Source organism: Planifilum fulgidum (assembly GCF_900113175.1).
In the GTDB taxonomy this organism is placed as follows: domain Bacteria; phylum Bacillota; class Bacilli; order Thermoactinomycetales; family DSM-44946; genus Planifilum; species Planifilum fulgidum.
This window is the reverse complement of the sequence record NZ_FOOK01000001.1, coordinates 113,831-170,369: the sequence shown is the minus strand read 5'-3', so window position 1 is coordinate 170,369 and position 56,539 is coordinate 113,831. Positions and strand designations below refer to the sequence as shown.

59 protein-coding genes, 1 other RNA gene and 2 pseudogenes (1 of these 62 only partly in view) are annotated in these 56,539 nt (G+C 59.7%); 48 read left to right on the top strand and 14 right to left on the bottom strand.

The genetic code is table 11. From position 1 onward, the window contains the following. The first annotated feature begins 9 nt into the window (after positions 1-9). The 6 genes from BM063_RS00775 (at position 10) to BM063_RS00750 (ending at position 5,394) form a co-directional block, all read left to right on the top strand. Entirely contained in the window at positions 10-351 is a 342-nt protein-coding gene (locus BM063_RS00775; RefSeq protein ID WP_092035448.1) for a PadR family transcriptional regulator, read from the top strand. After that, a complete protein-coding gene (locus BM063_RS00770; RefSeq protein ID WP_245751949.1) occupies positions 323-751 on the top strand; it encodes a hypothetical protein in 429 nt (142 codons plus the stop codon). The genes BM063_RS00775 and BM063_RS00770 overlap by 29 nt, the downstream gene beginning before the upstream one ends. Before the next feature lie 614 nt (positions 752-1,365). Beyond that, positions 1,366-2,634: a histidine--tRNA ligase gene (hisS, locus tag BM063_RS00765; RefSeq protein ID WP_092035413.1), complete on the top strand. Its 1,269-nt coding sequence runs from the start codon at positions 1,366-1,368 to the stop codon at positions 2,632-2,634. 12 nt (positions 2,635-2,646) lie between these two features. Next, positions 2,647-4,437 carry an aspartate--tRNA ligase gene (gene aspS / locus BM063_RS00760; protein WP_092035412.1) on the top strand — a complete coding sequence of 597 codons (1,791 nt, stop codon included), beginning with the start codon at positions 2,647-2,649 and terminating at the stop codon, positions 4,435-4,437. A gap of 134 nt (positions 4,438-4,571) precedes the next feature. Then, positions 4,572-4,753: non-coding RNA, 6S RNA (ssrS, locus tag BM063_RS00755), on the top strand. 62 nt (positions 4,754-4,815) lie between these two features. Beyond that, the gene (locus BM063_RS00750; RefSeq protein ID WP_092035411.1) at positions 4,816-5,394 is read left to right on the top strand and encodes a 5' nucleotidase, NT5C type; all 579 of its coding nucleotides are present in this window, start codon (positions 4,816-4,818) and stop codon (positions 5,392-5,394) included. A gap of 27 nt (positions 5,395-5,421) precedes the next feature. On the opposite strand, the gene BM063_RS00745 is transcribed toward BM063_RS00750, so the two are convergent. Then, complete coding sequence (locus tag BM063_RS00745) at positions 5,422-5,865, bottom strand: ferritin-like domain-containing protein (protein WP_092035410.1); 444 nt, start codon at positions 5,863-5,865, stop codon at positions 5,422-5,424. Between the two features lie 138 nt (positions 5,866-6,003). Then, entirely contained in the window at positions 6,004-7,329 is a 1,326-nt protein-coding gene (locus tag BM063_RS00740) for an AAA family ATPase (RefSeq protein ID WP_092035447.1), read from the bottom strand. Here BM063_RS00740 and BM063_RS18425 point away from each other — a divergent pair. From BM063_RS18425 to BM063_RS17135, 9 genes and pseudogenes are all read left to right on the top strand, one after another. Continuing rightward, positions 7,328-8,041: pseudogene (locus BM063_RS18425) on the top strand (YczE/YyaS/YitT family protein); the annotation flags it as partial. The gene BM063_RS00740 and the pseudogene BM063_RS18425 overlap by 2 nt on opposite strands. A 67-nt stretch (positions 8,042-8,108) precedes the next feature. Beyond that, positions 8,109-8,531: a cysteine metabolism transcriptional regulator CymR gene (gene cymR, locus BM063_RS00730; protein ID WP_092035409.1), complete on the top strand. Its 423-nt coding sequence runs from the start codon at positions 8,109-8,111 to the stop codon at positions 8,529-8,531. A 6-nt stretch (positions 8,532-8,537) separates the two neighbouring features. Further along, positions 8,538-9,695, top strand: a complete 1,158-nt coding sequence (locus BM063_RS00725; protein ID WP_092035408.1) for a cysteine desulfurase family protein — start codon at positions 8,538-8,540, stop codon at positions 9,693-9,695. A 166-nt stretch (positions 9,696-9,861) separates the two neighbouring features. After that, a complete protein-coding gene (gene recD2 / locus BM063_RS00720) occupies positions 9,862-12,114 on the top strand; it encodes an SF1B family DNA helicase RecD2 (RefSeq protein WP_092035407.1) in 2,253 nt (750 codons plus the stop codon). Between the two features lie 64 nt (positions 12,115-12,178). Continuing rightward, positions 12,179-12,691 carry a PRC-barrel domain-containing protein gene (locus BM063_RS00715; RefSeq protein WP_092035406.1) on the top strand — a complete coding sequence of 171 codons (513 nt, stop codon included), beginning with the start codon at positions 12,179-12,181 and terminating at the stop codon, positions 12,689-12,691. A gap of 11 nt (positions 12,692-12,702) precedes the next feature. Then, on the top strand, positions 12,703-12,897 hold the full coding sequence (locus BM063_RS00710) for a hypothetical protein (RefSeq protein WP_092035405.1): 195 nt from the start codon (positions 12,703-12,705) through the stop codon (positions 12,895-12,897). A gap of 22 nt (positions 12,898-12,919) precedes the next feature. After that, positions 12,920-13,132 carry a hypothetical protein gene (locus tag BM063_RS00705; protein ID WP_092035404.1) on the top strand — a complete coding sequence of 71 codons (213 nt, stop codon included), beginning with the start codon at positions 12,920-12,922 and terminating at the stop codon, positions 13,130-13,132. A gap of 135 nt (positions 13,133-13,267) precedes the next feature. Beyond that, complete coding sequence (locus tag BM063_RS00700; protein ID WP_092035403.1) at positions 13,268-14,332, top strand: AI-2E family transporter; 1,065 nt, start codon at positions 13,268-13,270, stop codon at positions 14,330-14,332. Positions 14,333-15,037: 705 nt separating this feature from the next. After that, entirely contained in the window at positions 15,038-15,268 is a 231-nt protein-coding gene (locus BM063_RS17135; RefSeq protein WP_143085186.1) for a hypothetical protein, read from the top strand. Positions 15,269-15,410: 142 nt separating this feature from the next. Here the strand turns inward: BM063_RS17135 and BM063_RS00690 are convergent, their stop codons facing one another. Together BM063_RS00690 and BM063_RS00685 are read right to left on the bottom strand one after the other, a co-directional pair. After that, entirely contained in the window at positions 15,411-16,364 is a 954-nt protein-coding gene (locus BM063_RS00690) for an EamA family transporter (protein ID WP_092035401.1), read from the bottom strand. A 41-nt stretch (positions 16,365-16,405) separates the two neighbouring features. Beyond that, positions 16,406-17,368, bottom strand: a complete 963-nt coding sequence (locus BM063_RS00685; protein ID WP_092035400.1) for a cytochrome c oxidase assembly protein — start codon at positions 17,366-17,368, stop codon at positions 16,406-16,408. 213 nt (positions 17,369-17,581) lie between these two features. Between BM063_RS00685 and BM063_RS00680 the strand changes: the two genes are divergently transcribed. From BM063_RS00680 to BM063_RS00640, 9 genes are all read left to right on the top strand, one after another. Then, entirely contained in the window at positions 17,582-18,625 is a 1,044-nt protein-coding gene (locus BM063_RS00680) for an acyltransferase family protein (RefSeq protein ID WP_092035399.1), read from the top strand. 345 nt (positions 18,626-18,970) lie between these two features. Then, the gene (gene alaS / locus BM063_RS00675) at positions 18,971-21,595 is read left to right on the top strand and encodes an alanine--tRNA ligase (RefSeq protein WP_092035398.1); all 2,625 of its coding nucleotides are present in this window, start codon (positions 18,971-18,973) and stop codon (positions 21,593-21,595) included. A gap of 203 nt (positions 21,596-21,798) precedes the next feature. Beyond that, the gene (locus tag BM063_RS00670) at positions 21,799-22,050 is read left to right on the top strand and encodes an IreB family regulatory phosphoprotein (protein ID WP_092035397.1); all 252 of its coding nucleotides are present in this window, start codon (positions 21,799-21,801) and stop codon (positions 22,048-22,050) included. Between the two features lie 16 nt (positions 22,051-22,066). Continuing rightward, on the top strand, positions 22,067-22,543 hold the full coding sequence (ruvX, locus tag BM063_RS00665; RefSeq protein ID WP_092035396.1) for a Holliday junction resolvase RuvX: 477 nt from the start codon (positions 22,067-22,069) through the stop codon (positions 22,541-22,543). Then, entirely contained in the window at positions 22,530-22,841 is a 312-nt protein-coding gene (locus tag BM063_RS00660) for a DUF1292 domain-containing protein (protein ID WP_092035395.1), read from the top strand. The genes ruvX and BM063_RS00660 overlap by 14 nt, the downstream gene beginning before the upstream one ends. 6 nt (positions 22,842-22,847) lie before the next feature. Continuing rightward, complete coding sequence (locus BM063_RS00655) at positions 22,848-23,144, top strand: DUF1292 domain-containing protein (RefSeq protein WP_245751948.1); 297 nt, start codon at positions 22,848-22,850, stop codon at positions 23,142-23,144. 103 nt (positions 23,145-23,247) lie between these two features. Then, a complete protein-coding gene (mltG, locus tag BM063_RS00650) occupies positions 23,248-24,306 on the top strand; it encodes an endolytic transglycosylase MltG (protein ID WP_092035394.1) in 1,059 nt (352 codons plus the stop codon). 167 nt (positions 24,307-24,473) lie between these two features. After that, the gene (locus BM063_RS00645; protein ID WP_092035393.1) at positions 24,474-25,106 is read left to right on the top strand and encodes a TetR/AcrR family transcriptional regulator; all 633 of its coding nucleotides are present in this window, start codon (positions 24,474-24,476) and stop codon (positions 25,104-25,106) included. A gap of 71 nt (positions 25,107-25,177) precedes the next feature. Continuing rightward, on the top strand, positions 25,178-26,407 hold the full coding sequence (locus BM063_RS00640) for an MFS transporter (RefSeq protein WP_092035392.1): 1,230 nt from the start codon (positions 25,178-25,180) through the stop codon (positions 26,405-26,407). 155 nt (positions 26,408-26,562) lie between these two features. Here the strand turns inward: BM063_RS00640 and BM063_RS00635 are convergent, their stop codons facing one another. Continuing rightward, the gene (locus tag BM063_RS00635) at positions 26,563-27,135 is read right to left on the bottom strand and encodes a YitT family protein (RefSeq protein WP_092035391.1); all 573 of its coding nucleotides are present in this window, start codon (positions 27,133-27,135) and stop codon (positions 26,563-26,565) included. A gap of 134 nt (positions 27,136-27,269) precedes the next feature. Here BM063_RS00635 and BM063_RS00630 point away from each other — a divergent pair, with 134 nt between their 5' ends. Beyond that, positions 27,270-29,084: a peptidoglycan D,D-transpeptidase FtsI family protein gene (locus BM063_RS00630; protein WP_177198905.1), complete on the top strand. Its 1,815-nt coding sequence runs from the start codon at positions 27,270-27,272 to the stop codon at positions 29,082-29,084. Positions 29,085-29,347: 263 nt separating this feature from the next. On the opposite strand, the gene BM063_RS00625 is transcribed toward BM063_RS00630, so the two are convergent. Then, complete coding sequence (locus BM063_RS00625) at positions 29,348-30,130, bottom strand: undecaprenyl-diphosphate phosphatase (protein WP_092035445.1); 783 nt, start codon at positions 30,128-30,130, stop codon at positions 29,348-29,350. Between the two features lie 228 nt (positions 30,131-30,358). On the opposite strand from BM063_RS00625, the gene BM063_RS00620 reads away from it, so the two are divergent. The 7 genes from BM063_RS00620 (at position 30,359) to cbiB (ending at position 36,496) form a co-directional block, all read left to right on the top strand. Next, on the top strand, positions 30,359-31,081 hold the full coding sequence (locus BM063_RS00620) for a hypothetical protein (RefSeq protein WP_143085184.1): 723 nt from the start codon (positions 30,359-30,361) through the stop codon (positions 31,079-31,081). Between the two features lie 167 nt (positions 31,082-31,248). Continuing rightward, entirely contained in the window at positions 31,249-32,331 is a 1,083-nt protein-coding gene (cobT, locus tag BM063_RS00615; RefSeq protein WP_245751947.1) for a nicotinate-nucleotide--dimethylbenzimidazole phosphoribosyltransferase, read from the top strand. Between the two features lie 24 nt (positions 32,332-32,355). Then, a complete protein-coding gene (gene cobD / locus BM063_RS00610) occupies positions 32,356-33,492 on the top strand; it encodes a threonine-phosphate decarboxylase CobD (RefSeq protein ID WP_177198904.1) in 1,137 nt (378 codons plus the stop codon). Beyond that, complete coding sequence (cobU, locus tag BM063_RS00605; RefSeq protein WP_092035387.1) at positions 33,489-34,028, top strand: bifunctional adenosylcobinamide kinase/adenosylcobinamide-phosphate guanylyltransferase; 540 nt, start codon at positions 33,489-33,491, stop codon at positions 34,026-34,028. The genes cobD and cobU overlap by 4 nt, the downstream gene beginning before the upstream one ends. After that, a complete protein-coding gene (gene cobS / locus BM063_RS00600; RefSeq protein WP_092035386.1) occupies positions 34,025-34,756 on the top strand; it encodes an adenosylcobinamide-GDP ribazoletransferase in 732 nt (243 codons plus the stop codon). Before cobU ends, cobS begins: the two co-directional genes overlap by 4 nt. A 28-nt stretch (positions 34,757-34,784) precedes the next feature. Continuing rightward, positions 34,785-35,486 carry an adenosylcobinamide amidohydrolase gene (locus BM063_RS00595; RefSeq protein WP_177198903.1) on the top strand — a complete coding sequence of 234 codons (702 nt, stop codon included), beginning with the start codon at positions 34,785-34,787 and terminating at the stop codon, positions 35,484-35,486. Further along, complete coding sequence (gene cbiB, locus BM063_RS00590) at positions 35,483-36,496, top strand: adenosylcobinamide-phosphate synthase CbiB (RefSeq protein WP_092035384.1); 1,014 nt, start codon at positions 35,483-35,485, stop codon at positions 36,494-36,496. The genes BM063_RS00595 and cbiB overlap by 4 nt, the downstream gene beginning before the upstream one ends. A gap of 307 nt (positions 36,497-36,803) precedes the next feature. On the opposite strand, the gene BM063_RS00585 is transcribed toward cbiB, so the two are convergent. From BM063_RS00585 to BM063_RS00555, 7 genes are all read right to left on the bottom strand, one after another. Continuing rightward, a complete protein-coding gene (locus BM063_RS00585) occupies positions 36,804-37,037 on the bottom strand; it encodes a hypothetical protein (protein ID WP_092035383.1) in 234 nt (77 codons plus the stop codon). A gap of 52 nt (positions 37,038-37,089) precedes the next feature. Then, complete coding sequence (locus tag BM063_RS00580; protein ID WP_092035382.1) at positions 37,090-37,305, bottom strand: hypothetical protein; 216 nt, start codon at positions 37,303-37,305, stop codon at positions 37,090-37,092. A gap of 53 nt (positions 37,306-37,358) precedes the next feature. Next, positions 37,359-37,583, bottom strand: coding sequence for a hypothetical protein (locus BM063_RS00575; protein ID WP_092035381.1), 225 nt, complete (start codon positions 37,581-37,583; stop codon positions 37,359-37,361). A 63-nt stretch (positions 37,584-37,646) separates the two neighbouring features. Then, a complete protein-coding gene (locus BM063_RS00570) occupies positions 37,647-37,868 on the bottom strand; it encodes a hypothetical protein (protein ID WP_092035380.1) in 222 nt (73 codons plus the stop codon). Then, positions 37,855-38,184, bottom strand: a complete 330-nt coding sequence (locus BM063_RS00565) for a hypothetical protein (protein WP_092035379.1) — start codon at positions 38,182-38,184, stop codon at positions 37,855-37,857. The genes BM063_RS00570 and BM063_RS00565 overlap by 14 nt, the downstream gene beginning before the upstream one ends. 68 nt (positions 38,185-38,252) lie before the next feature. After that, positions 38,253-38,513 carry a hypothetical protein gene (locus tag BM063_RS00560; protein ID WP_092035378.1) on the bottom strand — a complete coding sequence of 87 codons (261 nt, stop codon included), beginning with the start codon at positions 38,511-38,513 and terminating at the stop codon, positions 38,253-38,255. 411 nt (positions 38,514-38,924) lie between these two features. Then, positions 38,925-39,278, bottom strand: coding sequence for a hypothetical protein (locus tag BM063_RS00555; protein WP_092035377.1), 354 nt, complete (start codon positions 39,276-39,278; stop codon positions 38,925-38,927). A 293-nt stretch (positions 39,279-39,571) separates the two neighbouring features. Between BM063_RS00555 and BM063_RS00550 the strand changes: the two genes are divergently transcribed. From BM063_RS00550 to BM063_RS00530, 5 genes are all read left to right on the top strand, one after another. Further along, positions 39,572-39,895 carry a PTS sugar transporter subunit IIB gene (locus BM063_RS00550; protein WP_092035376.1) on the top strand — a complete coding sequence of 108 codons (324 nt, stop codon included), beginning with the start codon at positions 39,572-39,574 and terminating at the stop codon, positions 39,893-39,895. After that, positions 39,892-41,217: a PTS cellobiose transporter subunit IIC gene (gene celB, locus BM063_RS00545; protein WP_092035375.1), complete on the top strand. Its 1,326-nt coding sequence runs from the start codon at positions 39,892-39,894 to the stop codon at positions 41,215-41,217. Before BM063_RS00550 ends, celB begins: the two co-directional genes overlap by 4 nt. Before the next feature lie 20 nt (positions 41,218-41,237). Further along, positions 41,238-41,555 carry a PTS sugar transporter subunit IIA gene (locus tag BM063_RS00540; RefSeq protein WP_092035374.1) on the top strand — a complete coding sequence of 106 codons (318 nt, stop codon included), beginning with the start codon at positions 41,238-41,240 and terminating at the stop codon, positions 41,553-41,555. A gap of 20 nt (positions 41,556-41,575) precedes the next feature. Further along, on the top strand, positions 41,576-42,964 hold the full coding sequence (locus BM063_RS00535; RefSeq protein ID WP_092035373.1) for a glycoside hydrolase family 1 protein: 1,389 nt from the start codon (positions 41,576-41,578) through the stop codon (positions 42,962-42,964). Positions 42,965-43,048: 84 nt separating this feature from the next. Continuing rightward, complete coding sequence (locus BM063_RS00530; protein WP_092035372.1) at positions 43,049-45,040, top strand: BglG family transcription antiterminator; 1,992 nt, start codon at positions 43,049-43,051, stop codon at positions 45,038-45,040. 151 nt (positions 45,041-45,191) lie between these two features. On the opposite strand, the gene BM063_RS00525 is transcribed toward BM063_RS00530, so the two are convergent. Next, complete coding sequence (locus BM063_RS00525; protein WP_092035371.1) at positions 45,192-46,559, bottom strand: FAD-binding oxidoreductase; 1,368 nt, start codon at positions 46,557-46,559, stop codon at positions 45,192-45,194. A gap of 406 nt (positions 46,560-46,965) precedes the next feature. Between BM063_RS00525 and BM063_RS00520 the strand changes: the two genes are divergently transcribed. From BM063_RS00520 to BM063_RS00480, 11 genes and pseudogenes are all read left to right on the top strand, one after another. Beyond that, complete coding sequence (locus BM063_RS00520) at positions 46,966-47,490, top strand: TRAP transporter small permease (RefSeq protein ID WP_245751946.1); 525 nt, start codon at positions 46,966-46,968, stop codon at positions 47,488-47,490. Between the two features lie 24 nt (positions 47,491-47,514). Continuing rightward, entirely contained in the window at positions 47,515-48,789 is a 1,275-nt protein-coding gene (locus BM063_RS00515; protein WP_092035370.1) for a TRAP transporter large permease, read from the top strand. Between the two features lie 15 nt (positions 48,790-48,804). Next, positions 48,805-49,803 (top strand): C-terminal binding protein, encoded by a 999-nt coding sequence (locus BM063_RS00510; RefSeq protein ID WP_092035369.1) that lies wholly within the window; start codon positions 48,805-48,807, stop codon positions 49,801-49,803. A gap of 26 nt (positions 49,804-49,829) precedes the next feature. Further along, entirely contained in the window at positions 49,830-50,846 is a 1,017-nt protein-coding gene (locus tag BM063_RS00505) for a TRAP transporter substrate-binding protein (protein WP_092035442.1), read from the top strand. Positions 50,847-50,965: 119 nt separating this feature from the next. Next, positions 50,966-51,181, top strand: coding sequence for a hypothetical protein (locus BM063_RS18250; protein WP_177198902.1), 216 nt, complete (start codon positions 50,966-50,968; stop codon positions 51,179-51,181). Between the two features lies 1 nt (position 51,182). Beyond that, positions 51,183-51,422 (top strand): lactate racemase domain-containing protein, encoded by a 240-nt coding sequence (locus BM063_RS18245; RefSeq protein ID WP_425439102.1) that lies wholly within the window; start codon positions 51,183-51,185, stop codon positions 51,420-51,422. Positions 51,423-51,462: 40 nt separating this feature from the next. Continuing rightward, positions 51,463-51,594: a hypothetical protein gene (locus BM063_RS18120; RefSeq protein ID WP_281246667.1), complete on the top strand. Its 132-nt coding sequence runs from the start codon at positions 51,463-51,465 to the stop codon at positions 51,592-51,594. A 65-nt stretch (positions 51,595-51,659) separates the two neighbouring features. After that, a pseudogene (locus BM063_RS00495) lies at positions 51,660-53,861 on the top strand (dihydroxy-acid dehydratase domain-containing protein). A 153-nt stretch (positions 53,862-54,014) separates the two neighbouring features. Next, positions 54,015-54,962 carry a sugar kinase gene (locus BM063_RS00490; protein WP_092035368.1) on the top strand — a complete coding sequence of 316 codons (948 nt, stop codon included), beginning with the start codon at positions 54,015-54,017 and terminating at the stop codon, positions 54,960-54,962. 253 nt (positions 54,963-55,215) lie between these two features. After that, entirely contained in the window at positions 55,216-55,992 is a 777-nt protein-coding gene (locus BM063_RS00485; protein WP_092035367.1) for an IclR family transcriptional regulator, read from the top strand. 24 nt (positions 55,993-56,016) lie between these two features. Beyond that, positions 56,017-56,539, top strand: partial view of a fumarylacetoacetate hydrolase family protein gene (locus BM063_RS00480; protein WP_092035366.1) — the 5' portion only. 365 nt of this gene lie beyond the right edge of the window; 523 of the gene's 888 nt are visible here — the first part of the coding sequence; the start codon lies at positions 56,017-56,019; its stop codon lies off the right edge, out of view.

Below are 56,539 nucleotides of genomic sequence, written 5' to 3'. Positions count from 1 at the left end.
CTCAGCGAGATGTACAAGGGCGTGTTGGAGGGGGTCGTGCTGGAGATCATCAGCCGCGGCGAGACCTACGGCTATGAAATCGCCAAGAAGCTGCACAAAATGGGGTTCGAAGGGATTGCGGAACAGACGGTGTACGCCCTGCTCTTGCGCCTGGAAAGGAACCGGCTGGTCCACATCACGAAAAGGCCGTCGGAAATGGGTCCGCCCAGGAAGTTTTACCGGCTCAACGAACGGGGGGTTGAGGAATTGGCCGCCTTTTGGGCGAGGTGGGACCACCTGAGCGGGTGCATTCAAAAATTGAGGAACAGCGGGAGGGATGACCATGACCTTCAGTCGGGAGATCAGGGATAAAATGGTTCAGTTTGCAAAGGAACAGTCCCAGTACTACCTGGACGAAGCGGAGATGACCTACCTGGAAAGGCTGCGCCGGAAAACCGGGCAAGCCCGGAACCGGATCGCGGCGAAACTCGCAAAGTTTAAAGGCCGCTCGGCGATGGCCCAGGAGGCGCAAAACGATCTGATTCTCTACATGAGCGATTACATGAAGGATTTGATGGAAAAGGGACTTTCCGAAGAGGAAGCCTTCGAGCGGGCCAAGGAAGAGCTGGCGTACCGCAGCGAAAGCGCAAGGTCCGCCGATTTGCACGAGCGGTTTGCGAGATATTATGAAAACCGGGACCCTGCCCTTGAGGAGGCGATCGGCCTGTTTTATGCCGGATTTTTGTTCTTCGGAGTATCATCGGTGCCCTGACCGGGTTCCTCGAAGGGGGAGGACGGGAGACGTTTCTCACCGGCGGGTGGATCGATGCGGCGATCGGCGCCGTCGCCGGCACCGTCATCGGCCTGGGGGCGGGGTTGATCAGCCACGCCGTGATTGTGCTGAAAAACCGATGATCCGGGATTGCCTCGGGAAGGGTCGCGGATTTGTCCTCCGACGGCTTGCATGACGCCCGGTTTTGCCCCCTTTGTCTGCGACGGGGGGACAAATTGGTCGATATCCCCTTGACAGGCCCCGATTTATCCTGTAAAATCTGATGCCAACAATCGATATTCCGCTACGCCGATGACAGGAGGAGTACCCGTCCACCGGGCAGTCAGAGAGGGAACGTCGCAGGCTGGAAGCGTTCCTCTGCAACGAGGCGGGGAAAGACACCTGGAGGTTCCGGAGCGAAATCCCCGCGGGGAGAGTAGATCCGGACGTCTGCCGGACGATACCCGGCCCAGAGCGGGAGGCGCCTTCCGATGCGGAATCGCGCTTCCAATAAGGGTGGCACCACGGGTGATTGTTTCGTTAACCAATCTCTCGTCCCTGACAGCAAGGTCAGTGGCGGGAGATTTTTAATTTGAAGTGAGGTGGCAGGTGCGATGCAGTTTCGCGTGCCCCGGGGAACGGCGGATATTTTGCCCGGAGAAGTGGAGAAGTGGAGGTATTTGGAGGATAAGGCACGGGATCTTTGCCGGAGATATCACTTCTCGGAAGTCCGCACTCCCATCTTCGAGCATACGGAGCTCTTCCAGCGGGGAGTGGGGGAGACGACCGACATCGTCGAGAAGGAGATGTACACCTTCACCGACCGCGCCGGCCGCAGCCTCACCCTCCGGCCGGAGGGGACGGCGCCGGCGGTCCGGGCCTTTGTGGAGAACAAGGTGTATGCCCAATCCCAGCCGACCAAGTGGTTTTATATCGGGCCGATGTTCCGTTACGAACGCCCCCAGACGGGGAGGATGCGCCAGTTTCATCAGTTCGGCGTCGAGGTGTTCGGCGCGCGGGATCCGGGGCTGGATGCGGAGATTATCGCCCTGGGGCGGGATTACTATGAGGAGATCGGCCTGACCGGCGTCACGGCGGAGATCAACAGCGTGGGCTGTCCCGCTTGCCGCCCGGTTCACCGGGAAAAATTGGTGGCTTTCCTGACGCCCCGGCGGGAGAAGCTGTGCCGGGATTGCCAGGCCCGGCTGGATCGCAATCCCCTGCGCGTGCTGGACTGCAAGAACGAAAGCTGCCGGGAGATCACCGCGGAGGCGCCGAAGATCACCGAATTCCTGTGCGATGAATGCGGCCCCCACTTCGAGGCGGTGAAAGAGACCCTGGACCTGTTGGGGGTCAATTACAGGATCAACCCCCGATTGGTGAGGGGGCTGGACTATTACACCCAGACCTCCTTCGAATATGTCCTGGAGGGGCTGGGGGCCCAGGCCGGAACCCTCGGCGGGGGCGGCCGGTACAACGGACTGGTGGAGGAGATCGGCGGCGGGGATGTCCCGGGCATCGGCTTTGCATTGGGACTGGACCGGATTCTCGTCGCCCTGAAGGATCAGGGGATTCAACTCCCCGTCGGGCGCCGGCTGGACTGTTACGTGGTGACCCTGGGTGAAGAGGCCAGGAAGCGGGCCATCCCGCTGCTCGCCGAATTGCGCCGGGCGGGATGTTCGGCGGAGCGGGATGTGCTCGACCGGAAGATGAAGGGGCAGATGAAGGCGGCCGACCGGGAGCGTTCCCGCTACGTGGTCATCCTCGGCGAGGAGGAGTTGAGCCGGGATGCGGCCGTCGTGAAGGAAATGGCCACGGGAAGGCAGGAAGAGGTCCGGCTTGACCGGTTGGTCGACTACATTCGGGCAGGAAGCAAGCGCTAGGAGGGAAGCACAATGGAAACATTCCATCGAACGCACGGATGCGGCGAGCTGACGCGGGCAGTGGTCGGCCAAAAAGTCGTGCTGAACGGATGGGTGCACAAGCGGCGCGATCTCGGCGGATTGATCTTCATCGATCTCCGGGATCGTTCCGGCGTGGTGCAGATTGTGTGCAACCCCGAAATCTCCCCCGAGGCGGCGAAGGCGGCCGATCGGGTCCGGTCGGAATATGTGCTGGCGGTCCGGGGGACGGTCGTCGAACGCTCCCCGGAAACGGTCAACCCCAAGATGGCGACCGGGGAGATCGAGGTGCAGTGCGAATCCCTCGTCGTTCTGAACGAGGCGAAGACGCCGCCCTTTCCGATCCAGGACGATTTGGACGTGGAAGAATCGGTGCGCCTGAAATACCGCTTCGTGGATCTGCGACGGCCCGGGATGCAGCGCACCCTGATGCTCCGCCACCGGGCGATGCAGGCGGTTCGCTCCTTCCTCGACCGAAACGGGTTTGTGGAAGTGGAAACCCCGATGCTGACCCGGAGCACGCCGGAGGGAGCGCGGGATTATCTGGTGCCCAGCAGGGTGCAGCCGGGATCCTTCTACGCCCTTCCCCAATCGCCGCAGATTTTCAAACAGCTGTTGATGGTGTCGGGCATGGAGCGGTATTTTCAAATCGTCCGCTGTTTTCGGGACGAGGATCTTCGCGCCGACCGGCAGCCGGAGTTCACCCAGATCGACATCGAGGTTTCCTTTATGCCGCTGGAGCCCTTCATCTCCCTGATGGAGGAGATGGTGGCCGAGCTGTTTGAGAAAACCATCGGCGCAAAGGTGGAGCGCCCCTTCCCCCGGATCACTTACCGGGAGGCGATGGAGCGCTACGGGACCGACAAGCCGGATCTCCGTTTCGGGATGGAATTGGTGGATCTTTCGGAGGCGGTAAGGAACAGTTCCTTCAAGGTGTTTTCCGGCACCGTGGAGCGCGGCGGCAGAGTGAAAGCGATCAATGTGAAGGGCGCTGCCGGCTGGAGCCGCAAGGAGATCTCCCGCTGGGAAGAGGAAGCGAAGAACCTGGGGGCCAAGGGGTTGGCCTGGATCGCCCACCGCGACGAAGGGCTGAAGGGGCCGGTGGCCAAGTTTCTTTCCGATGCGGAATGGGCGAAGATCCGGGAGCTGACGTCTTGCGAACCGGGAGACCTGCTGCTGTGCGTGGCCGACGAGCAGCCCCTGGTGGAGGAAGTGCTCGGGGAGTTGCGCCTCCGCCTCGGCCGGGAACTGGGCTTGATCGACTCCGGCAGTTTCCGCTTTGCCTGGATCACCGAATTCCCCCTGCTGGAGTATGATGAAGAGGACGGGCGCTATTACGCCATGCACCATCCCTTCACCATGCCGGTGGAAGAGGACATTCCCCTTTTGGAGACGGATCCCGGAAAAGTGCGGGCCCAGGCTTATGACCTGGTTCTCAACGGGTATGAAATCGGCGGCGGAAGCCGGCGGATCCACCGGCGGGAGGTGCAGGAGGCGATGTTCCGCGCCCTGGGGATCTCCCAGGAGGAGGCCCGGAACAAATTCGGGTTTCTGCTGGAGGCCTTCGAGTACGGCGCTCCGCCCCACGGAGGGATCGCCTTCGGGTTTGACCGCATCGTGATGCTGCTGGCGGGTTGCAGCAATCTGCGGGATTGCATCGCCTTTCCCAAGACGGCCAGCGGCAGCTGTCTTTTGACGGGCGCTCCGGCTCCGGTGGATGAAAATCAGTTGAAGGAACTGCACATTGCGGTCACGGATAATAAAATGTCAAAGGAAAATGTATAATAACATTAAATCAACAGCCGATTGGCCCCCTTTTGCCCATTCGTTTCTTTCGGCATGGAAAAATCCCAAGGGTTTGCCCACAATATACCGCTTGCCAACGGCGTTTTCGCTGTGGTAACATGAAATCAGCAACAGGAGCCCTGCTATGTGCGTCAACCCCTGAAAGTTTTGAGCCAACACCCAAAGAAGAGGGAGCCCGGGGTCATTTGTGGGCGCGGAAGCCTCCTGCGAGAGGACCCGCAAACACAAGTGCAGGGCACCCACCTGCGAGAGAGCAGGTTCAAAACTGAGGGAGCCACGGCATAACGGGGCTCTTTTCCATTTTCAAAAGGGGGACCTGCTCGGATCCGTCCGAGGGCTGGTGCAAAGGATGATTGGATGCGAATCGGTGTGGATATCGACGGGACCATCAAGGATACCCGGTGTGCGGCCGTTCAGGTATATAACGAGGTGTTGAACCGGAACGTCAAACCGGAAGAGGTGACCGATTTTTATCTGGACAAGGCTTACGGTTTGACGCCCCGGGAAGGAGCCAGGCTGTGGAGGAAGCTGGAGCACCGCATTTATGCCCTGGCGGTTCCCCTGGAGGGGGCGGCGGAGACCCTCTGGAAACTGAAGCGCAGAGGGCACGAGATTTACTTCATCACCGCGCGCCCCGGCATGAAGCATATCGTCCAAGTGACCAAGGACTGGTTGAAGAAGCACGGGTTTCCCTACGATCCCAGCCGGCTCAGGATGGGTGCCCAGGATAAGGCGAAGATCGCCCGGGAGCTGGGGATTCAGCTGTTCTTCGAGGATGCGCCCAAGCATTTGGATCGTCTGGTCGAAGAGGGGATTCCGACGGTGATCGTGGATGCGGTCTACAACCGGGATTATCCCGGCTTGCCGCGGATCAAAAGCTGGGATCAGGTGCCGCCCCTCGTGGAGGAGATGGAGAAGCGCTTGAAACATGTTTGAGCCGCCATCGTTTGATGGCGGCTCGTCTCACAGTCGAGGGTCTTCCAGCAATCGCTCCAGCTCTTCCTTGTGTTCGGTCTCCTCGGCCAACATTTCCTCCAGCTTCACCTTCAGGCCGATCTCCCCGGCCCGTTCGGCCTGCTCGATCCGCATTGTGTAGCGTCGGATGGTGTCTTTTTCCGCGTCGATGGACACCTGGATCATTTCCCGAAGGTCTCCGGTCTGTTTCACCTCGTAAGGCTTGACGACCGGCACCCCTCCCAGCGCGACAATCTTGTTGGCCAAGTACAGGGCGTGGTTGATCTCGTCCCGGGCTTCCTTTTCAAACAGGGGTTTGAGCACCTCCCGTCCGAGGCCGGAAACCCTTGCGGCATTTTGGATGTACTGGATGACTGCCGTGTATTCGTGCGCCAGGTCTTCGTTGAGGCCGTCGATCAGTTCCCGGACATCGGTTTGCACTTGCTGGCTCATCCCTCATCGACTCCTTTTGCTTCCCGATTGCACAGGGTTATCTTCCCCTCGGCGGCGAAAAAACATGCATACCGGTGAGAGCATCTTGTCGCCAACAAGAACTTTACACCACCGACGGCCGGCGGACTATGATTCTTTTCACACTTCCTTCCCTTTGATCCGGCGGATCCATTCCTTCAGTTTTCCTTCGTATCCGCGGTCGGAAGGATGGTAGAAGGTCTTGCCCACATGTTCGTCGGGAAGGTATTGTTGTTCCACGTATCCCCGGGGGAAGTCGTGGGGGTACAGGTATCCGATGCCCCGGCCCTGCTCCCGGGCCCCGGAGAAATGGGCGTCCCGCAGATGGGGAGGCACTTCGCCCCGGGATTCCTCTCGGACGGCCCTGGTGGCCTCCGAGATGCCGCGGATCACCGCGTTGCTCTTGGGGGCGGTGGCGATGTAGATGGCGGCCTCCGCCAGCGGGATGCGGGCCTCTGGCATCCCCACGGTTTCCACAGCATGGGCGGCGGCGGAGGCGATGAGAAGGGCACGGGGATCGGCCATGCCCACGTCTTCGGCGGCGTGGACGAAGATGCGGCGCGCGATCAGTCGGGGATCCTCCCCGGCTTCCAGCATTTTGGCCAGATAATACAGGGCGGCGTCCGGGTCGGAACCGCGCATGCTCTTGATAAAGGCGGACAGCATGTCGTAATGATTGTCGCCGCTCTTGTCATAACGGACCATTTTGCGCTGGATGGATTCCTCGGCCGTGTCCAGGGTGATGTGCCGAATGCCCCGCTCGTCGGGGGAAGTGGTCAGCACGGCCAGCTCGATGGCGTTGAGGGCGCTGCGGGCGTCTCCCCCCGCCGTGCGGGCGATGTGGGCCAGGGCTTCCTCGTCCGCTTTTACCCGGTATTGGCCCAGCCCCCGTTCCTCATCCTCGAGGGCGCGCTTCAACAGCAGGATCAGCTGCTCTTCCGTCAGGGGGACCAGCTGAAACACCCGCGAACGGGACAGGAGCGCGGCATTCACCTCAAAGGCGGGGTTTTGGGTCGTGGCCCCGATCAGGATGATGGTTCCGTCCTCTACATAGGGAAGCAGGGCGTCCTGTTGGGATTTGTTGAAACGGTGGATTTCGTCGATGAACAACACGGTCCGCTGTCCGTACATTCCGAGCCGTTCCTTGGCCTCCTTCGTCAGCCGCCGGATGTCGGAAACTCCCGCGGTGACCGCGTTCAGCTGTTCGAAGTGGGCCTTGGTGCTCCCGGCGATCACCCTGGCCAGGGTGGTTTTTCCCGTTCCCGGCGGGCCGTAAAAAATGAGGGAGGAAAGCTGGTCCGCCTCGATGGCCCGCCGAAGCAATTTTCCGGGGCCGAGGATGTGGGATTGGCCCACGAATTCGTCCAGTGTCCGGGGGCGCATGCGGGCAGCCAGGGGGGCTTTTTTTTCGGTTTCCATCTGATGGCCGTACTCAAACAGGTCCATGGCCGACATCTCCTTGGCGAACAGACATTCCTTTTTCATGCATACCACATTCGGCGGCGCGGGGCAAGGGAGCGGGTGTTATGGGGATTTTCCGAACGGAGGGAATAGAAAAAAGCGGGAGTGGGGAGAGATGAGGATGTGTGGATTCAACGGTAAGGAAGTCAGGGATCGTCTGTGGCGTTGGATGTTTTTTGTGGCGGGTCTGTGGACCATGTCCCTCGGCGTTGTCCTCACGATACAGGCGAATCTGGGCGTGTCTCCCTGGGACGTGCTCCACATCGGGCTGGCTAAGACGACGTCCCTGTCCATCGGGATGTGGGTTCAGCTGGTCGGCCTCGTTTTGGTCGCCGTCACGGCGTGGATGAAGCGCAGGCTCCCGGAGATCGGAACGGTGCTCAACATGGTTCTGGTGGGCCTGTTCATCGACGCCTTGCTCTATTTGGACTGGATTCCGGCACCCTCTTCCCTTTTGGTCCGATGGATTTTTTTGGTTTTGGGGATCGGTTTGGCCGGATTCGGTGCGGGGATGTATATCGCTTCCCGGTTGGGGGCGGGTCCGCGGGACGGTTTGACCCTGGTCCTGTCGGAGCGGACAGGATGGTCGATCAGCCGCATCCGGACGGTCATGGAAGTGGCGGTTTTGGTGATCGGCGGATTGCTCGGCGGGCCGGTTTCCGTCGGGACGCTTCTGTCTTCGGTTTTGATTGGACCCGTCATGCATGTTTCGATACAATTTTGGGAGAAGCGTTTGAAGACTGTAGCGGGAAGAGGTGTTCAACTTGAAAGTGTCCACCAAAGGCCGGTACGGACTGACCATCATGATGGATTTGGCGGCCAACTACGGGGAAGGGCCGGTCTCCCTGAAGCGGATTGCGGAACGGCATCAGCTGTCGGAACATTATCTCGAGCAGCTGATTGCCCCCCTGCGAAACGCGGGTCTGGTTAAGAGCGTCCGCGGCGCTTACGGGGGATACAAATTGTCGAAGGCGCCGGAGGATATCACGGCGGGGGAAGTGATCCGCGTGTTGGAGGGGCCGATCATCCTCGTGGATGTGGAAGAGGAAAACGATGCGTCCCGCCGGAAACTGTGGAAACGGGTCCGGGACGCCATCGCCGAAGTGCTGGACAGCACCACGCTGAGCGATCTCATTCAAGAGTCCTCCGACAAGGACGAAACGGACGGCTACATGTTTTACATATGACGGGTGATGAACATGGCGATCTATCTGGATCATGCCGCCTCCACGCCGGTTCACCCGGAGGTGCGGCAAGCGATGCTTCCTTATTTGGATGAATATTTCGGGAACCCTTCCAGCCTGCACCGGTTCGGCCGGGACGCCCGGCAGGCGGTGGATGAAGCCCGGGACAAGCTGGCGGGCGCGCTGGGGGCGGAACCGGGGGAAATCGTTTTTACCAGCGGCGGGACGGAAGCGGATAATTTCGCGCTGATCGGGGCGGCGATGGCGGGGAGAAAACGGGGGAAGGATCATGTGATCACTTCCGCCGTGGAACATCACGCGGTGCTGGAGACCTGTCGCCATCTGGAGCGAATCGGGTTTCGGGTGACGTATCTTCCCGTCGACGAAACAGGGGAAGTCCGGTTGGATGCGCTCCGGGAGGCCATCGATGACCGAACCGCCTTGGTCAGCGTCATGTACGGCAACAACGAGGTGGGAACCCTGCAGCCCGTGGAAGTCATCGGCGAAATCGCCCATGGGCACGGAGCCCTGTTTCACACCGACGCCGTTCAGGCTTTCGGATATGAACCGCTGAACGTTCGCGAGCTGCCGGTGGATCTGTTGTCGGTCTCCTCCCACAAGATCAACGGTCCCAAGGGGGTCGGCGCCCTCTATGTGGCCAAGGGGGTTTCCCTGATTCCCCACATGTTCGGGGGTTCCCAGGAGTTGCGGCGCCGGGCGGGGACGGAAAACGTTCCGGGCATCGTGGGCTTCGGCAAGGCGGCCGAAATTGCCGCCGCGTCCCGCCGGGAGCACGTCGAACAGGCGCGGCGGTGCCGCGATGCGATGATCCGGGTGTGGGAAAAGGAGGGGATCGACTTTGTCGTCAACGGTCATCCTCGCCGGCATTTGCCCCACATTTTGAATGTCAGCTTCCCGGGAACGGAGACGGAAATTTTGCTGATGAACCTGGATCTGGAAGGAATCGCCTGCTCCAGCGGCTCCGCCTGCACCTCGGGAACGCTGGAAGTCTCCCACGTGCTGAAGGCGATGAATCTGCCGGAAGAGGTGCTTCGATCGGCGGTTCGGTTCAGCTTCGGACGCGGAAACACCGTGGAGGAAGTGACCCGGGCGGCGGAAACGACGGCCAGGCTTGTGCGCCGGCTCACGGGACAGATGGCCGGTTGATGCAGGGGCGTGCTGCGGCGGTGCCTTTCTTCAGGAGAAGAGGCCGCGGCGCGCCCCTTTGTTTTTTGCCGATATCCTGAAGCCTGGGCGGCAATTTCGGGTAGAATGTATGTTCCTTTCCCTCTATACTAATAATTGAAGAGCGCTGCATAGAGGTGCGGATTCGATGAAACAGCCCCGACTGGATCTCTTTTCGGAAGGATACTTGAAGGGATCCCTGATACAGGAGATTTATCACAACGAAGAAAACGGCTTCGGCGTTTACCTGATCCGGGTGGAGGAGTCGAACGAACCGCTGGATACCGATGAAGTGGTGATTGTGGGCCATTTCATCCGTCCCCATCCGGACGAGGTGCTCACCTGCTACGGGGAGTGGGTGGAACACGCCCGATACGGCCTCCAGTACCACGTCCACCGGGTCAAGAAAGAGGTTCCCCGATCCGCCCAGGCCGTGGTCAAATATTTGTCGAGCGGGCTTTTTCCCGGCATCGGCAAGGTGACGGCCCAGAAAATCGTGGATCATCTCGGGCCGGACGCCCTGGACAAGATCGCCGCCGATCCCGATGTCCTGTCCGACGTCCCGGGCCTCGGCGCCTCCCGCTCCCAATTGATCGCCGAAAATCTGCGGAAACACCACGCCATGGAACAGGCGCTGGTTTTTCTGTACGAATTCGGCATGGGTCCCGCCCTCGCCCTGAAGGTGGTCCAGCAGTACAAGCAGGAGACGATGGAGCGCATCAAGGAGAATCCCTATCGCCTGATTGACGACGTGGAAGGGGTGGGATTCCGGCGGGCCGACGAGATTGCCCGACGCCTCGGGGTGGCGCCCGATTCCCCCGAACGGTTTCAGGCCGCCGCCCTGTACGCCGTGAAGGATGCCGCCCTTTCCGGCGGCCATGTCTTTGTGACCGCGGAGGAGCTGGATGAATGGATCGACCGGTTGCTCGCCGATGACAATCCCTTTTCGAAAGAGGAGCGAAAGCGGCATCTCGCCGACATGGTGGGAGAGGGGCGTTTGCTTGAGGAGGATGGGAAATATTATCTCCCTTCCCTTTATTATGCGGAGCGGGGAGTGGCCGCCCGGATCAAGGCCCTTCTGGCGGAGGAAGTGGAGGAGATTCCCGTCCAGGAATTGTACCGGGCCGTCGGGGAGGTGGAGGAGGAATTGGGCGTCGCCTACGCCGAAAGGCAGAGGGATGCGATGATGACCGCCGTCACCTCACCCCTGATGATTCTGACCGGCGGGCCCGGCACGGGCAAGACGACGGTGATCCGCGGAATTTGCCATCTGTTTGCCCGGTTGAAGGGATGGTCCCTCGATCCGAAGGCCTATGAGGGAACGGAGCGTCCGTATCCGATCCGGTTGGTGGCCCCCACGGGCCGGGCGGCGAAGCGGATGTCGGAGGCGACGGGATTGCCGGCGATGACGATTCATCGCCTGCTGGGTTGGAAAGGGGAGTTTTTCGAGCACGACGCGGACAACCCCATCACCGGCTCCCTTCTCATTGTCGATGAAGTCTCGATGATGGATCTCTGGCTGGCCAACCAGTTGCTGCGTTCCGTGCCCCGGGGAATGCAGGTGATCCTGGTGGGCGATCAGGATCAGCTGCCTCCCGTGGGGCCCGGAAATGTGCTTCATCACCTGCTTCAGGTGGAGGAAATTCCCCGGGTGGAGCTGACGGAAATTTTCCGTCAGGAGAAAAACTCCTCGATCATTCACCTCGCCCATTCCCTGAAACAGGGGGAACTGCCCGACGATCTTCTCGAGCCCCGGCCCGACAGGCGCTTTTTTCCCTGCGGCCGGGAGCAGGTCCTGGATGTGATTCTCCAGACCTACCGCCAGGCCCTGAAACGGGGATACACCCTGTTCGACGTGCAGGTGCTGGCGCCGGTGTACAAGGGACCGGCCGGCGTGGATCGCATCAACCGCACCCTTCAGGAGGCGGTGAACCCGGGTTCCCCGGATAAAAAGGAGATTGTCTGGGGCGATCACGTGTTTCGCCTCGGCGACAAGGTGCTTCAGCTGGTGAACCATCCGGAACATCCCATTTACAACGGCGACATGGGATTGGTGGTGGCGATCCAGGAAGGGGCCGGCCCCGATGAGCCGGTCCTCTGGGTCCGCTTTGACCGGCTGGAGGTTCCCTACAAGCGGAGTCAACTGAACCAAATCGCGCTCTCCTATGCCTGTTCCGTCCACAAGGCCCAGGGTTCCGAATTTCCCATCGTCATCTTTCCCGTCCTTCATGCTTACCGGAGGATGCTCCAGCGCAACCTGATTTATACGGGAATCACCCGAAGCAAATCGTACCTGATTTTGTGCGGGGAGCTTCGCGCCCTTTCCTTCGGGGTCCACAGGCAGGACCGGCAGGAGAGAAACAGTTGTCTGGTCGACTTGCTTCGGTCTTCCGCATGGTAACGATCCCCCAGCATCGTTTTCCCGGGCTGACCCATACTATGGGTAGCGGAAGGAGGAGGACCCCTTGCGCAAATCCCGGGACGTCATCGGCCTGCCGGTCATTGTCTCGGAAACGGGTAAACAAATCGGGACCGTACGCGATTTGTTGTTTGACGGTCGGCAAAATCTGCGGGGGGTTTTGCTGGAAAGGGATGGGTGGCTGCGGCGCGGCCGGTTTATTGCAGTGGAAAACATCGCGGCATTTGGTGCCGACGCCGTCATGGTCGACAGCGAAGACGTGGTTTCTTCCCTTGGCGACGAGCAGAGGGAATGGGTCGGACTTCTGTCCGGAGATCGCAAGCTGAAGGGACGGCCCGTCATCAAGGCGAGCGGACGGGAACTGGGTTGGGTGGAGGATGTCTATTTTCGCGAAGAAATGGGAACCCTGATTGGATACGAATTGTCTGACGGATTCCTGTCCGATGTCCTGAGCGGCCGCAAGGTGCTGAAGCCGGGAGCGTTGCATCTGACCTGGGGAAAAGATGTGATCATCGCTCCCGACGAGGACATCCCTCTGCATGATGCCAACGGAAAGTAGGGAAGAAATCGATGCTTCGCTGTCCGAACTGCAATTCCCATGACCTGGGGAAAGTGGGCACCAACCAGTATTATTGCTGGCACTGCTTCGTCGAGTTGTCGGTCACGGGTGGCCGGATTGAAGCAGTGTACCAAGTGGAGGAAGACGGAAGTCTCAGCTCCCTGAATGACCTGTTTTTGGACCGTCCCAATCAGGCGAACCCGTGACCCCAGCGAGGAGGGTTACCGGATGTACAAACGTTATCTTGCGCGTTTGGCGATGCTTTTTACAGCCGTCTTTCTGATCAAAAAGTGGAGGGACGGCCGGGGAAGGATGCGCTTTTCTTCCCGACGGCACGGTATCGCGCCCAAATGGTTTATGCGGATGCAGATGAATAAGGAATTCGGGAGGATGATGTTCCGGGTCATGGGGAACCGGTTGATGCGCCGCATGGCCCGATGAAAGCGGCCCTCCGCGGCCGGCCGGCTGACCTCCGGGTGTGTCCCGGAGGTTTTTTCGTAGCATATCCGGCGCACATTCGAGTATTTTTTTGGATGAGCCCCATCGCTGCCCCCGCTAACAGGGAGGGTGGTCCCTATGGAAGGTTTTTACAACCGGAAGATGTATCTGGCGTTCATGACGCTGATCATCCTGGGAATCGTTTTTCTGCTGGTGCAGATCGCCCCGCTCCTCAAAGGGTTGTTTCACTTTCTGAAGGCGGTACTCATGCCCTATGTGATTGCCGTCATCATTTCCTACGTGCTTCATCCCGTCGTCAATCTCATCAGCGGGCGGGCGTTGCCCCGTTCCGTGGCGGTGCTTCTCATCTATTCGCTGTTCATTCTTTCGATCTGCATTGTCTTTGTCAACATGACGCCCTTGCTGAACACCCAGATGAAGGAACTGGCCGAGCACTTTCCCCAGTGGAACATGCAGATTCAGTCCTGGATTCAGCAGTACAACGACAACAAGTACTTGCTTCCGGAAAGCGTTCGAGCGGGAATCGAAAAATCCCTGGACCGGCTGGAACAGGCCGTCACCGACGGCATCGGCAACCTCGTGACGGGATTGGGGACCACCCTTAACCAGCTGTTTCTGGCGTTGATCGTTCCCTTTCTGGTGTATTACATGCTGAAGGATGCCCAGGTGATCGAACGTTCCTTCGTCGGCCTTTTTCCCGGACACCGGCGGAAGGAGATCCTGCGCGTGCTGAGGGACATCGACGAGGCGCTGGGAAATTACGTCCGGGGGCAGCTGCTGGTCTGTCTGGCGGTGGGAATTTTGGCCTACATCGGTTATCTGGTGATCGGCCTTCCCTATGCGCTTCTCTTGGCCGCCCTGGTGGCCCTGTTCAACATCATTCCCTATCTGGGCCCCTTTTTCGGAGCGATTCCCGCCATACTGGTGGCGCTGAGCGTCTCCTACAAAATGGTGTTTTACGTCATCATCGTCAACCTGGTGGTTCAGATGCTGGAAGGAAACGTCATCTCCCCCCAAATCGTCGGGCGCACCCTTCACATGCATCCGCTCCTCATCATCTTCGCGCTCCTGGTGGGCGGTGAAGTGGGCGGGATCTTGGGGATGATCCTGGCGGTGCCCTTTTTCGCCGTCTGCAAAGTGATCCTGGAACATGTGGCCCTCCATTACATCCGCAGGTCTTAGTGAAAAGCCGGCGAAATAGCGCCGGCGTAGACGAGGTCGTTTCCGCTTGTCCGGTCTCCGGGCCCTCGGTCGGGGCATTATCCCCAAAGGGCATCCGCTGAAGACCAGATGGTGGGGGAAAGTACAAAAGGATGGGTGCAGAGCACCCCGTACCGAACCCCTTTCATCCTGAGCGCCCAAAACCTTCTCCCGCGCTTTTGAGCGCGATAGCCGCATGAAAAGATCCAGATGAGCTGTTGCCCATTCATCCTTGAAATTCGGGAAAGTTCAGGATCCACAGGATCAACCAGGGGAGGGGGAGTTGGGACCAGGCTGCCGGCGTCCTCCCTTTCGCCCGGTCGCTTCCTTCAGGATACTTTCCGCAAGTTCCAAGTCAATGAAGCCTGGGCACTTATCCATTCCGGATGCCCATGGCCTGTCCAAAACATTGGACAATCCGAAAAATATCGGACGGTTTCCAGCGGTTGAACCACTTATGGATTCAGGGGGTGTCATCCCGGACCTGAGGGATACGGCTGGAACGTCCAGATCGGCGTGCTGCCCAATCGCAGCATGGCACCTCACTTATCGGGATTTTGCGACTGGCGCGGTGATTCAAATTCCAATCTCATGGGTCCGATGATGCAACAACTTGTTCCTGAAAAAGCGGCCGTTCGACGGCCGCTCGATTTTCTTTATCGATGCCTTAGTTTGGGCATGTCTTTCTTGAGATGGACGATTCTGAAGAAGTGCAGGGAAAGGCGGGATGATCGGGCCGGTTTGAAGCCCTGCGAGCCCCCCGGAGGGGAGGAGAACCGCCGCCGATTGGCCCATGCCCAGGTGGACGGATGTGGTCGGATCAAGCCCGGAGGACGGCACGAAGGAGGCGGAATCGGGGGAATCGGGATCGGCGCAAGGGCTGTCCCGATTCGTTTTCTGGCTCCTGGTTTTGATTAAGCCGCCGGGCCCGGCGAAGTCGCAGGGCTCCGAAAAGGGGAACGAAAATTGCGGAAATCAGCGGGAAACGGCTCCAGCATTTGAGGATCACGGCGGCGTCTGCCGGGGCGGGCCGGCTGATCCGTCCGGCAGCTCGCATATTTCATCCTTCCTGGAGGGTTTGTTTCCGCCCGGCGGCGGAATCTTCGCCTTCTTTCCGCTTTTCCTTCTCTCCCGTCGACAAGAGGACGACGGTGGCGATGATGCACAGGGCGCCGACCCACTCGGGGAGCCCGAAGGGAACTTTCAGCCACAGAACGGCCGCCACCGCGGCGGTCAGGGGTTCCGCGCTGGCCAACAGGCTGGTTTCGGTGGGACGAATGTAGCGAAGACTCTCCAAATAAAGAAAAAAAGGGATCAGGGTGCCGAACAGGATGACGAACAGGACAAAAAGGGCATTAAGGGGCGTCCAGGTTCCGCCGGAGGGCCAAGGGGGATGGATGAGGGAAAGTCCGACACCCCCGATCACCATTCCCCAACCGACCACCGCGGCGGAACCCCACCGCTTCAGCAATCCCACGGGATACAGCGTGTAAAAGGCCAGGGCGGCGGCGGATCCCAGTCCCCAAAGGAGGGCCGCCCACGAGATGGACAAACTGTCCGGGCGTCCGCCGGTCACCAGCAGAAAGGTGCCGATGAGCGCCAGCAGGACGGACGCGGTTTCCTTGGCCCTGGGCCATCGACGCTCGGAAAGGGCCAACCAGACGGTGATCAGCGCGGGGCCCAAATACTGCAGCAGGGTGGCCGTGGCGGCGTTGCCGGCGGCGATGGCGGCGAAGTAGGTGTACTGAACGGCCAACATGCCCAGGATGGCGAACAACAAAAGGCGCAACCGATCGCCTGTGTCCCGCCAGATCCCTTGAACGGCCTTGTCCTTTCTCAACAGGGAAACCCCGATCAGGAGCAGGGAACCGGAAAGGATCAGGCGCACCGTCACCATCCATCCGGGGGAAAAGCCTTCGTTTTGAAACAGGTGTTGGGCGACGGTGCCGGACAATCCCCAACAGACGGCTCCGGTGAGGACCATGGCAAATCCATACAGCCGGCGGTTTTTCATGGATCAACTCCCCTTCTGCGAAAGCGAGACGGTTTCGATGTTTAAGGGTCGATTCGCGGGTTCTTTTTTTGCCTCCGATCCGGGAGGGAGATGACCTTCGGAGACGATTTTCTCCGTTTTTTGGGGGATCTGTTTTCAGAGGAGGAGACCTCTTTCCCCAAAGCCACCCTTTGGTTGAGAAGAAGGCGGGCCACCGCCTCCTTCTCCGCCGTTTTCCGGCTTAGAGGCTCTTTTCTTTGTTCCTTGCGCACCCACCGGAAAAACCAGTAGGTCAGGGTTCCTCCGAAAAGGAACACCTGAACCAATTTCATCCAGGCCCCGGCGATCTTCTGTTCCGTCACCGGATCCAGGGCAAAGGGATTGGTTGCCGTCTCGTAGACGTGATACAAAGAGACGTCGGCAAAGAGGAGCCAGAAGGAGACGGGGGTGAGCAGCAAGGCGCTGATGGTGAGGTATATCATTTTTTTCCATTCATTCAGGCGCTCCCACCCGCGCAGTGGGGGAAACACCGGAAACCACATGAGGTACGCCGTCAGCACCAGCAATCCCTCTGCGATTGCCCACGGAAGGGGACGGGAGGCCAGGGCGTCAAACACCGGCGGATAAAAAACGATGAAAAAAGTGAGATGAAACGAGATCAGGGCGATCGCCGGATGCGTGAGAAAAGAGAAGACGGCCCTTCTCCATCGGCCCCCGGCAAGGGGACCCAGCAAGCCCGGGGGAAGGCCCGGAAGCACGAGGATCGGGGCGAACCAGCAGAGAAGCGACAGACGGAGCATCTGGACCGAAAAGGAGTGGTGGGCCATGGGTGCAAGCGGACTTCCCAGGGCCGCATAACTGAGGAGGAGCCCCGAGTAAAAGGCGGGTCTTCCCCTTTTCCATGGCGCGTTTGAAAGGGGCGACGGCGCCGGAAGCCATCGAATCGCCCCCTCGTAAAGAAGGGCGCAGGCGAAAAGGACGCCCGCCCAAATCGAATCCCACCGCCCCGGAAAAGATTCCCACATCTTTAGCCCCTCATTTCAAATCCGTTCTATGCTTCGATTCTACCACAAGGGAGCAGGCCGTTCTCCCCCGGGTATTTCTGTCATCGAAACATTTGCCGCAAAAGTACCGTTATGGTAAATGGAATGTCCTTTGCCCTCATAAAAAATTTTTCATCAGGATTCTTTCTATGATCCTGTTTTTTTTATGCTTGGCTTAGGGGGTATTTTCATCTTATGGAAAAAGGAGAAGGTGCAGCTCCACAGAAGGTTCGGGATCCGTTTTTTGACAACGCCAAATTCGTGTTGATCACCCTCGTGGTGATCGGTCACACTTACACCAGCTTAAGGCACGAGAGCGAGTTCATTAAATCGGTTTATTTCCTCATCTATTCCTTTCACATGCCGCTTTTCATTCTGATTTCCGGTTATTTCACCAAGAATTTCAATAAACCGGAATATTACCGGAAGACCATATCCTCCGCGCTGATTCCCTACCTGATCTTCGAAGCGATTTTTTCCGTGTTCCGTCACATCCTGTACCAGACGGAGAATTTAAAACTGACCTTTCTGGTTCCCTCCTGGAGCATGTGGTTTCTGCTGAGCCTGTTCCTGTGGCGCATGCTTCTTCCCTATTTTCTGCAGTTTAAACATCCCTTGCTTATAAGCGTTGCGGTGGCGGTGCTTGCCGGATACGTCGACAACATCGATGATTTTCTCAGCCTGCAGCGAACTTTGGCGTTTTTCCCCTTTTTCCTGTTGGGTTTCTATCTTCAGAGGCGCCACTTTGAGGCCCTGCTGAACTGGTTCACCCCGCGAAGGCGCCTCTTGTCCGTGGCCGGAATCGCCCTGGTGTTTTTCCTGTTGTACTTTACGGGACCCTCCCGGGATTGGCTGCTCTACGATAAGCCTTATGCGGAGTTCGGATACCCGGAATGGTATGCGGGATTGTACCGGCTCGGTTTCATGGGGCTGGCGCTGATCATGTCCGTGTTCGTGCTGAGCCTGGTTCCCCGCCGGAAAACCTTTTTCACGGAACTGGGCAGCCGCACCCTGTACGTGTATCTTCTGCACGGCTTTTTCATCCATCCCTTCCGGGTGCTGTCTCCGGAGGACAACTATGCGGGACCCGTTTTGTATCTCCTTACGACCCTGGCGGCCTTTGTCCTGACCCTGCTTCTGTCTTCCCGCCCCGTCCAAAGGGTCACCCAGCCGCTGGTGCAGCCGAAAATCCGTTGGATATTCCGAAAAAACCGTTACGACCGGGCCATGTCGTCCTAGTTGAAAGCGCTTTTGGATGTTTAAAACGGCGGGGAATCGTTGTATAATAGGGAATATCAACGGCCGGACATGCTTAAAAATTGCGCGATCCAAAGCGATGACGGAACCGAAGTAAACCGCTCCTTCCGAAAAGAGAGGAAGACCCGCGGCTGAAAGGTCTTCCCGGATCAGGACGGTTGAAGGCCAGTTCCGGAGCGCGGGCAAACCCCGCCGGCGAAAAACCGCCGTTACCCGATAACGAGAGACCGCTCTTTTGCGGGCGGTAATCGGGGTGGTACCGCGGGAGCCTTCCCGTCCCTGGGACGGGGAGGTTTTTTATTTGGAGATACAGGGAGGCGAGATGGGATGAAAGCGAGTGAAATCCGGAGGAAATTTCTCGACTTCTTTGCCGAAAAGGGACATCGGGTCGAGCCGAGCGCGTCGCTGGTGCCGGTGGATGATCCGTCCCTTTTGTGGATCAACAGCGGCGTGGCCACGCTGAAGAAGTACTTCGACGGGCGGCTCAAGCCGGAAAATCCGCGGATCGTCAACGCCCAGAAATCGATTCGCACCAACGACATTGAAAACGTGGGCTACACCGCCAGACACCACACCTTTTTCGAGATGCTGGGCAATTTCTCCATCGGCGACTATTTCAAGGAAGAGGCCATTCTCTGGGCCTGGGAGTTTTTGACCGATCCCAAGTGGATGGGATTGGATCCCGACCGGCTGTCGGTCACCATTCACCCGGAGGATGATGAGGCGTACCGCATCTGGCATGAGAAGGTGGGCCTTCCCGAGGAGCGGATCATCAAGCTGGAGGACAATTTCTGGGATATCGGGGAAGGGCCGAGCGGACCCAATACGGAGATCTTTTACGACCGGGGCGAGGAATTCTGCGATCCGGACGATCCGGAATGCTATCCCGGCGGGGAGAACGAGCGTTATCTGGAGATCTGGAATCTGGTCTTCTCCCAATACAATCACAATCCCGACGGAACCTACACCCCGCTGCCCAAGAAAAACATCGATACGGGCATGGGGCTGGAGCGGATGGCTTCCGTCATGCAAAACGTGCCCACCAACTTCGACACCGATCTGTTCCAGCCGATCATCCAGGCCACATGCCGTGAGGCGGGGGTCACCTACGGCGAAAACCGCGAAACGGATATCGCCCTCAAGGTGATCGCCGACCATATCCGCGCCCTCGTCTTTGCCGTGGGCGACGGGGTGCTGCCCTCCAACGAGGGGAGGGGCTACGTGCTTCGCCGGTTGCTCCGCCGCGCGGTCCGGTACGGCCGGGTGCTGGGCATCCAGCGGCCCTTCCTGTACAAGCTGACGGGAGTGGTCGCGGAGATCATGCGCGACTATTATCCGGAGCCGGAGGAGAAAAAGGAGTTCATCGAGCGGGTGATCCGCGGGGAAGAGGAGCGCTTCCTCGAGACCCTGAGCGAAGGTTTGAACATCCTGGAGGAAGTGGCGGACAGGGCCCGGAAGGAGGGACGGTCCGTCATCACCGGCGAGGAGGCCTTCCGCCTGTACGACACCTACGGATTCCCCATCGATCTGACGGAGGATTTCGCCCGGGAGCGGGGGCTTACGGTGGATCGGGAAGGCTTCGAGCGGGCCATGGAGGATCAGCGGGAGCGTGCCCGGTCCGCCCGGAAGGATGTGGACAGCATGCGGGTGCAGGGGGGCGTCCTGTCCGAACTGAATGTGGAATCCCGCTTTGTCGGATACACGGAGACGGCGGTCAGCACCCGGGTGGCGGCGATCATCCGGGATGAAAAGCTGGCGGAAGAGGTAGGTGTTGGGCAAACCTGCACCCTGATCTTGGAGGAGACTCCCTTTTACGCCGAAAGCGGGGGACAGGTGGCCGACAAGGGATGGATCGTCACGCCGAAGGCCCGCCTCCGGGTGGAGGATGTGCAGAAGGGACCGCGCGGGGAACACCTGCACACGGCCCGGGTGGAGGAGGGAAGCCTCCGCCTGGGAGACCGTGTGGAAGCGACCATCGATGCGGACCGGGACGACATCCGCAAAAACCACACCGCCACCCATTTGCTTCACAAGGCGCTGAAGGAAGTGTTGGGCGATCACGTCAATCAGGCGGGATCCCTGGTGGCCCCGGACCGTCTGCGCTTCGACTTCACCCACATCGGGCCGATGTCGGAAGAGGAGCTCCGGGAGGTGGAGGAACGGGTCAACCGGCAGGTGTGGGCCGATACGGAAGTGGAGGTGCTGATCAAACCCCTGGAAGAGGCCAAAAGGATGGGAGCGATGGCCCTCTTCGGGGAAAAATACGGGGACATCGTCCGGGTGATCCGCATCGGCGATTACAGCCTGGAGCTCTGCGGGGGAACACACGTGAACCGGACCAGCGAAATCGGGATGTTCAAAATCGTGAGCGAAGGCGGGATCGGTTCGGGCATCCGCCGGATCGAAGCGGTCACGGGGCGCTACGCCTACCGCTATTTGGACCATCACCTCGGACTGTTGAAGAAGGCCGCTTCCCTCCTCAAGGCGAATCCGGCCGATGTGATCGAGCGGGTGGAAGCCCTTCAGGCGCGGATCAAGGAACTTGCCCGGGAAAACGAATCCCTGCGGGATAAGCTAAATCATCTGGAAGCCGTCCAGCTGGCCGACCGGGTGGAAGAAGTGGAGGGGGTCCCCGTTTTGACCGCCAAGGTGGGGGCCTCCGGCATGGACGATCTGCGCCGAATGGCGGACGACCTGAGAGACCGGGTGAAGGAAGGAGTCATTGTGCTGGGCGCCGTCTCCGGCGGCAAGGTGCAGCTGGTCGCCTCCGTCTCCCCCCGCTTCGTGGAGGCGGGGCTGCACGCCGGCCGCCTGGTGAAGGAAGTGGCCACCCGCTGCGGCGGCGGGGGAGGCGGACGGCCCGATCTCGCCCAGGCGGGCGGAAAACAGCCGGAAAAGCTGGATGAGGCCCTTCGGGTCGTGCCCGATTGGATTCGTCGCCATATCCGGTGAAAGGGATCATTTTTTCCGCAAACCGGGAATAAGAAAAGAGGGAATGAGAAGCTTCGCACGGAAAAAAGAATTGTAAGGAAGGAAGGGGGTTGTGTCGCGGAACCCCGTTCTTCGGACGGGAGGAGGCGGCATAACCCCTTCAGCCCAAATTATGGGCACCGGTTTCAGGCGGTCACCAACACAAAAGCGAGGTTGAGGGATCCATGGACGAGACGATGAAATTCGACCTCCGCGGAGAGGAACAGGAAGTGGCGCCCAAGGAGGTGCTCATGCTCGTTTATGAAGCCTTGAAGGAGAAGGGATACAACCCGATCAACCAGATCGTCGGGTATCTGTTGTCGGGGGATCCCGCCTACATTCCCCGGCACAACAACGCCCGGGCGATGATCCGCAAGGTGGAGCGGGACGAGTTGATGGAGGAATTGGTAAGATTTTATCTGCAATCGCACAAGTGAAAGGATGCAAACTAAGATGTGTTCAAAAAGGCGGGAACGGTCGGATCCCTTTTCGCCCCCCTCCCGGATCATGGGATTGGATGTGGGAAAAAAACGGATCGGAGTGGCGGTGAGCGACCATTTGGGCTGGACCGCCCAGGGGGCGGGGGTGATCGACCGGACGCGCCCCGACTGGATGCAGCGCCTGGAGGAACTGATTGAAGAAAACGGAGTGGGTGCCATCGTCGTCGGACTCCCCCGCAACATGGACGGGTCGGTCGGGCCGCGGGGAAAGGCGTGCCAGGACCTGGCCCGCCGGCTGGAGGACCGCTTTTCGCTTCCGGTCATCCTCTGGGACGAACGGCTTTCCACGGTTGCGGCGGAACGGACGCTCCTTTCCGCCGACATGAGCCGCATAAAGCGGCGCAAAGTGATCGATCAGATTGCGGCGTGCTGGATCCTGCAGGGGTATCTGGACGCCCAAAGGAGGAAGCAGAACGATGAAAAACCATGAAAGCGAACCGGAATACATCTACATTCCCGATGAAGAGGGGAACGAGGATCGATTTGAAATTTTGTTCACCTTTGAACGGGACGACACCGGAAAAAAGTACATGCTGGTCACCCCGGCCGATGATGACGCGGAGGATGCGGAAGAGCAGGAGGTGTACGCCTTCCGCTATGAGGAGGATGGGGACAACCTGACCATCCACCTGATCGAAGACGAAGAGGAGTGGGACATGGTGGAGGAAATGTTCCACACCATCATGGAAGAGACGGAGGACGAAGACTCCTCGTCGGCAAACGGATGATGCCCTGTGGACCGGAACGAGCCTTTGGCCAGGGAAGTGCGTGTCCTTCGCGACATCTACGGCGGAAAAGTGATCCTCGTGGATGAAGAGGGGAAGGAGAAAGAGCAGGCGTATCACATCTTGAGGGAGATCGAGCTGGAAGGCCGTCACTATTGCGTTCTCCAGCCGGAGGAAAGCGGAGAGGAGGACGCCTACATCTTCCGCGTGGGCGATGATCACAAAATCGAACACGTGGAGGATGAAGAGGAGTGGGAAAGGGCTGCCGAAGCCGTTGACGAGCTGTTGTATTTTGACGAAAATTGACGAACACGCGGGGCCATGCCCCGTTATTTTTTTGGGGCAATTGTGCTAACATAAAAGGGCCAAGCATCAGACGCTACATAAGGTTGAGCATGGGGGAAACGTGATGAAGTGGCTGATTCGGTTGTTTCTTACCTGTTTGCTCTTCGGAGCGTGGGCCGTCGTGGGCTATTTTTACGTTGACTACACTCTCGGTTCTCCGCTTCGGCAGGAGCCGTTGGAGATGGAAATCCCGGAGGGTGCTTCCACTGCGGAAATCGGCGCGCTCCTGAAGGAACACGGACTGATACGCAAATCGTGGTTTTTTGCTCCCTATGTGTGGTGGAAGGGATATGCCGGCAAACTGAAGGCAGGAGTGTACGAAATCCCGCCCGACGCCCAGATTGATGAGGTCCTTGCGATCCTTACCGAAGGAAAGCAGAATGTCGTGCGGGTGACCATACCCGAGGGGTTTACCGTGGAACAGATCGCCGATCGTCTGGCGGGGATCAAAGAGCTGGGGATCGACCGGGAAGCGTTCCTCGAGGCGGTGCAAAAAAAGGAGTACAAATATTCTTTTGTACAAAACATTCCGTCGAACAAGGACCGGAAATATTATCTGGAAGGGTACCTTTTTCCAAGCACCTATCATTTTGAGAAAAACACCAAACCCGAGGAAATCGTCGACCGGATGTTGGACCAGTTCAACCGCCGGCTCGAGAAGGAAGGGGTTCGCGAAGAACTGAAGAGGCGGAATCTGACCGTCGATGAATGGGTGACGGTCGCTTCCCTGATCGAGCGGGAAGGCCGGGTGCGGGAGGAACTTCCCACCATCTCCGGCGTCATTTACAACCGCCTGAACCGGGGGATGCTGCTGCAGGTGGATGCCACGGTTCAGTACGCCCTGGGGAAACAGAAAGAGATTCTCACTTATGATGACCTGAAGGTGAAAAGTCCCTACAACACGTATTTGAACAAGGGACTTCCCCCCGGGCCGATCGCCAATCCCGGTGAAAAGGCCCTGGAGGCCGCGATGCAGCCCCAAAAACACGATTACCTCTTTTACGTGACCAGAAAGGACGGATCGGGGAAACATTATTTTGCCCGCACCGAAGCCGAGCATCAGGCCAACATCAACCGGAGCAAACAAAATCAGCAGAGCATGTCAGCTGAAAACCGAGACTGAAAAAGGGGGGAATTCCCCCCCTTTTTTTGCTCCGAAGAAGGAACGTTTCGCAAAAGTTTTCCTCACCGCCGGGAGGAAGGTGTCCTCCGGGGAACTGTCGGGTTGCGACGGCAGGAAAATCGTATTACAATAAATATACCGAACGGTCGGTCTATGGAGGAATACCCATGGGCAAAGGAAGAAGCGACGGAGAAATGACCCGTCGCATGATCATTGAGCGGGCGAAGGAGCTTTTTGCCCGCAAGGGATATGGTGCCGTCTCCATGAACGAAATTTGTGAGGCGGCCGGGGTGAGCAAGGGGAGTCTGTATCACCATTTCGCGGGAAAAAAAGAACTGTTTTTGACCCTCGTGGAAGAGAATATCGAGCATTGGAAAAAGCAATGGGAAGAGAAGCGGCGCAACCTCACTTCCGCCACGGACCAATTGTATGCGTTGGCGGAGCACTATGCCGATGAAGTGCAGGACCCGCTGTCGAAGGCGCTGGAGGAATTTGTCCGAAGTCACGGGTCGGACGAGGAGACTGTGGAACGGTTGTGGCAGCTGGCCCAGTCACAAACCCAGGCCTGCCGGGAAGTGCTGCGGGAAGGAATGGAACGGGGCGAATTCGTGCGTGAAGATCTGGACGACGCCGAGCTGATCGTCAGTGCCCTGTTTGAAGGTTTGGGCAAGATCTTTTTCGATGATAGCGGCAGGCTGGTGGAGGATACGCGGGCGATGAAGGAGGAAGCGGTCCGGGTGAGCCGAAAGGCGGTCCGGATGTTGCTCCATGGAATGGCTGCCGGTCGCAAAGGTCACTAGGAATCCCCCAAGAGGGGGATCCTTATTGAATTAAAATTGGACCGAACGGTCGGTCTGGTGGAGGTATCCCTATGCAACGTTTGTTGTCTAACCGGGTGTTTCGCTTGGTGATGGTGTCCGATTTTTTGCAGCACACGGCGATTTGGATCCGAAATATGGCACTCCTCTTCTATGTGATGGAGAGGACCGGCGGGGATCCGGTGGCAGTCGCCCTGCTGACGGTGGCGGAGTATGTCCCGATCTTTGTCTTTTCGGTCATCGGCGGGGTGTTGGCTGACCGCTGGAACCCGAAACGGACGATGATCGCGGGGGATCTGATGAGTGCGGCCTCGGTGGGTGTGATCCTTTGGTTGTTGACAAAGGGTTGGTGGGAAGCCGTTTATGTGGCGACCTTTGTGTCGGCGGTGGTGAGCCAGTTTTCCCAGCCTTCCTCGGCCAGGATCTTCAAGAGGCATGTTCCCGACGGGGACGTTTCCGCTGCAGTCGGTCTGTCCCAAAGCTTGATCTCCCTGTTTTTGATCGGAGGACCGGTTTTGGGAACATGGGTGTACCAAAATTTCGGTCTGTTTTTTTCCCTGGAGGCCATCCTGTGTCTGTTTCTGTTTTCGGCAGGAATCCTCACCTTGTTGCCCCACGATCGGGGGCGGGAGGATCGGGGAGAGACTTCCCTGAGCTACGAATTGGCTGCGGGACTCCGATTTATCCGTTCGAACAAGGTGCTGGTCCGTCTGATGATCGCTTTCGCCGTCATCGGGGCCGGTGTGGGCCTGATCCAACCGTTGGAAGTGTTCATTGTGACCCATCGGTTGGGCTTGCCGAAAGAGACCGTACAGTGGTTTCACGCGGCCGAGGGAATGGGGATGCTCATGGGAGGGGCATTGGGCGCTGTCATTGCCGGTCGCATGGAGGGCCGCGCCATGCTGTCGGCCGGCATCCTCTTCCTCTCCTTGTCCGCCGTGGGGGAAGCTCTTTCCGGATGGCCGTTGTTGACCTGGGGTTTCCGGTTTACGGGCGGCTTTTTCCTCGCCTTTATCAACATAAGCGTGGGGACGTTCATCATCCGTCGCATCCCCGAAGCGATGGTCGGCCGTGTGAACGGCTTGGTTACTCCAATCTTCACGGGCACGCTCCTTGTCGGTTCCGCTCTCTCGGGATGGTTGATGGTGTGGATCGGATTGATTCCGGTCATGCTGGCGGCGGCTGCAGTGATCGCCCTGGCCCTATTTCCCTCTGCCGGCGTCCGTGTCGGGGCGCATTTGGAAGAAACATCTGTCGCCTCCCCGCAAACGCGGTCGGAATGAATGGTGACGGGAAAAGGCAATTGTGGGTTGAGCGACACCTCCGCGACGGCGGAGGTGTCCGGCTTCATGGGACGCTTCGGGACGGAAAGGCGAGCAAAAGGAAAGCTTCCCTTCTTGTGCGGGGCTGGAAGTCCCCGACTTGGCCGGGGGCCTTTTCATCCATCCGTTTTTCCGGCGCTTACGCACACCGATGTGGCAAAACCGACGGCGCTGATCGTCAGCAGGGTGTGAAGAAGCCGGCGGGGATCGAGGATCGGACTTCCGCAGGCGATCACCAGGACATCGATCAGAAAGATGAGCACCCCCGCGTTCCAGCCCGTCCGTTCCGACACATATTGGGCGATCAGATCGGTTCCCCCCGTGCTGGTTCTGTGCCGAAGCATGATTCCGACACCGGTCCCCACCAGGAGTCCTCCCATCATGGCGCTGGGGAGCATGGGCAGGAGAAACCAACCCCGAAAGGGAGAAAGTCCGTCGATCATCAGGGAGGAGACCGAAAGCCCGACCAGGCTGTTGAAAAGCAGACGCCGGTCCATCTTTCCGATGAAAAGGTAAATGGGGACGCTGAGCAGAAAAATGGAAAGCCCCGTCTTGAATCCCCACAGATAGCGCATGATCAGGGCCAGGCCGATGATTCCGCCGTCCAGCAGGCGATGGGGGGAAAGGAAGAAATTGATTCCCAGGCTGATCAACAGCCCTCCCAGGAGTATGGGCAGGATGGGTGGCATGCGGGGTCTTCCTTCACGGTTTGTCCATACATCGTATGAAAGAGGGAGAGGGAATATGTCCTGCCCTGCGGGCGGGGGGAATAGATCTTTCCTTCCATGTCGAAGATGGAGATGACAGGGAAGGCGGGAGATCGATGGACGGAAGGAAAACCCGTTGGCGCAGTTACGGGCTGGCCCTTTTGTTGCTTTTGGCCTTTGCAGGCCTGATTTTGCGCCTCTCCACGATTCAACTGAATTCGACGCGCATCGCCTCGACGGTACAGCCGTCCCTGGTCGAGGGGGCCGAGAAGCAACACACCCAGGAAATGATCGTCGAAAGCGGCAGGGGAAGCATTCTGGATCGCCGGGGGAAACCCTTGACGGGCGAGCGGGGGTGGCGGCTGATCGCTTTTCCCTTCGCAAAAAGCCATCTGTTGGCCCATGAGGAAAAGTTGATCCGGCTGGCGGAGATCATCGGAGTGCCCCATCGCCTGTTGGTGGAGAAGTTGTCCGCGCTGAAGTCCCCCGGGGCGATCGACCGGGAAGGCGGAAGCGATTTGATGCTGACCGACTCCCAGGTCCGGGAGATTGAAGCCCTGGACATTCCAGGGATTTACGCGATGGAATCGGACGATCGTCTGGATCCGGACGCACCCGCCCGGCAGCTGATCGGACGCACCGAACGGAACCCCTTCCTCCTGCGCCGGTGGTACGGGGAGGAGCTTCGGCGGGGCGAGGTGGACGCCCATTCCCAGGTGGGAGTGACGGGCCTGGAGGCGGCCTTCGACTCCTTTCTGCGGGGAAGCGGGGAACATGTGCTCACCTACGTCGTCGACGGAAAGGGGCGACCCCTCAACGGGTTGGATGTCCACCGGAAAGAGACCCGGGGCGGAAGCGGAAAAGAGCCCCACTCCCTTGTGACCGCGCTGGATCGGGAGGTTCAGGGGATGGTGGAGCGGATTCTCGAGGAGGAGGGGGTTTCGGAGGCCGCCGTGGTCGTGCAGGAGATCTCCAGCGGGGACATCCTGGCCATGGCCAGTCGGCCGCTTCCCGGGAAGGGGAGGGAGGAGCAGCAGCCCTGGGACAACCGGGCGATCATGGAAACGGTTCCCGGTTCCATCTTTAAAACCGTGGTGGCCGTGGCGGCGCTGGACACCGGAAAGGTGAAGCCCGGTGAAATCTTTGTCTGCGAAGGGGAGCTCGGCCGCTACGGATTGACCGATTCCCACGGCAAGGGACACGGCAAGCAGACCTTTGCCGAGGCCTACGCCAATTCCTGCAACATCGTCTTTGCGCAAGTGGCGGAACGGCTGGGCGGGGAGACGATCGAGGCGTATGCCGAAAAGCTGGGTCTGGGACGGCCCGTTCTCTGGTCGGGCCGCCTTTCCGGGAAGGAGTTTCGCCATTTGCCCGGGGAGCAATCCGGTTTGATCTTCGCGGAGGGGACGCCGAAACAGGACGGAGGAGCCGTCGCCCAGACGGCCATCGGACAGCGGGACGTCCGGATGACGCCGGTCCAGGCGGCCAACATGGTGACCTCCCTGTTTCACCAAGGGAAACTGCCGAGCCCGCGCGTTGTCCGGGAGATCAGAAACGGGCGGGGAAAGGCGGTGGTCCGATTTCCGGTCAAGCGCCTGCCGGTGGACCGCCCGGTACAGCCGAAAGTGCTTGAGCAGGTGAGGGGCATGATGCGCAAGGCCGTCACGGACGGGACGGCCGCCGGGCTGAAGGGGGCGGAATGGGCTTTGGCCGGTAAGACGGGAACGGCGCAGCTCGGAAAGGACGGCGGTTACAACAAGTGGATGGTGGGCTTCGGTCCCTATGAAAAGCCCCGCTATTCGGTGGCGGTGGTGATCCGCTCCGTGTCCGACGACGGCGATCCCCGCGCCCTGCGCATCTTCCGGAAGGTGATGGACGGACTGAAAAAGATGGAGATGAAACGGGCCGAAGCGGCCTGTTCGGGGGATTGACGACTCTTCGGAAGGGAGCGAGTTTCCGTCAGGCGGCCCTTGCCGGGGGCTGCGCCCCCGACCTTTTTGGAAGTGTTGCGGAAACGATCCTTCCCCGACGTCCAGATGGTGTACCGCTTTTCGCCACATGGCGGCACGCACCCTTTCTTCCGACGTCATTTTTTGTCAGCGGCTTCCAAATGTCCGCATTTTTCAGGGAACGATTTCCCCTCAGGCGTCGGTCCCGGGGCAATCGCTTCCGCCCGTTCTTTGGCTTTCTTCCTTCAGAACCAGCCGGCAAACTGGGCGGCCAGCACCACACCCCCCAAAATCCAGACGTAGACCGCAAACCCCTTGAGGGATCCCCGCTTCAACACGGAGATCATCCACTTGACGGCCAGATAACCGAAAAAACCGGACATCAGCGTTCCGATCATCAGGGAGGAGAGGGGCACCGCCTCGCCGGCCGATTCAAACAGTTTTTTGCCCTGTAGCACCACGGCGCCGCCGATGGCCGGAATGGACAGAAGAAAGGAGAAATAGGCCGCCGTCGCCTTGTCGATCCGGCGGAAAAGGGCGGCGGCGATCGTCAGGCCGGAACGGGAGACGGCGGGAAGAATGGCCGCTCCCTGAAAGGTGCCGATGATGAGGGCGTCGGCGTAGCTGATGTCTTCCAATTGCTTGTAACCCCGTTTTTTCCAGTTGTCCGCCGCCCACAGGATAAGGCCGGTCGCCAAAAATTCCCATCCGATGGTGACTCCGGTGCGGGAGATCGCTTCAAAAAAATCTTCAAACAAAATCCCGATGACGGCGGTGGGGACGGTTCCGGCGATCAATAGCCTTCCAAGCCGCCCGAGGGGATTTTTCAACACGGTGATCAGCTCCCTGAAGTAAACGGTCATGACCGCGATCAGGGTGCCCAGATGCAGCATCGTGTCCAGGAACAGGCCCGCCTCATCCAGTCCGAACAGGTGGCGTCCCAGGTAAAGGTGCCCCGTGCTGCTGACGGGCAGAAATTCCGTCAGGCCCTGGATGATGCCCAGGATGGTCGCTTCCAACCAGTCCACGGTTCCTTCTCCTTTCTGCGCCGGGATTGACTCGTCCGCAATCCGATTCACCATCTAATATATTTCAAAAAATGAAAAATCCTCCTTTCCGCTCCCCTCTTTTTTCCTTCGAAATGCCGTTTTGGGACAAAGGGGCTTTTCATGAAGGACTTTCATCCGGTCGGATGGAATGAATAGAAGGACTGAAAGGAAACGACGCCCCAGAGGATGGAAAGGAGCGGGAGCACGGTGAACGCATTGTGGACCGACTGGATGAATGCGGACCTTCTGACCGGCGCGGCCATCGGCGCCTTGTTGGGGACGTTTCTGGCGGTTTTTGTCAACGGCGTCATCGTTCCATGGTTTTTCAGAAGGGTGACCGGGGAAGCGAAAAGGCAGCGGGAGGAGCGGAAGGCGCAGGCCCGCAGGCGGGAGCTCCTCAGGGCGCTTCGGGAGCGGTCCGCCGCCTTGGAGGGAAACGCCGAATCGTTTCCGACCACCCTTGAATTGGACGAGGTCTTGAGGCGAAGGAAAAAGCTCAGGACGAAGGATGTGACGGATACATACGAGCTGTTGCGCCAATTGGAAGCGGAGGAGCGCGTCCGTCCCGTTCGGCCGGCGGCACAAAAGATGCCCGATTTCAAGGAAATTCGCTGGCGCTACGTCTTTTTCCGGGAATCCCCGTCGGTACCGGGAGGGATCGAAGCGAATCAACTGGTTCAGCAGCTGTTTCACATCAAGCGGCAGGCGAAGGCGCTGGAGGAGCGCATGGGCGCCCTCGACGAATTGAAGCGGGAGATGGACCGGATCGGCGAAACCCTGGAGCGGATCGAGAAGCGGATTCAACCGGAGGAATTGCGAAGGCTGCTGGATGAGGTGAACGAGAAGTTGAACCGGACCGAAGCCCGTGATTCCTTTTCGCCGGAGGCGGGGGCGGAAAATTCGGCGCCGGGTTCCGGTCAGGTCGGCTGACGGCCGCCTTGGCGCCGCCGGATTTTTGTCCGTTTCCCATTTCCGACTGAAGCACTTCCCGCTATCATCGTAAGGGGAGTGCTTTTTTATTGGCGCGGGGGAGGCGCGCAGGCCCCGCGCCAGGCCCTTTGCTTCCCGAAGCAGGCCCCATGGAAAGGGAGGATGTCATGAAACGGTGGAAGCAGATTCGCGGCCGGATTCGGCGGCCGGATCCGGAGATCCGAAGAAAGGCGCTTAGGCATTGGAACAACTTGACCAAACCCCTGGGCAGCCTGGGACGGCTGGAGGAGACGGCGATCCGCCTGGCGGGGATCACGGGGGAAGTGGTTCCGGATTTAAGCAGAAAAGCGGTGCTTGTCATGTGCGGCGATCACGGGGTGGCGGAGGAGGGGGTGAGCGCCTATCCGCAGGAGGTGACCGGGCTGATGATCGACAATTTCGCCCGGGGCGGGGCGGCAATCAATGTGCTGGCCCGCCGGTTCGGCGCCGAGCTGGTGGTGGTGGACGTGGGCAGCAAGGCGAAGAAACTCCCCCCATCGGTCATCGACCGCCGGGTGAGGCCGGGAACGGCCAACATGACGGCCGGACCGGCCATGACGAGGGAAGAGGCGCTTCAGGCCCTGGACGTGGGGATCGACCGGGTGGAGGAACTCGTAAGGGGCGGGGTGCGGATGATCGCCATCGGGGAGATGGGGATCGGAAACACGACGGCGGGGACGGCCATCGCCGCCGTGTTTACGGGCCGGCCCGTCGAGGTGTTGACGGGACGCGGCACCGGCATCGACGACCGGGCGGTGTTGCGGAAGCGGGAGGCGATCCGCCGGGCGATCGAGGTGAACCGGCCCGATCCCGCCGATCCCATCGGCGTCCTGGCCAAGGTGGGCGGCCTGGAGATCGCCGGCATGGCCGGCGCCGTGCTGGGCGCGGCGGCGGCGGGGATTCCCGTGGTCCTCGACGGGATGATATCCACCGCCGCGGCCCTGGCGGCGGCACGCCTATTGCCGGAGGCGTCTGAATACCTGTTTGCCTCCCATCTGTCGGCGGAGCCGGCCCATCGGTTTATGCTGGAGGAGCTGGGGCTTAGGCCGCTGATCGACGCGGAGATGCGCCTGGGCGAAGGGACCGGCGCCGTCCTCTGTTTCCCGCTCATCGACGGAGCCCTGTCCCTGGCCCGGGAGATGGCCACCTTTGCCGATCTGGGTCTGGCGGGGCCGGCGGAGGAGAGGGCGCAGCACGAATCCGACAGCTAGAAGACGAGATGCAGGGGGATGCCTATGGCGGAATTGGAGCGTTACGGCCACGGCGGGGACCGTCTGACGGCCGCCGAGCGGTTCGGAGGGAGGCCGGAGGAGTTTCTCGATTTCAGTTCCAACATTCACCCGCTGGGCCCTCCGCCGCGGGTGCTCGAGGCGCTGTCCCGGGCGCTTGCGGGCGAAAGGCCGCAGGCGCTGGCCTCCTATCCCGATCCCTTGTCCCGCCGGCTGAGGGACAAGTTGGCGGACAGGCTCTCGGTTTCTCCGGAGCAGCTGCTTGTCGCCAATGGCGCGGCCGAGTTGATCGATCTGGTGGTCCGGGTGTTTCGCCCCCGGCGGGTCGGGGTGGTGCACCCGTGTTTTTCCGAATATGAGCGGGCCGCGCACCTTCACGGGTGTTCGGTGGTTTCGGTCCGGGCCAAGGAAGAGAACCGCTTTGTGCCGACGGAAGAGGAACTCCGCTTTCTGGTGATGCGGTCCGACCTGGTGTTTTTGGGCTGTCCCAACAATCCCACCGGGCTGCTCCCGCCCAAACCCGTTTTGGAGCGGGTGGCGGCGGAAGCGGCCCGTTCCGGCGCGGTTCTGGTCCTGGATGAGGCGTTCATCGATTTTGTGCCGGGCGGTGAGGAGCGGTCGCTGATCCACCGCCTCTCCTCCTGCCCCACCACGCTGATTCTCCGCTCGATGACCAAGTTTTACGCCCTGCCCGGATTGCGGCTGGGCTATGCCGTCGGCAGGAAGGACTGGATTGAGCGGCTGTTGGACCACAAGATTCCCTGGAGCGTCAATGCCTTGGCACAGGTTGCGGGGGAAGCGGCCCTGGAGGATGAAGAGTATCGGCGGCGGGCGGAACGTTGGGGAAGGGCGGAACGGGAGGAGCTGGCCGGGTGGCTGCGGCAGGTCGGTGCCGTCGATGTGTTTCCCAGTGAAACCAATTTTCTGCTGCTTCGGCTGCGGGCGGCCAAGGGCCGCGGGGCTTCGGGCCGGCTGCAGGAGCGGATGGGCCGCCGGGGGATCCTGATCCGGGACGCCTCCACTTTTCCCGGCCTGGATGACCGGTATGTCCGCATTGCGGTGCGAACGAGAAGGGAAAATGAGCGCTTGATCGCCGCCCTCCGGAAGGTGTGGGCGGAGTGGGAAGGGGGAGGGGAAGGATGAGCCTTCGCCTGGTTACAGGAGGAGTTCGTTCCGGGAAAAGCCGGTTTGCCGAATCCCTGGCCGGCTCCCTCGGCGGGCGGGTGTTGGTCGTCGCCACCGGCGTTCCCGGCGATGAGGAGATGAAGCGGCGCATCGAGAAGCACCGCCGGCGACGTCCCGCCGGGTGGAACGTGTTGGAGGAACCGCTGCGCTTGGCGGAGCGGCTGCAGGCGACTCCCCCCCATGACGTGGTGCTGGTGGACGGCCTGTCCGGATGGGTGGCCAACCGGTTGCTTGACTCGGAGGAGAAAGCCCTCCGGCAGCCCGAGGTTTTCGAGGCGGAAATCATCGAGGAGACGCGGAAATTCCTCGACTGCCTCGCAGGGTGCCGGCACGGGATTTTGGTGACGGACGAGGCGGGCCTCGGGGGAGTGGCCGTGTCTCCCCTCGGCCGCCGGTTCCAGGATGTGCTGGGGCTGGTCAATCAAGAGGCGGCCCGCCGGGCGGACGAGGTGTGGTTTGTCGTGTCCGGCATCCCCTGGAGGGTGAAAGGATGAAGCCGCTTTTTTATGCCGTCGCCTTTTTGACCCGGATCCCGGTTCCCCTTCGCTTCGATGCGCGGGATCGCACCAAGAGCACCGCTTATTATCCCTTGGTCGGCCTGCTCATCGGAGGGGTGATCGCCGCCTTCGATGGGTTGATCGCCGTCCATTTTCCTCCTTTGGTCCGGGCGGTGCTGGTGACCGCCTGCTGGGTGTTCATCACGGGCGGACTCCATCTGGACGGGTTGATGGACGTTTTTGACGGACTGGGTTCCCACCGGGAACCGGAAAGGATGTTGGCGATCATGAAGGACAGCCGGGTCGGGGCGATGGGCGTGCTGGCAGCTGTTTTGATCCTGCTCACAAAGATCGCGGCCCTGGCTTCCCTGACCGCTTCCCTGGCTTCCTCCGTCGCCGCAGCTTCCGTTTCCGCCCGCACCGCCGTGCTGCTCGCCATCGCCGGCTGGCCCTATCGGCGGGAAAAGGGGATTGCCGTCGGACTGAAGGAGGGGCTGACTCCCCTTCGGCTCGGTTTCGCCTTGGCGTCGGGGGCTTTCCTGGTATTCATCGCCTGCGGCGCCGAGGGGGTGTTGTGCCTGGTGCTCGGCGGGGCACTGGTGGGAGCATTCGGCCACGTGGTGGCCCGCCGGCTCAAAGGTCTGACCGGCGACGTCTACGGAGCGATGATCGAAGGGGTGGAGACGGCGGCGCTGCTGCTTCTCCTGTGGTTGGCACGGCTGTGATCTCATTCGGCCGGAAAGGAGGGGAAACGTGGAAAGTCGGACGTTGTTTTCAGGGCTCCGCATCGCCGTCAGTCCTTCCTTCGTTTGTGTCCGTTCGGACAAGACCTTGACGGTGCTCAGCAGCGCGCCGGTGAGGGGAGGATGGTGTGAAGCGAGCTGTATCGTCAACCGCCGGGTTCCCGCGGATTACCACGAGCCGGATCCGCAGCGGGACACGGTCCGCTGGCTGATCCGCCACGGCTTCGATCCGGAGAAAGCGGTGGCGCTGATGACGGCGGCCCGGACGGAGGATGCCGCCTGCACCCGGGTGGAGGGGGACGGATTTTGCCTGGCCGCCCTGGTGACGGCCGGGGTCGGCAATGCGGTGCGGGCGGGATCCGGGGGGATTTCCGCCGACGACCGCTGGCGGCCGGGGACGATCAACATCATTCTTCTGGTGGATGGAAACGTGACGGAGAGCGCGATGGCGGGGGCCTTGGTGACGGCGACGGAGGCGAAGGCGGCAGCTCTCCAGGACCTCGAGGTGACGGATCCCGGGGGAAATGTGGCGACGGGAACCAGCACCGATGCCGTCGTGATCGCCCGGCTCCGCCGGACCGGCGGTCCGATTCACCTTTACGCGGGCACGGTGAGCCCCTTCGGGAGGGCGGTGGCCCGCGCCGTATACGATGCGGTCACCCAAGCGGTTTTGCGGGAAAGGGCGAGGGAAGAGGGGAAGGATGGGTCATGAAAACCGCGCTTCTATTGCTTGCAGCCTACGGGCTGGATCGAATCCTCGGGGATCCCCGCTGGCTTCCCCATCCGGTGGTGGGAATGGGGAAGGCGATATCGGCCGTGGAGAGGGCTTTGCGCCGGCTCATCGGGTTTCTCGGAAGACGGGGCCTGGCAACATCGTGGACGGTGCGCCTTCTGGGCTGTTTTCTTCCGCTGACTGTGGCGGGCGGGGTGTACCTGCTGGCCACCCTGGCGGTGGGCTGGGTGGAGAGGCGGACCGAGTGGGGAGCGTGGCTGATGGAGGTGTTCCTCCTCTGGACGACCGTGGCGACGAAGGGCTTGGCCGATGAGGCCAAGGAGGTGGATCGCGCCCTGGCGGCGGGGGATCTTTCCGCCGCGCGGAGGCGCCTTAAGCGAATCGTCGGCCGCGACACGGACCGGCTGGATGAACCGGAGATTGTGCGGGGCGCCGTGGAAACGGTGGCGGAGAACATCGTCGATGCCGTCACATCCCCCCTCTTTTACGCGGCCATCGGCGGCGCTCCCCTCGCCATGGCGTATCGGGCGGTGAACACGCTGGATTCGATGGTGGGCTATCGCAACGAGCGGTACCGGGATCTGGGGTGGGCCTCCGCCCGGTTGGATGACGGGGCCAACTGGCTGCCCGCCCGGCTGACCGTGGTCCCCATGCTGCTCGCGTTTCGGATGCTGGGACGGGATTGGCGCCGCGCATGGCGGATCTTTCGACGGGACGGCCGCAAGCATCCGAGTCCCAACAGCGGGATCCCCGAGTCGCTGATGGCCGGGGGGTTGGGCATCCGCCTCGGGGGAATCAACACCTACGGCGGAGTGACTTCCCGCCGTCCCCATCTCGGCGATCCGGTTTTCCCCAAACGGCGGGAGCACATCGGGGAGGCCCTTCGCGTTCTGCATTGGACCACGCTCCTGTATGTGGCGCTGCTGGGCCTCGTCTGTCTCTTCGCCTCCGGGCTGGAAACCGTGTGGCCGCTCCTTCTCCGCGGATGATCCAAGGGTGGGGCTTGTCCCTCCTTTGACCCGCTGCCGCCGGGCAATGGAAATAGAAAAAGGTCCCGAGGGACTCAAGGGATGGAATGGGGCGATTTCCGATTCTCAAAAAGTTATCAGAGGGTTGTCCATATGGAGGGCATATCATCGTTATACAGACAAGGAGATATTAAGTCCTCCTTGCCCTCCCCAAGCGGATATAAGGGGTGGGATCGCGCGATTGCACGGGTACGGGTCAGATGGATGAGGGATGTGTGTCCAGACGCGGCTTCCGGTATCCGGTCCACCTCAGCCATCGGCGAGACCCTCAATCATTGGTGACCGAGTTGCCGCTGCCTCCTCCCGTGGCCACCGCATCGCCCAAATTGATGGTCGTTTGGGTGATCACATTCCCGGTTCCGCTGACGGCACCCGTACTGGCAAAGTTTTCGATCTCCATCTCTTCGTCATCGACAAACACGCGTCTTCTTCTCCCGCCTGGACCGAATACCAGCACGATGACGTTGATCGCTTCATTATCGTTTCGGATTTCCCCGGCCAAACGGTTTCACCTCCCGATTGAAGTGGGAGCAGGGGGGCGAGAAGCCCCCGCATTATCCGAGGTTGGTGACGGAGTTGCCATTGCCCCTGCCAATCGCGGCCGCATCTCCCAGATTGATCGGCGTTTGGGTTACAACGTTGGCGGTCCCGCTGATGGCGCCCGTCCTGGCGAAGTTTTCCACTTCCGCCTCAACGCGCTCCAAGCTGAGGCGACGGCGACGGCGCCTGCGATGTCCGCAATGGACCACAATCAGATTTTTCCTTGCCACCCTTGCAACACCTCCCTATTTATGCGAGAAGGAGGGGCAGAAAAGCCCCCGCATTACCCGGTATTGGTGACCGAGTTGCGGCTGCCCCTTCCGATCGCGACCGCATCACCCAAGTTGGTCGGCACTTGAGTTACGACATTGGCGGTTCCGCTGATGGCACCCGTCCTGGCGAAGTTTTCCACTTCCGCTTCAGCGCCTCCGACAAACAGACGACGATGGCGGTGTCTGCGCTGCCCGCAAACGACCACAACCACATTTTTCTTCCTTCTGCAAGCCAAATTGGCTCACCTCCTGATCAGATTGAAAGGAGGGGGCTGACAAAGGGCAGAATGGCCCCCACATTACCCGGTATTGGTGACGGAGTTGCCGCTGCCTCTGCCGATCGCGACCGCATCACCCAAGTTGGTCGGCACTTGAGTTAAGACATTGGCAGTCCCGCTGATGGCGCCCGTTGCGGCGAAGTTTTCCACTTCCGCCTCAACGCGCTCCAAGCTGAGGCGACGGCGGCGGCGCCTGCGATGCCCGCAGATGACCACGATTTTATTGTTCTTACGGCAGGCCATGTTTTTCACCTCCTTTTAAGGTTTGGGCTGTCAAATCGGGATTGGCCGGGGCCATGGGATTTGTGTTGACAGGGAGGTTTTTTGCCATGTTCATGAGATTCATGGCGGCGGGAGGAGTGTTCCCGGAGGATCTAGCGGCGGAAAGCCTGGTGACGGATTGCAACACACTTTGGACGAGCTCGGGAACTTTGGCGACGATGTTGCCCACATCCGGCTGCATTTGAAGGGGATTGATCCTTGACTGGTTCTCCAACAGGGATCGAACGAAATCGAGTTGTCCCAGATTCGGTTGTTGTCCCAGCTTCAGATTGTTCATGGGTTTCACCTCCTTTCAAGGAATCAGTCCTTGGAGGGTTGGAAAACGGTTTGTCGGGGAAGGCGGTGTTATCCCGTGTTGGTGGCGGAGTTTCGGTTGCCTCTGAGGAGGCTGGCATCGCCGAGGTTTGTCGGAGTTTGAACGATGACATTGCCCACTCCGCTGACCGGTCCCACAAATGCGAAGTTAGACACCTTGGCAAGTGCCCGTTCAAGGCGGATAATCTTTTTTTCTAAACGATGGATCCTGATAAGCAGACGCAGATAGCCGGGGTCCCGCTTGCTGTGCTGGATGCGGCCGCGCGTTTTCTTTGCTTTTCTGGCATGCATGGAAAACCCCCCTTTCTATGATGCTCATCAACCAACCGCGGTCTGGCTTCCTTGCCCTTTTCGGGTTTTCGTTCTTTTAACCGTGAATGATGAGAAGGTTTGAAGACCGGACCATGATGCCGCCGTTGCCAATTTGCTTTTGGAGAATTGCCGTCACTAATTGAGCAACCTATTTCGTCTAATCTTTTCGCTTACGATATACTATATTACTTGCAAGGAAGAAAGGTTCGGCCATTTGAAGAGATTGTTTTGCTGTCTATGCCCAATCCGCCGGATCATACGGGGGATGGTTTGGGCCGTGGCGTTCGTCGCCGTTGATAGTTTTGCGGTTGGAACGTGCCGCTATCTACCCGAAAGGGCGATTTGGGGGGAGGTTTCGAGGGGGGTGAGGCGCGATCGGATTTCTCCCGTTTATTGTTTATTGGAGGAAGTTTTGTTTTGCATCTGCGCTTTTAATTGTTGTTGGATCTGCTCCAGATACCCCTTATTCTGTCTGGCGATCACGCTCAATCCGAAATGGATCGCGTTGCTGACCAATTTGTCGACACCGTTCAGGACGTTTTCAAGTTGCTGCCTTTTCTGCGTCGGTGCGGAGAGAGCCGTTAGATTGATCGGTTGGGAAGCGGTGGGCCGGGAAAGTTCTTGGTCGGGAGGGTTGTTTTCCTTTAACAGTCGGCTGATGGAATCCAAGATTTGTTGCTGAATCCGTTGTTCAAGTTGGCGGGCAAACTGTTCGGCTTGTTGGTCGTTATTGCCGTTTGCCATCCTTCTCGGCTCCTTTCCCCGTGTCATTCAACTGGATTCATTTACACTATATAGAGAGTTTGATGGATTGGTGTGGTGAAATGTCATAGGAAAGGGCATATGACCACGCCTTTTTATTTTTGCGCAGATGATAGACGCTGATGGATTGGGGAAAAGGATCGTTGTCGGATGATCCAACCATTTCCCCCATCTGCCGGAAAAAAGATGGGTTCAGTTGGAAGCGCTTCCGGTTTAGTTTGAAGATAGGGGCAGAATCACCGAAAAGTTCCGGAGAAGGATGGGAGGGATGAAAGGTGAAGCGGATTCTTTTGGCCTGTTCATCGGGCATGTCCACCAGTCTCCTGGTTTCCCGGATGAAGGAAGCCGCCGAAGCCCGGGGGCTGGAAGTGGAAATTTGGGCCGTGGCCCAGGACAAGGCGGCGACGGAGATGAAAAAGGCGGATGTGCTGCTCGTGGGTCCCCAGATGCGATTCCTGATCAAAAAGCTCTCCCAGGAGGGGGAGGCCCTGGGGATTCCCATCGAAGCGATCGATCCGATCGCCTACGGCCGTGTGGACGGAGAAGCCGTGCTGAATAAAGCCCTTGAGCTGATCAAAAAGGGAGAGGAGTCCCGATGAATCAAAACAAATGGATGAGTGTTTTGGAAAACCTGCTCTTGCCCCTCGCGGACAAGCTGAATAACAACCGCTATCTGACAGCTCTCCGGGACGGGTTTATGGTGGCCTTGCCCCTGATCATTTTCGGGTCGATTTTTGTCGTGATCGCAAACTTTCCCTTTTTGGACCGGGTGTTGAGCGAAGAGGCGTACGCCGCCTATCAAAATGCCCTCGGACCGGCGTCGGCGGCCACCTTGAGCATCATGGGCCTCTTTGTCATCATCGGGATCGGTTACAAGCTGACGGAACATTACGGGCTGGAGGGAATCTACGGCGGCGTGGTTTCCCTGGCGGCTTTTCTCATCATGACGCCCCAGGTGCTGGAGAATGTCACCGGCGTCATTCCCACGTCCGTTCTGGGGGCGGAGGGTCTGTTCCTCGGGATTTTCACGTCCTTCATCGCTTCGGAGCTGTACCGGTTCTTTGTGAGGAAAAACTGGGTGATCAAGATGCCGGCGGGCGTGCCCGATGCGGTGTCCCGCTCCTTCAGCGCCCTGATTCCCATCGCGCTGACCTTGTCCGTCTTCCTGATCGTCCGCATCTTTTTCAGCTACACCCCCTTTGAAACCGCCCAAAACTTCATCTACACCGTGATTCAACAGCCCTTGACCGTGTTGGGAAGCGGACTCCCCGCGACCATCGTGGCGGTGCTTCTGGTCCAGTTCTTCTGGTTTTTCGGCCTGCACGGCCAGATCATCGTCAACTCCGTCTTCGACCCGATCTGGTTCGCCCTGAACGACCAAAACCTGAAGGCGTTCCAGGCCGGGGAGGAGCTTCCCAACATCATCACCAAACAGTTTATCGACACCTTCCTCGTCGGCATGGGGGGATCGGGGATGACCCTGGCCGTCATCGTCCTGATCTTCCTCATCGGGCGCAGCCGGCAGATCAAGGAGCTGGGCAAATTGGGGGCGCCCCCGGGCCTTTTCAACGTCAACGAGCCGATCATCTTCGGCCTGCCGATCATCATGAACCCCCTCGTCCTGATTCCCTGGCTGTTGGCGCCGGTGGTGGTGACCATCATCACCTATGCGGCGATGTCGATCGGGCTGGTGCCGAAGCCCGCCGGCGTGATCGTCCCGTGGACGACACCCATCGGTTTGAGCGGGTTTCTGGCGACCGGAAACTCCTGGCAGGGAGCGGTGATGCAGATTTTCAACCTGTTTGTCGTGATGGCGATCTGGTGGCCCTTCCTGAAAATCCTAGACAAGCAGTATTATGAAAGGGAGAAAGGAGATTCAAGCAGCAGTCAAGCCGCGCAAAAAGCCGCAGTTCGAGACTGACCACGGGAGTGATTCGGCAAATGGATGACATCGTTGAAACCGCCTTTAAGATCATCCTCCACGCTGGAAACGGCAAATCCAACGCGATGGAGGCCATCCAGGAAGCCAAGGCCGGCCGTTTTGAGGAAGCGGACCGGCTGATCAAGGAAGCCGGCGGGGAACTCGGCAAGGCCCACGATTACCAGACCCGGCTGCTCCACGGGGAGGCGGGCGGAAAAGCGACCCCGGTCAATGTGATTCTGATGCATTCCATGGATCATCTGATGACGTCGATGACGGTTCGGGATTTGGCGGTGGAGATCATCGAACTCTATCGGAGCAGGGCACGAAACACCTGAAGAATTCGGAGGGAAACCGCATGTCCGTGAAATACCGATTTCCGGAGGGATTCTGGTGGGGCAGCGCCACGTCGGCCGCCCAGATCGAAGGAGCGGCGGCGGAGGGCGGAAAGGGAAAAACCATTTGGGACCATTGGTATGAAATCGAGCCCCATCGCTTTTACGACAATGTGGGCCCCGGAACCGCCTCCGACTTTTATCACCGCTATCGGGAAGACATCCGTTTGATGAAGGAGATCGGCCACAACTCCTTCCGGTTTTCCATCTCCTGGGCGCGGCTCATTCCGGGGGGACGGGGAGAAGTCAATCCGGAGGCGGTCCGGTTTTACAACGACGTGATCGATGAGCTTTTGGCCTGCGGCATCGAACCCTTTGTCACCCTCTTCCACTTCGACATGCCCCTGGAGCTGCAACAGGCGGGCGGATGGGAAAGCCGGGAAGTGGTGGATGCCTATGAGGCTTACGCCCGTACGGCCTTCCGGCTGTTCGGCGACCGGGTGAAGAAGTGGTTTACCTTCAATGAGCCGATCGTCCCCGTGGAGGGCGGTTACCTGTATGACTTCCACTACCCGAACATCGTCGATTTCAAGCGGGCCGCCCAGGTGGCCTATCACACGATGCTGGCCCACGCCAAGGCGGTCCGGGCGTTCCGGGAAGCGGGCATCCGGGGAAAAGTGGGCATCATTCTGAATCTGACCCCCTCCTACCCGAGGAGTTCCCACCCGGCGGATCTGAAGGCCTCCCGCATCGCCGACCTGTTTTTTAACCGGAGTTTTCTGGACCCTGCGGTCTTGGGCGAATACCCCCGGGAGCTGATCGACCTCCTGCGGGAACACGGCCAGTTGCCGGAGACGCGCGAGGGGGACGGGGAGCTGTTGAAAGAAGGGAAAGTGGACCTGCTCGGGATCAACTATTATCAGCCCCGTCGCGTCAAGGCGAAGGAGCATTTGCCCAATCCCTACGCCCCCTTCATGCCCGAGTGGTTCTTTGATCCCTACGAAATGCCCGGCAGAAAGATGAACCCGTATAGGGGATGGGAAATCTACGAAAAGGGCCTCTACGACATCCTGATCAATCTGAAGGAGAACTACGGCAATATCGAATCCTATGTTTCCGAGAACGGAATGGGGGTTCAAGACGAGGAGCGATTTCTCAAAGACGGCGTCATCCAGGACGATTACCGGATTCAGTTTATTCGCGGGCACCTGATCTGGCTGCACCGGGCCATCCAGGAGGGCTGCAACGCAAAGGGTTATCACCTGTGGACGTTCATGGACAACTGGTCCTGGATGAACGCCTACAAAAACCGCTACGGCCTGGTCTCCGTCGACCTCAAAACCCAGAAAAGAACGCCGAAAAAGAGCGCCGAGTGGTTTCGCAAGGTGGCGCAAAACAACGGTTTTGATTAAACAGATGTGATGAAACAGAGGGGGCTTGAACCCTTCGCCGGCGGGGTCCTTTGGGGAAACGAGCTCGGAGCAAGGTGAGAAGAGATGTTGACGAGGCGCATGCAACGCATTTTGCGGGAATTGATGGCGGCTTCCTCTCCGGTGACCGGCAAATACCTGGCCGATGTGAACCGGGTGACGGTGCGGACGATCCGAAATGATCTCAAACGCCTGGATGAGATCCTGAACCGGCACGGCGCCCGGGTGGAATCCCTGATGGGGAAGGGCTACCGGTTGGTGATCCGGGAGGACCGCCTGTTCCGCCAATTTCTTCAATCCCACATCGAGGCCCCCGGTCACAGGCTCCCCATGACACCGGAGGAGAGGGTGTCCCATCTCATCCGGCGGCTGCTGTTGAACGACGGTTATCTCAAGCTGGAGGATCTGGCCGATGAGATCTACGTCAGCAAATCGACGCTCCAAAACGACCTGAAACTGGTGAAAGAGCGCTTGGGGAAATACGACATTCGCCTGATTTCCCGCCCCCATTACGGACTGAAGGTTGTCGGCAGGGAAATGAAGCTTCGCTTTTGCATGGCGGACACCCTGTTTTCCCGGAAGGACCGCTGGCACACGGCGCAGGATTCCCCCCTGCTTCCCCTTCCCCGGGAGGAACTGGAGCGGATCCGTCAGATCATCCTGAAACACATTCAAGCATACCGCATCACCATCTCCGACATTTCCGTCCACAACCTGCAGATGCACATCGCCATCGCCTGCCGGCGGATTCGGAGCGGGAATCGGGTGACGCTGTATCCGGCGGACCTGAAGGAGATCATCAATCAAAGGGAATACGAGGTGGCAGGGCGGATCGTCCGCGATGTGGAGGACGCCTTCGGACTTTCCTTCCCCCGGGAGGAGATCGCCTATGTCGCGATTCACCTCTTGGGAACCAAGATGACGATGCCGGATGAGGGCGGTACGCTCCCGCCGGAACAGGTGGTGGATGAGAAAATTTTGCAACTGGTTCGTGCCGCCCTGGACAAGATCGAGTCGGAGCTGGAGATCGACCTGAAACAGGACCGAAAATTGATCATGGACCTCGCCCTCCATCTGAAACCGGCGATTCACCGGTACAAGTACGGGATGAACATCCGGAATCCGATGCTGGAGGACATCAAGAAGCATTATCCCTTGGCCTTCGAGGCCGGCGTGATCGCGGGGATGGCCCTCGAAGAGGAGACCGGGATCAAGATCAGCGAGGATGAAGTGGGATATCTGGCCCTGCATCTCGGAGTCGCCATCGAGAGAAAAAAATCGACCACCGCCCCCAAGCGTTGCCTGATCGTATGCGCCTCCGGACTGGGCACCGCCCAATTGATCTATTACAAGATCAAAAATCGCTTCGGAAACCGCCTGGATGTGGTGGGGACGACGGAATATTACAATCTGCACCGGTGGGATTTGCGGGACATCGATTTTGTGATCAGCTCCATTCCCATTTCGGAATCCCTGCCGGTTCCCGTGGTGGAAGTGAGTGCCGTCATCGGCAACCCGGATCTGTCCCGGATCGAATCTTACATTCTGGAGCGAAAAAGTCGGCCGATTCACTATTTCCGCAAGGATCTTCTGTTTCTGGGAAGGCGCTTTTCCTCCCGGGAGGAGGTGCTTTCCTTCATGCACGAGCGGTTGCGAGAGAAGGACATGGTGGACCCCGATTTCCTGGAAGGGATCCATGACCGGGAGAAGGTGGCGCCGACGGCCTACGGGAATCTGGTGGCGGTTCCCCATCCGATCACGCCCCGGTCCGATCAGACCTTCATCGCCGTATGCACCCTGGAAAAGCCCGTCGTCTGGGGCGATAGGCCGGTCCAACTGATTCTCGTGCTTTCCGTGAAGCGGGAGAGCCAGGAGGATTTGCAATCCCTTTATGAATTGCTGGGAAAAATCATCGAAAGCCCCGCCCTGGTCCGGTCCCTGCTCAAGGCTAGGTCCGTTGAAGGGTTTATCGGCGTATTGGAGGGGGCGTGGTGCGGAGAAACCGAGGAGGGGGTCCATTCCTCCGCTTCCTGGTACCTCGAGGGGGATGACAACTGAATTTCGGGCCGCGTCTCCTTCCGGCCCCTTCAAGGGCGTCCCCGATTTGCCCTCCTATCCCCGGGCGCCGCTTTTTTTCTCTTTCGACCGCAAAACTGACGGGGTGCCGCGTGGAAACGAGCGCGGCACCCCTTTCGTGTTTTCAGGCGGCTTATCGGGGCGGCAACTTTTTGCCCGGATTGAGGATTCCCTTCGGATCCAGGGCCTGCTTGAGGCTCATCATCACGTCCAGGGCTTCCCGGTGCTCCCGGCGCTGGTAGCGGATTTTTCCCACGCCGACGCCGTGTTCCCCCGTGCAGGTGCCTCCCCGGTCGAGGGCGTATTCGACAATGGAGGCGTTGATCTTTTCGGCTTTTTCCACATCCCGGGGATCCGCCGGATCGATCATCATCAGCACGTGATAGTTTCCATCCCCGATATGGCCGAGAATGCCTCCCTCCATTTTCTCCTGATTCAGCACGTGCCGGGCGTGCTCCACGGCGCCGGCCAATTCCGACATGGGAACGCACACATCGGTCACCATCAGCCGTTTGCCGGGGGACCGGTGAATGAAGGCATAGGCCAGATGGTGGCGCGCTTCCCACAGTTTCGCCCTCGCCTTCGTGTCGGTTTCAAACTGAAACCCTTGGCATTCCTCTCCCTGCGCCAGTTCCTCGGCGAAGGCGATGTCCCTTTTCAGGCCCGCCTCGTTTCCGTGAAATTCCAAAAACAGCGTCGGAGCCACCGGGTAGCGGGTTTCGCTGTGCTCGTTCAGGTATTTCATCGACAGAGCGTCCACCAGTTCGATCCGGGCCACCGGAATCCCCGAGGAGATGATGGACACCGCGGCGTTGACCGCCTGCTTGACCGTGGGGAACACGGCCCGCGCCGCCATGATGGCCTCCGGGATGCCGAACACCCGGAGGGTCAATTCGGTGAACAGGCCGAGGGTTCCCTCCGAACCCACGAACAGGCCCGTCAAATGGTAACCGGAGGAGGATTTGGCCGCCCGGCCGCCGGTGCGGATGATCCGGCCGTCGGCCAAAACCACCTCCAGATCCCTCACCTGATCCCGCATCACGCCGTAGCGGACGGCCGTGGTTCCGCTCGCATTGGTGGCGGCCATTCCCCCCAGCGTGGCGTCCGCTCCCGGGTCCACCGAGAAAAACAGCCCGTATTTTTTCAATTCCCCGTTCAATTGGCTCCTCGTCACGCCGGGCTGCACGCGGACCAGCATGTCCTGCGGCCGAACCTCGAGGATCTTGTTCATGCGCTGAAAATCGACGGAGATGCCGCCCTGGTACGGAATCACGTGTCCCTCCAAACTGCTTCCCAATCCGAAGGGGGTGACGGGAATTTCCCGTTCGTTTGCAAAGAGCAGAATGCGGCTCACATCCTCCCGGTTTTCCGGAAAAACGACCACATCCGGAAGATGCGGCGCGTGATACGATTCGTCCCGGCTGTGCCGTTCCAGTTCCGTCGGATTGACCGTGACCTGATCTTCCTTCAGCAATTTCCGCAATGAATCTATCCATTTCATGAGTGATCTCCTCCCATTTTTGACCATAGAGTTTTGGTTTGCAAAATTCAAGACCGTTTTGAATCGGTTTTCATTCTTTTGAAGTGAGGAGAGAGGAATCCGGCGCCGGACAAACGGCCGTCAGGAAAAATGGCGGCAGTCCGAGTTTTTAGCAGCGGATCCCTCCCGCTTTCGAGCGAAATAGATCTTTATTATTTCGAATTATACAACTATTATTGACTTAAACAAAATTCATATGTTATATGAATATTAGGGAAAATTGTATCGTTAAAACAAAACACTGTTTTATAATATAAAACGTTCAGAAATTGACGCCTTAGCAGTATGTCAGAGAAGAACGTAGTTTTATCATATAGAACTTTGATCGGCTGTGTCCGGAAGACGAGCCCGTGAAAGGAGGAAGCGGATGAAGCGCTTAATGGAAAGGACGGGCCGCTGGTTCGAGGGATTGCTGAATTTGTTGATCGCTCTCTCCCTGGCGGGAATGTCGGTACTGGTTTTTCTCAACGTGGTGCTGCGCTATTTTTTCGACTCCGGCATCACCTGGTCCGAAGAGATGTCCCGTTTTCTGTTCGTGTGGATGGTCTTCCTCGGGGCGATCGCCGCCTTGAAGGAACGGATGCATCTCGCCGTCGACGTCGTGATCAAACGGTTGCCGATGGGATGGAAGAAGTTTTTTGCCGTCATCAGCCATTCTCTGGTCCTGTACGTCCTGTGGCTCGTTTTTGACGGAAGCTGGAAGATGACCTGGTTGAACATGGCGTCAAAGGCTCCGGCCACCGGCGTTTCCCTCGGCTTCGTGTACGGGGTCGGAGTGGTGACCAGCCTGGCGATGGCCGCCATCGTCATCCTTCGCCTGTTCCGGATTCTTTTTGGCGGAAGCGGGGAATCGGATTTCTCTCTGTCGGAGGGAAATGCCGACGCGGACTGACAGGCACGGAAAGGGGCGCAAAACATGTTGTGGGTTTTTCTCGCCGCGTTGTTCGCCGCATTGGCCGCAGGTGTTCCCGTCGCTTTTGCTCTCATGCTGTGCTCCGTCGCGCTGATGGTTTCCCTGAATATGCTGGACAGTCAGATCGTCGCCCAGAACCTGATCAACGGGGCGAACAACTTCGCCCTGATGGCCATCCCCTTCTTCATCCTCGCCGGGGAGCTGATGAACCGGGGGGGAATGTCGAAGCGGATCGTCCAGTTCGCGATGACCCTCGTCGGCCACGTCCGGGGAGGGCTGGGGTATGTGGTGATCATCGCCAGCGTCCTGTTCGCCGGTCTGTCGGGCTCGGCCGTCGCCGACACGGCGGCGTTGGGCGCCATCCTGATTCCCATGATGGTGGAACGGGGATACGACAAAAAGGTTCCCACCGCCATCGTGTCTTCCGCCGGAATCATCGCCCCGATCATTCCCCCGAGCATTCCCATGATCCTTTTCGGCGTGGTGAGCGGCGTTTCCATCACCCAGCTGTTCATGGGCGGAATCGTCCCGGGACTTTTGATCGCCGTCGGCTTGATGCTGGTGTGGTTCTACATGTCCCGCAAGGAAACGGCGGAGCTGCCCCCGCGGAAAAGTGTGAAGGAGATCCTGACCGCCACCAAGGAAGCGGGTTGGGCTCTGCTGATGCCGGTGATTATCATCGGAGGATTGCGGGGAGGGGTGTTCACCCCGACGGAGGCCGGCGTGATCGCCGTCTTTTACGCCTTGTTCGTGGGGATGTTCGTTTACCGCAACATCGGGCCGCGTCAGCTGTACGACGCCCTGATCCGGTCGGCGAAAACCACAAGCGTCGTCATGTTCGTCGCGTCGGCGGCCATCGTCTCCGCTTGGATAATCACCGTCGCCAACGTGCCGCAGGGGATGACGGAACTTTTGAATCCCCTCATCGACCGTCCGCTCCTGCTTCTGCTTCTCATCAACCTGTTGCTGCTGGCGGTGGGCATGGTGATGGATCTGACCCCGACAATCCTGATTTTGACCCCGGTGTTGATGCCCATTGTCAAAGCCGCGGGGATCGATCCGGTCTATTTCGGCATCATCATGGTCATCAATCTCTGCATCGGTTTGATCACTCCCCCCGTGGGCACGGTGCTCTATGTCGGATGCGGCATCAGCCGGATCAGCATCGGCGAGCTGGTGAAGGGATTATGGCCTTTTCTGATGGTGGAGATCGCCATCCTCCTTCTGCTTGTCTTCTTTCCCCAAATTGTCACGGTTCCGTTGGAGTGGCTGACCTGATGGGAGGTGACCGCCTTGGAACGGTGGAAAGTGGTGGTGACCGATTGGGAATTTGCCGATCTGCGGTACGAGGAAAAGGTGCTTGGCGGCGGCCCTTTTGAGCTGATTCCCGTCCAGTGCCGGACAGAGGAGGAGGTGATCGCCGCCTGCCGGGATGCGGACGCGATTCTCAACCAGTATGCCCCCCTGGGGCGAAGGGTGGTGGAGGCGCTGAACCGGTGCCGGGTGATCGTCCGCTACGGCGTGGGCGTGAATACCATCGATTTGGCGGCGGCCACGGAGAAGGGGATCTGTGTCGCCAACGTCCCCGATTATTGTCTCGACGAGGTGTCCGATCACGCGCTCGCTCTTCTGCTCAATCTGGCGCGCCGCATCACCGCGGCCGACCGGTTGGTGAAACGGGGGGAGTGGGACTTCAAGAGGGCCGCACCGGTTCGCCGGCTGCGTGGTCAGACCGTGGGTCTGGTCGGGTTCGGAAACATTCCCCGGGTCCTGGCGGCGAAATTGAAGCCCTTGGGCTTCCGCCTGATCGCCCATGATCCCTATGTTCCCCGGTCGGTCGCCGAGGAACGGGGGGTGACCCTCGTCTCCCTGGACCGGTTGTGCCGGGAGGCGGACATCGTTTCCGTTCACGCGCCGCTGACGGCGGAAACCCGGGGGATGATCGGCAGGGAGCAGTTGCGGAGCATGAAGCCCCGGGCGTATCTCATCAACACTTCCCGGGGACCGGTCGTCGATGAGGGGGCCTTGCTGGAAGCCCTTCGGGAGGGATGGATCGCCGGGGCGGCCTTGGACGTGGTGGAGGAGGAGCCGATCCGGCCGGACCATCCGCTGCTGTCGATGGAACAGGTGATCCTGACACCCCACATGGCCTGGTATTCGGAAGAGGCCATGGAAGAGCTCAGGACAAAGGCGGCCGAGGCGGTCCGGGAGGTGCTGCAGCACGGGAGATATCCGCGGTACCTCGTCAACCGGGAGGTAATGGAACAGGCTTCGTCAGGGAGATGGCAGTGATTCTCAGGGAGAAGGGGGATTCCGGGATGAAACGGGTGTGGGGTTCGGTGTGTGTGGTTCTCTGCCTGGCCCTTGTGACCGCGGCCTGCGGCACCTCCGGGTCGGCGGGGGAGGCCATCGTGATCAAGGCGGGAATCGGTCTGAACGAAGATCACCCCCAGGGGCAGGCCCTCAACCGATTTAAGGAGATCGTCGAAGAAAAAAGCGGCGGCCGCATCCAGGTGCGCCCCTATTTCAGCGCCCAGCTCGGGGATGATCTGAAGATGACGGAGGCGCTTCAGGCGGGCGTGCAGGAAGTGACCATTCCGTCCACTTCCCCTTTGGTCGGCATCGTGCCGGAATTCGGGATTTTCGATCTCCCCTTCGTGTTTGATGAAGAGGAGGAAGCGGACGCGGTCCTTGACGGACCATTGGGACAGAAGATTTTGGACAAATTGCCCGAACACGGATTGGTGGGGTTGACCTACTGGGAAAACGGCTACCGCAATCTGACCAACAGCCGGCGGCCGGTGAAGAGGGCCGAGGACTTCAGAGGGCTGAAGATTCGCACCATGCAGACGGACGTTCACTTGGATGCCTTCAAAGCCTTGGGGAGCAACCCGACGCCGATGCCGTTTTCCGAAGTGTTTACGGCCTTGGAAAGCGGGACGGTGGACGGGCAGGAAAACCCTCTGGCGACGATCGTGTCCAACAAATTTTACGAGGTGCAGGAGTATCTTTCCTTAACCGAGCATGTTTACACCCCTTTCGTCTTCTTGGTCAGCAAATCCTTTTGGGACCGCCTTTCCCCCGAGGATCAGCAGCTGATCCGGGAGGCGGCGATCGAGGCCGGAAAGTATGAACGGGAGCTGAACCGAAAAGCGAACGCCGAAGCCCTGGAGGAACTGAAAAAGCAGGGAATCAAGATCAATGAGGTGTCGCCGGAGGAACGGGAAAAGATGAAACAAATCATCCAGCCGGTGATTGAAAAGTACAGAAAAAAGCTGGGGGAAGACCTGGTCAAAGAGCTCTTCGAAGAGGTGGAGAAGGCGAGGAACCGGTGAGCAAAACGGGAGGGAGGTGAGGGCGTTTTTCATGCGGGTGATCGAGTCACTGCTCAAGGACGTTCCCCTTCCCCGAATGGTGAAGGTGCGGCAATCCTTCCCGGCTCCGGAGGTGGCCGATGTTCCGAAAGCGGTGCGGGAAGCGGTTGCGGCGGAAAGAGTGCTGGAGCGGATTTGCAGAAGGGGATCGGGTGGCGATTGCTGTGGGGAGCCGCGGCGTGGATATCGATGTCATGACCCGGGAAGTGGTTCGCCTCGTCCGTTCCAGGGGTGGTCAACCCTTCATCGCTTTCCCATGGGCAGCCACGGGGGGCAACGGCGGAGGGGCAGATTGAGGTGTTGAAACAGTTGGTCATTACTGAAAATTCGGTGGAAGCGCCGATCCGTTCCTCCATGGACGTGGTGGAGGTGGGAAGGCTGGCGAGCGGCCTGCCGGTCTACACCGACAGGCAAGCTTATTCGGCCGACAAGGTGATTGTCATCAACCGCGTCAAACCCCACACCGCCTTCCGGGGTGCGATCATCCGGGAAGAGCCTGGGCATCCATTACAGCCGGGACGGCGATTTGCCCGATGATGTCGCCGATCCCCGGGTGTTCCGCTGAGACGGCGGCTTTGTGCAGATTCCCGGGGGACCGGGCCTCGGCATCGAGATCGATGAAAAGCGCGTCGAAGAGGCGGCGCGGCGGGAGCACAACTGGAAAAACCCGGTCTGGAGAAATGAAGACGGGACCGTGGCGGAATGGTAGCGTTTCGCGGCTTCTTCCCGGACCGGCCATTTCACCGCCTGGAGGCGGGACAAGGAGGAAGAAAAATGGCCCTTCGTTATCCGACCATCGACAACCCGGTGAATCCCTACCGGGACAACGTGCAGGGAAAGGCGAACGAGCCGATCTGCGTGGCGGGATTGCTCGACCGCGCCAAACAGGTTCTCGGGCCGGCCTATGAGGGGCCTGCGCCCGACTGGACGCTGGAGGCGATTTATGACCGCCTGGAAAACAACGCCCCGCGGATCGTCATCATCGGCGGGTCCGCCGATCATCCCGCCCACATCATGGATTATCTGACGACGGCCCGGGCGGCCCTTCGCATATGGCAGAACGGCGGCGTGCCCTTTTCCTTTTCCACGCCCGTCATGTGTGACGGAACGGCGCAGAGCAACCAGGGGATGAGCTATTCCCTGCAAAGCCGCAACGCGGTGGCGGAGATGGTGGTGAATCAGATCGAGGCCCACAGCTATCACGGGGCTTTCGTGATCCAGGGATGCGACTAACAGCCTCTCGGGGTCGTCAGCGCGCTGGCCCATGTGGACCGGATCCGCCGCTTGCGGGGGGAAGCTCCTTTCTTTGCCACCTTTGCACCGGCCCATGTGTTGAAGGGAGGGACGATCCCGCCGGATCTGCGCAGGGAGCTGGAGAACGTGGCCAGGAGGGCGGAAGAACAGGGTGCGGACGACATCGCGCAGGATTTGCGGGAAACGATGACCTACATCCTGCAGTGCTCCTCAAACACCGCTTTCCAGGGAGTGCTTCAGCGGGCCCGGGAGCGCGGCATCCTGACGAAAGAAGAGCACAAGGATTACGAAAAGCGGCTGGCGGTGGCAACCTGTGACGGCAAAGGCGGCATCTGCGCCTTCAACGGAACCGGCAACAGCTCGCGCCATCTGGTGGCCGGTCTCGGTCTGGTCCATCCGGCGCTGGAGCTGTTGACGGAGCCTCCGGACCAGGAAGCGGTGAACCGGGCTCTCGACAGTCTGGCGGCGATGATCAACGATCCGGTCTTCGGCGTGTCCAATATCATGGCCGCCAACGTCCGGAACGCGATACGGATCCACAGCGCATCCGGCGGATCGACCAACCTGATGATGCACCTGGTGGCGGCGATGCTGTACGGAGGCTACCGGTTCAGCCTCTGGGACATCGACCGGATTCACAAGGAACACCCGGTTCCGGACCTGTTCGACTACAGCCTGACGGAGGGGCGGGACATCTTCGCCCTGGCCCTGCAGTGCTGCAGCGGAAAGATCCGCGGCATGGAGACGCTGTTCCACGAACTTCTGGAAAACGGGGTCCCGATGGATCTGGATGCCCCCACGGTCACCGGCACCACGTGGCGGGAACGGCTGTCGCGGAAGGAGGGGCTTTCCGCCGGGCGCGTGACCGACAATCCGATCATTTTGTCCAAGCCCCGGCGTCCCTTCAGCGGGGTGGACGTGCTTACCGGCAACTTTTTTGAGAGCGCGGTGGTCAAAATCAGCGGCATGCCGACGCCCCAACTGGATGAGTTCGACAAGAAAGCGGCCTTCGTCCTCTACTACGAAAACGAGGAGGATGCCAACCGAAGCCTGCTCGACCCGGATCTGCTGGAGCATTTGAAGCGGGAGCGCCGCTTCAGCCATCAAAACCTGCGGGCCATGCTGAGGCACAATGGGCCGGAGCATGTTGAAAGATGGAAAGACATGGATTATGACGAGCTGTACGATCACATGGTGAACAACCACGTGTTGAAAATTGCGGTGGTCATCTCCGGACAGGGTCCCGCCGCCTTCGGGATGCCGGAAATGTTCACCCCGATGCAGCACATCAACGCCAACCGAACCCTGAGGCGGCTGGTCACCGTCATCAGCGACGGCCGCTATTCGGGGGTGACCTATGGCGCGGCGATCGGGCACATGACGCCTGAAGCCCTGCAGGGAGGCGGCATTCTCTATCTGAAGACGGGGGACCTGCTGTATCTCGATCTGAGGGGAAAGAAGATCCAGTTCCTGGATGAATCGGCCTTTCAAAACGGACAACTGCGGTTCGAATTTGATTCCGTCCGCGCCGCCCGACAGCCCCTGGCCGAGCAGCGGCTCTCCCGCCTCCGCAGGCGTCAGCGGCGGGTGGCAGCCGGCAACCGGCTGGTCGCCCATACCGATGCGGCGCACGGGGTGGTACCGCTGGCGGTGGCGGAGGAGGCCGAGTTGGATTATCGGAACGACGTCCTCCTGCCCCAGGGAAGGCGCGTGCTCCGGTAGCCGAAACCGTTCCGTCGGAGCAGGTAAGAAGAAAGTCGTGTTGCGTTTGCCGGGAGCCCTTTGAAGGCGATCTTTCCCTTCGGAGCGGATCGAACAAGGTTTGTTTCGTTTGAAAAAGGAGGTTGAGGGGATGACGGCCCCCGTGGCGGGAAAATGAGTCTGGACGTTGTGACGCTCGGGGAGACGATGGTGCTCTTCATTCCCACGTCGGTTGGCCCGCTCCGCTTTGCGAACACCTTTGAGAAGACGATCGGAGGCGCCGAGTCGAACGTGGCGATTGGCCTGGCCCGGCTGGGGCATCGGGCGGGCTGGATCAGCCGCCTGGGAAACGACGAGTTCGGCCTGTTCGTGCGCAATTTCATCCGGGGGGAGGGGGTGGACACCTCCCGGGTCATCTTCGACGATCGGCATCCGACGGCGGTGTTTTTCAAGGAGCGGCAGGCGGGACGGGAGCCGAGGGTCTACTATTACCGGAAAGGCTCCGCCGCCAGCCGGATGAGTCCGGAGGATCTGGATGAGTCGTATATCCGCGAAGCCCGCATCCTTCATCTCACCGGGATCACGCCGGCCCTCAGCGAAAGCTGTGCGGCGGCGGTGGAGCGGGCGATTGAACTGGCCAAGAAACACGGGCTTTTGGTGGTGTTTGACCCGAACATCCGCCTGAAGTTGTGGTCCCGGGAGGAAGCCCGGCGGGTGCTGATGGATGTGGCGAGCCGCTGCGACATCGTTCTGCCCGGGCTAGATGAAGGCCGGATCCTCACGGGAGAGCGGACGCCGGAAGCCATCGCCGCGCGCCTGCTGGAAAACGGCGCCCGCGCGGCGGTGGTCAAGCTGGGCGAGCGGGGCGCCTATTATGCAACCCGTAAGGAGACGGGCTACGTGGAGGGATATCCGGTGGAACCGATTGTCGATCCGATCGGGGCGGGGGATGCTTTTGCCGCCGGCTTTCTGTCGGGACTGCTCAGGGGTTGGTCGTATCGGGAGGCGATCCGGCTGGGCAACCGGACCGGTGCCTATGCGCTGACGGTGGCAGGCGATGTGGAAGGGCTACCCTATTGGTCGGAGATCGATCCTAAGCGCCCGGACCAAGTGCTGCGTTAGCTCCCGTACATCCGTAAAATGGTGAGAATGCGCGCGGGGTGAAGCCGGTTCCGAAAACGGCTCGCGCCGTGGGTACACGCCGAAAAAGGCGGCGGTCAAACCTTTCCATCAGCCCGTGCGGCGCGGGTCAGGCTTCGGCTTTTCATCGGAGCACCCCGCCAGCCGGGGTGGACATTGGCAAAAGCGGATTTTTCGGAAGTGACGGAAATGGAAAACAACGGACAAGGTCCGCACAGGACCGGAGGTGAAGGGATTGCCGATCATTCAAGCTGTCGACCGTGCTCTCCGGATACTCGATCTGTTCGATGAACACCGCACCGAATTGAAGATCACCGAAATCAGCCGCCGCACCGGCCTGCACAAGAGCACGGTCCACTCGCTCTTGAAAACGCTGCAGGCCCACGGCTACATCGATCAGAACGCAGACAGCGGCAAATACAGGCTGGGGCTCAAACTGGTCGAACGGGGCAATCTCGTGCTCCATTCGCTGGATATCCGGACGGTGGCCAGGGGACATCTGCTGGATCTGTCCCGGAAGACCGGACTGACCGTTCACCTGGTGATCCTTGACGGGAAAGAGGGGGTCTACATCGACAAGGTGGAAGGCACCTCGGGCATCGTGATGTACTCGCGCATCGGCCGGAGGGTACCGATTCATTCCAGCGCCGTCGGAAAGGTGTTGGTCGCCTTCCAGAGCGAGGAGGGGATCCGGAACATCTTGGACGGGTATGAATTTGTGCCGCATACGCCCAACACCATCACCGATGAACGGACTTATCGAGTCGAATTGGAAAAAGTGCGTTCCCTCGGATACGCCATCGACAATCAGGAAAATGAGCCGGGGGTGCAATGCGTGGCCGTCCCGGTCCGCGATCACCTCGGTCAGGTGGCGGCCGCCATCAGCATGTCGTCTCCCATCGCGGGGATTCAGGAGGAACGGCTGGAAAGCATGATCCTTTTGCTCAAACAGACGGCGGAGAAAATCTCCCGAAAACTGGGTTACGGCATCCATCATCAAAACCCGGTTTAATTCCAAAGGGCGGAGGCAATTTCCATGCGCATCATCCGGTTTTTAAGCGATCCATATTCCCCCGTTCTGGCCGCGGTCACCGATGATCGCCGGATTTATCCCCTGCCGTACACCGATTTTTTGGAACTGGTAAGGACGGCGGAGCGCCGGGGGGAAACGCCGCTGATGCTGTTGCGGCAGGTGCTTTCTTCTTTGGAGCCGCTGAACAGATCTTACGAGGAACTCGCTTTGCTGGTTCCCATCGAGGCCCCCGAGGTGTGGGCCTGCGGCGTCACCTACGAGCGGAGCAGAGATGCCCGGAATGCGGAATCCGGCGGCGGGGAAGGCGGAATGACCTGTTACGACAAGGTGTATGAAGCGGAGAGGCCGGAGATCTTTTTCAAGTCGACCGCCGCTCGGACGGTGGGTCCCCATCAGCCGGTCTATCTGCGAAGCGACTCCTCTTGGCAGGTTCCGGAGCCGGAGTTGGGACTGGTGCTCGACCGGAACGGCCGGATTCTTGGATACACGGCGGGGAACGACATGAGTTCCCGCGACATCGAAGGAG

Bases quoted from the DNA above. Each gene is read 5' to 3' on its own strand.
- BM063_RS00775 (WP_092035448.1), top strand. From the start codon at position 10: ATGTACAAGGGCGTGTTGGAGGGGGTCGTGCTGGAGATCATCAGCCGC.
- BM063_RS00770 (WP_245751949.1), top strand. From the start codon at position 323: ATGACCTTCAGTCGGGAGATCAGGGATAAAATGGTTCAGTTTGCAAAG.
- hisS (WP_092035413.1), top strand. From the start codon at position 1,366: ATGCAGTTTCGCGTGCCCCGGGGAACGGCGGATATTTTGCCCGGAGAA.
- aspS (WP_092035412.1), top strand. From the start codon at position 2,647: ATGGAAACATTCCATCGAACGCACGGATGCGGCGAGCTGACGCGGGCA.
- BM063_RS00750 (WP_092035411.1), top strand. From the start codon at position 4,816: ATGCGAATCGGTGTGGATATCGACGGGACCATCAAGGATACCCGGTGT.
- BM063_RS00745 (WP_092035410.1), bottom strand. From the start codon at position 5,865: ATGAGCCAGCAAGTGCAAACCGATGTCCGGGAACTGATCGACGGCCTC.
- BM063_RS00740 (WP_092035447.1), bottom strand. From the start codon at position 7,329: ATGGACCTGTTTGAGTACGGCCATCAGATGGAAACCGAAAAAAAAGCC.
- BM063_RS00725 (WP_092035408.1), top strand. From the start codon at position 8,538: ATGAACATGGCGATCTATCTGGATCATGCCGCCTCCACGCCGGTTCAC.
- recD2 (WP_092035407.1), top strand. From the start codon at position 9,862: ATGAAACAGCCCCGACTGGATCTCTTTTCGGAAGGATACTTGAAGGGA.
- BM063_RS00710 (WP_092035405.1), top strand. From the start codon at position 12,703: ATGCTTCGCTGTCCGAACTGCAATTCCCATGACCTGGGGAAAGTGGGC.
- BM063_RS00705 (WP_092035404.1), top strand. From the start codon at position 12,920: ATGTACAAACGTTATCTTGCGCGTTTGGCGATGCTTTTTACAGCCGTC.
- BM063_RS00700 (WP_092035403.1), top strand. From the start codon at position 13,268: ATGGAAGGTTTTTACAACCGGAAGATGTATCTGGCGTTCATGACGCTG.
- BM063_RS00690 (WP_092035401.1), bottom strand. From the start codon at position 16,364: ATGAAAAACCGCCGGCTGTATGGATTTGCCATGGTCCTCACCGGAGCC.
- BM063_RS00685 (WP_092035400.1), bottom strand. From the start codon at position 17,368: ATGTGGGAATCTTTTCCGGGGCGGTGGGATTCGATTTGGGCGGGCGTC.
- BM063_RS00680 (WP_092035399.1), top strand. From the start codon at position 17,582: ATGGAAAAAGGAGAAGGTGCAGCTCCACAGAAGGTTCGGGATCCGTTT.
- alaS (WP_092035398.1), top strand. From the start codon at position 18,971: ATGAAAGCGAGTGAAATCCGGAGGAAATTTCTCGACTTCTTTGCCGAA.
- BM063_RS00670 (WP_092035397.1), top strand. From the start codon at position 21,799: ATGGACGAGACGATGAAATTCGACCTCCGCGGAGAGGAACAGGAAGTG.
- ruvX (WP_092035396.1), top strand. From the start codon at position 22,067: ATGTGTTCAAAAAGGCGGGAACGGTCGGATCCCTTTTCGCCCCCCTCC.
- BM063_RS00660 (WP_092035395.1), top strand. From the start codon at position 22,530: ATGAAAAACCATGAAAGCGAACCGGAATACATCTACATTCCCGATGAA.
- mltG (WP_092035394.1), top strand. From the start codon at position 23,248: ATGAAGTGGCTGATTCGGTTGTTTCTTACCTGTTTGCTCTTCGGAGCG.
- BM063_RS00645 (WP_092035393.1), top strand. From the start codon at position 24,474: ATGGGCAAAGGAAGAAGCGACGGAGAAATGACCCGTCGCATGATCATT.
- BM063_RS00640 (WP_092035392.1), top strand. From the start codon at position 25,178: ATGCAACGTTTGTTGTCTAACCGGGTGTTTCGCTTGGTGATGGTGTCC.
- BM063_RS00635 (WP_092035391.1), bottom strand. From the start codon at position 27,135: ATGCCACCCATCCTGCCCATACTCCTGGGAGGGCTGTTGATCAGCCTG.
- BM063_RS00630 (WP_177198905.1), top strand. From the start codon at position 27,270: ATGGACGGAAGGAAAACCCGTTGGCGCAGTTACGGGCTGGCCCTTTTG.
- cobT (WP_245751947.1), top strand. From the start codon at position 31,249: ATGAAACGGTGGAAGCAGATTCGCGGCCGGATTCGGCGGCCGGATCCG.
- cobD (WP_177198904.1), top strand. From the start codon at position 32,356: ATGGCGGAATTGGAGCGTTACGGCCACGGCGGGGACCGTCTGACGGCC.
- cobU (WP_092035387.1), top strand. From the start codon at position 33,489: ATGAGCCTTCGCCTGGTTACAGGAGGAGTTCGTTCCGGGAAAAGCCGG.
- cobS (WP_092035386.1), top strand. From the start codon at position 34,025: ATGAAGCCGCTTTTTTATGCCGTCGCCTTTTTGACCCGGATCCCGGTT.
- cbiB (WP_092035384.1), top strand. From the start codon at position 35,483: ATGAAAACCGCGCTTCTATTGCTTGCAGCCTACGGGCTGGATCGAATC.
- BM063_RS00570 (WP_092035380.1), bottom strand. From the start codon at position 37,868: ATGGCCTGCCGTAAGAACAATAAAATCGTGGTCATCTGCGGGCATCGC.
- BM063_RS00565 (WP_092035379.1), bottom strand. From the start codon at position 38,184: ATGAACAATCTGAAGCTGGGACAACAACCGAATCTGGGACAACTCGAT.
- BM063_RS00560 (WP_092035378.1), bottom strand. From the start codon at position 38,513: ATGCATGCCAGAAAAGCAAAGAAAACGCGCGGCCGCATCCAGCACAGC.
- BM063_RS00555 (WP_092035377.1), bottom strand. From the start codon at position 39,278: ATGGCAAACGGCAATAACGACCAACAAGCCGAACAGTTTGCCCGCCAA.
- celB (WP_092035375.1), top strand. From the start codon at position 39,892: ATGAATCAAAACAAATGGATGAGTGTTTTGGAAAACCTGCTCTTGCCC.
- BM063_RS00540 (WP_092035374.1), top strand. From the start codon at position 41,238: ATGGATGACATCGTTGAAACCGCCTTTAAGATCATCCTCCACGCTGGA.
- BM063_RS00535 (WP_092035373.1), top strand. From the start codon at position 41,576: ATGTCCGTGAAATACCGATTTCCGGAGGGATTCTGGTGGGGCAGCGCC.
- BM063_RS00530 (WP_092035372.1), top strand. From the start codon at position 43,049: ATGTTGACGAGGCGCATGCAACGCATTTTGCGGGAATTGATGGCGGCT.
- BM063_RS00525 (WP_092035371.1), bottom strand. From the start codon at position 46,559: ATGAAATGGATAGATTCATTGCGGAAATTGCTGAAGGAAGATCAGGTC.
- BM063_RS00520 (WP_245751946.1), top strand. From the start codon at position 46,966: ATGAAGCGCTTAATGGAAAGGACGGGCCGCTGGTTCGAGGGATTGCTG.
- BM063_RS00515 (WP_092035370.1), top strand. From the start codon at position 47,515: ATGTTGTGGGTTTTTCTCGCCGCGTTGTTCGCCGCATTGGCCGCAGGT.
- BM063_RS00505 (WP_092035442.1), top strand. From the start codon at position 49,830: ATGAAACGGGTGTGGGGTTCGGTGTGTGTGGTTCTCTGCCTGGCCCTT.
- BM063_RS18250 (WP_177198902.1), top strand. From the start codon at position 50,966: ATGTTCCGAAAGCGGTGCGGGAAGCGGTTGCGGCGGAAAGAGTGCTGG.
- BM063_RS00490 (WP_092035368.1), top strand. From the start codon at position 54,015: ATGAGTCTGGACGTTGTGACGCTCGGGGAGACGATGGTGCTCTTCATT.